This is a genomic window from Flavobacterium cheniae, from assembly GCF_004363695.1.
In the GTDB taxonomy this organism is placed as follows: Bacteria; Bacteroidota; Bacteroidia; order Flavobacteriales; family Flavobacteriaceae; genus Flavobacterium; species Flavobacterium cheniae.
Genome location: NZ_SNZC01000001.1, coordinates 112,111 through 169,781 on the forward strand (window position 1 = coordinate 112,111; position 57,671 = coordinate 169,781).

Annotated in this window: 47 protein-coding genes and 1 pseudogene (1 of these 48 running past the window's edge); 18 read left to right on the forward strand and 30 right to left on the reverse strand. The window is 32.8% G+C overall.

Going from position 1 to position 57,671, the window contains the following annotated elements:
- From C8D80_RS00555 to fahA, 3 genes and pseudogenes are all read right to left on the reverse strand, one after another.
- A pseudogene (locus C8D80_RS00555) lies at positions 1-210 on the reverse strand (fumarylacetoacetase); the annotation flags it as partial.
- A gap of 17 nt (positions 211-227) precedes the next feature.
- Positions 228-929 (reverse strand): hypothetical protein, encoded by a 702-nt coding sequence (locus C8D80_RS00560; RefSeq protein ID WP_133606281.1) that lies wholly within the window; start codon positions 927-929, stop codon positions 228-230.
- A 63-nt stretch (positions 930-992) separates the two neighbouring features.
- Positions 993-2,279 carry a fumarylacetoacetase gene (fahA, locus tag C8D80_RS00565; RefSeq protein ID WP_133606283.1) on the reverse strand — a complete coding sequence of 429 codons (1,287 nt, stop codon included), beginning with the start codon at positions 2,277-2,279 and terminating at the stop codon, positions 993-995.
- A 112-nt stretch (positions 2,280-2,391) separates the two neighbouring features.
- Between fahA and glyA the strand changes: the two genes are divergently transcribed.
- Positions 2,392-3,666 (forward strand): serine hydroxymethyltransferase, encoded by a 1,275-nt coding sequence (gene glyA, locus C8D80_RS00570; RefSeq protein WP_133606285.1) that lies wholly within the window; start codon positions 2,392-2,394, stop codon positions 3,664-3,666.
- Positions 3,667-3,734: 68 nt separating this feature from the next.
- Here glyA and C8D80_RS00575 read toward each other — a convergent pair whose 3' ends face one another.
- From C8D80_RS00575 to C8D80_RS00630, 12 genes are all read right to left on the reverse strand, one after another.
- Positions 3,735-4,757: a M28 family metallopeptidase gene (locus C8D80_RS00575; protein WP_133606287.1), complete on the reverse strand. Its 1,023-nt coding sequence runs from the start codon at positions 4,755-4,757 to the stop codon at positions 3,735-3,737.
- Between the two features lie 163 nt (positions 4,758-4,920).
- Positions 4,921-6,441, reverse strand: coding sequence for a flotillin family protein (locus C8D80_RS00580; RefSeq protein ID WP_133606289.1), 1,521 nt, complete (start codon positions 6,439-6,441; stop codon positions 4,921-4,923).
- A gap of 12 nt (positions 6,442-6,453) precedes the next feature.
- Positions 6,454-7,011, reverse strand: a complete 558-nt coding sequence (locus C8D80_RS00585) for an NfeD family protein (protein WP_133606291.1) — start codon at positions 7,009-7,011, stop codon at positions 6,454-6,456.
- Between the two features lie 83 nt (positions 7,012-7,094).
- A complete protein-coding gene (gene trpA / locus C8D80_RS00590) occupies positions 7,095-7,856 on the reverse strand; it encodes a tryptophan synthase subunit alpha (RefSeq protein ID WP_133606293.1) in 762 nt (253 codons plus the stop codon).
- 165 nt (positions 7,857-8,021) lie between these two features.
- Positions 8,022-9,215 (reverse strand): tryptophan synthase subunit beta, encoded by a 1,194-nt coding sequence (gene trpB / locus C8D80_RS00595; protein ID WP_133606295.1) that lies wholly within the window; start codon positions 9,213-9,215, stop codon positions 8,022-8,024.
- A complete protein-coding gene (locus C8D80_RS00600; protein ID WP_133606297.1) occupies positions 9,199-9,840 on the reverse strand; it encodes a phosphoribosylanthranilate isomerase in 642 nt (213 codons plus the stop codon). The genes trpB and C8D80_RS00600 overlap by 17 nt, the downstream gene beginning before the upstream one ends.
- Positions 9,837-10,622 carry an indole-3-glycerol phosphate synthase TrpC gene (trpC, locus tag C8D80_RS00605; RefSeq protein WP_133606299.1) on the reverse strand — a complete coding sequence of 262 codons (786 nt, stop codon included), beginning with the start codon at positions 10,620-10,622 and terminating at the stop codon, positions 9,837-9,839. Before trpC ends, C8D80_RS00600 begins: the two co-directional genes overlap by 4 nt.
- A 2-nt stretch (positions 10,623-10,624) precedes the next feature.
- On the reverse strand, positions 10,625-11,617 hold the full coding sequence (gene trpD, locus C8D80_RS00610; RefSeq protein ID WP_133606301.1) for an anthranilate phosphoribosyltransferase: 993 nt from the start codon (positions 11,615-11,617) through the stop codon (positions 10,625-10,627).
- A gap of 44 nt (positions 11,618-11,661) precedes the next feature.
- A complete protein-coding gene (locus C8D80_RS00615; protein WP_133606303.1) occupies positions 11,662-12,225 on the reverse strand; it encodes an anthranilate synthase component II in 564 nt (187 codons plus the stop codon).
- A 150-nt stretch (positions 12,226-12,375) separates the two neighbouring features.
- Positions 12,376-13,776 carry an anthranilate synthase component I family protein gene (locus C8D80_RS00620; protein WP_133606305.1) on the reverse strand — a complete coding sequence of 467 codons (1,401 nt, stop codon included), beginning with the start codon at positions 13,774-13,776 and terminating at the stop codon, positions 12,376-12,378.
- A gap of 206 nt (positions 13,777-13,982) precedes the next feature.
- The gene (locus tag C8D80_RS00625) at positions 13,983-16,385 is read right to left on the reverse strand and encodes an alpha-ketoacid dehydrogenase subunit alpha/beta (RefSeq protein WP_133606307.1); all 2,403 of its coding nucleotides are present in this window, start codon (positions 16,383-16,385) and stop codon (positions 13,983-13,985) included.
- 183 nt (positions 16,386-16,568) lie between these two features.
- Positions 16,569-19,319 carry a gluzincin family metallopeptidase gene (locus C8D80_RS00630; protein ID WP_242004799.1) on the reverse strand — a complete coding sequence of 917 codons (2,751 nt, stop codon included), beginning with the start codon at positions 19,317-19,319 and terminating at the stop codon, positions 16,569-16,571.
- A gap of 245 nt (positions 19,320-19,564) precedes the next feature.
- On the opposite strand from C8D80_RS00630, the gene C8D80_RS00635 reads away from it, so the two are divergent.
- Together C8D80_RS00635 and C8D80_RS00640 are read left to right on the forward strand one after the other, a co-directional pair.
- Complete coding sequence (locus tag C8D80_RS00635; protein ID WP_133606311.1) at positions 19,565-21,532, forward strand: endonuclease; 1,968 nt, start codon at positions 19,565-19,567, stop codon at positions 21,530-21,532.
- Between the two features lie 110 nt (positions 21,533-21,642).
- Positions 21,643-22,089 carry a hypothetical protein gene (locus C8D80_RS00640; RefSeq protein WP_133606313.1) on the forward strand — a complete coding sequence of 149 codons (447 nt, stop codon included), beginning with the start codon at positions 21,643-21,645 and terminating at the stop codon, positions 22,087-22,089.
- Between the two features lie 37 nt (positions 22,090-22,126).
- Here C8D80_RS00640 and glmM read toward each other — a convergent pair whose 3' ends face one another.
- Positions 22,127-23,524 (reverse strand): phosphoglucosamine mutase, encoded by a 1,398-nt coding sequence (gene glmM / locus C8D80_RS00645; protein ID WP_133606315.1) that lies wholly within the window; start codon positions 23,522-23,524, stop codon positions 22,127-22,129.
- A 102-nt stretch (positions 23,525-23,626) separates the two neighbouring features.
- Here glmM and C8D80_RS00650 point away from each other — a divergent pair, with 102 nt between their 5' ends.
- The 4 genes from C8D80_RS00650 (at position 23,627) to C8D80_RS00665 (ending at position 29,765) form a co-directional block, all read left to right on the forward strand.
- The gene (locus tag C8D80_RS00650) at positions 23,627-24,220 is read left to right on the forward strand and encodes an acyl carrier protein phosphodiesterase (RefSeq protein ID WP_133606317.1); all 594 of its coding nucleotides are present in this window, start codon (positions 23,627-23,629) and stop codon (positions 24,218-24,220) included.
- Positions 24,221-24,269: 49 nt separating this feature from the next.
- Complete coding sequence (locus C8D80_RS00655; RefSeq protein WP_133606319.1) at positions 24,270-26,087, forward strand: chloride channel protein; 1,818 nt, start codon at positions 24,270-24,272, stop codon at positions 26,085-26,087.
- Positions 26,088-26,172: 85 nt separating this feature from the next.
- The gene (gene uvrA, locus C8D80_RS00660; RefSeq protein WP_133606321.1) at positions 26,173-29,007 is read left to right on the forward strand and encodes an excinuclease ABC subunit UvrA; all 2,835 of its coding nucleotides are present in this window, start codon (positions 26,173-26,175) and stop codon (positions 29,005-29,007) included.
- A gap of 32 nt (positions 29,008-29,039) precedes the next feature.
- Positions 29,040-29,765 (forward strand): LOG family protein, encoded by a 726-nt coding sequence (locus C8D80_RS00665; RefSeq protein ID WP_133606323.1) that lies wholly within the window; start codon positions 29,040-29,042, stop codon positions 29,763-29,765.
- A gap of 34 nt (positions 29,766-29,799) precedes the next feature.
- On the opposite strand, the gene C8D80_RS00670 is transcribed toward C8D80_RS00665, so the two are convergent.
- Complete coding sequence (locus C8D80_RS00670) at positions 29,800-30,663, reverse strand: alpha/beta hydrolase (protein ID WP_133606325.1); 864 nt, start codon at positions 30,661-30,663, stop codon at positions 29,800-29,802.
- A 167-nt stretch (positions 30,664-30,830) separates the two neighbouring features.
- Here C8D80_RS00670 and C8D80_RS00675 point away from each other — a divergent pair, with 167 nt between their 5' ends.
- From C8D80_RS00675 to C8D80_RS00710, 8 genes are all read left to right on the forward strand, one after another.
- Positions 30,831-31,649 (forward strand): M48 family metallopeptidase, encoded by an 819-nt coding sequence (locus tag C8D80_RS00675; protein ID WP_133606327.1) that lies wholly within the window; start codon positions 30,831-30,833, stop codon positions 31,647-31,649.
- 65 nt (positions 31,650-31,714) lie between these two features.
- Complete coding sequence (locus tag C8D80_RS00680) at positions 31,715-33,004, forward strand: MFS transporter (RefSeq protein ID WP_133606329.1); 1,290 nt, start codon at positions 31,715-31,717, stop codon at positions 33,002-33,004.
- A 40-nt stretch (positions 33,005-33,044) separates the two neighbouring features.
- Positions 33,045-33,587 (forward strand): DUF6252 family protein, encoded by a 543-nt coding sequence (locus tag C8D80_RS00685; protein ID WP_133606331.1) that lies wholly within the window; start codon positions 33,045-33,047, stop codon positions 33,585-33,587.
- A 196-nt stretch (positions 33,588-33,783) separates the two neighbouring features.
- Positions 33,784-36,246: an endopeptidase La gene (gene lon / locus C8D80_RS00690; protein WP_133606333.1), complete on the forward strand. Its 2,463-nt coding sequence runs from the start codon at positions 33,784-33,786 to the stop codon at positions 36,244-36,246.
- Positions 36,247-36,366: 120 nt separating this feature from the next.
- On the forward strand, positions 36,367-37,386 hold the full coding sequence (gene porQ, locus C8D80_RS00695) for a type IX secretion system protein PorQ (RefSeq protein WP_133606335.1): 1,020 nt from the start codon (positions 36,367-36,369) through the stop codon (positions 37,384-37,386).
- A 137-nt stretch (positions 37,387-37,523) separates the two neighbouring features.
- Positions 37,524-37,958 carry a hypothetical protein gene (locus tag C8D80_RS00700; protein ID WP_133606337.1) on the forward strand — a complete coding sequence of 145 codons (435 nt, stop codon included), beginning with the start codon at positions 37,524-37,526 and terminating at the stop codon, positions 37,956-37,958.
- Positions 37,959-37,982: 24 nt separating this feature from the next.
- Positions 37,983-38,666 (forward strand): (d)CMP kinase, encoded by a 684-nt coding sequence (cmk, locus tag C8D80_RS00705; protein ID WP_133606339.1) that lies wholly within the window; start codon positions 37,983-37,985, stop codon positions 38,664-38,666.
- A gap of 20 nt (positions 38,667-38,686) precedes the next feature.
- Positions 38,687-39,151 (forward strand): hypothetical protein, encoded by a 465-nt coding sequence (locus C8D80_RS00710; protein ID WP_133606341.1) that lies wholly within the window; start codon positions 38,687-38,689, stop codon positions 39,149-39,151.
- 50 nt (positions 39,152-39,201) lie between these two features.
- Here C8D80_RS00710 and C8D80_RS00715 read toward each other — a convergent pair whose 3' ends face one another.
- The 12 genes from C8D80_RS00715 to truA form a co-directional block, all read right to left on the reverse strand.
- Entirely contained in the window at positions 39,202-40,182 is a 981-nt protein-coding gene (locus C8D80_RS00715; protein WP_133606343.1) for an MlaD family protein, read from the reverse strand.
- A gap of 7 nt (positions 40,183-40,189) precedes the next feature.
- Positions 40,190-40,942 carry an ABC transporter ATP-binding protein gene (locus C8D80_RS00720; RefSeq protein ID WP_133606346.1) on the reverse strand — a complete coding sequence of 251 codons (753 nt, stop codon included), beginning with the start codon at positions 40,940-40,942 and terminating at the stop codon, positions 40,190-40,192.
- Positions 40,943-40,944: 2 nt separating this feature from the next.
- Positions 40,945-41,730 (reverse strand): MlaE family ABC transporter permease, encoded by a 786-nt coding sequence (locus C8D80_RS00725; protein ID WP_133606348.1) that lies wholly within the window; start codon positions 41,728-41,730, stop codon positions 40,945-40,947.
- A gap of 125 nt (positions 41,731-41,855) precedes the next feature.
- Complete coding sequence (locus tag C8D80_RS00730) at positions 41,856-42,419, reverse strand: helix-turn-helix domain-containing protein (protein ID WP_133606350.1); 564 nt, start codon at positions 42,417-42,419, stop codon at positions 41,856-41,858.
- A gap of 173 nt (positions 42,420-42,592) precedes the next feature.
- Positions 42,593-43,327 (reverse strand): heavy-metal-associated domain-containing protein, encoded by a 735-nt coding sequence (locus C8D80_RS00735; protein WP_133606352.1) that lies wholly within the window; start codon positions 43,325-43,327, stop codon positions 42,593-42,595.
- Positions 43,328-43,407: 80 nt separating this feature from the next.
- Positions 43,408-45,408, reverse strand: coding sequence for an OmpA family protein (locus C8D80_RS00740; RefSeq protein WP_133606354.1), 2,001 nt, complete (start codon positions 45,406-45,408; stop codon positions 43,408-43,410).
- A 14-nt stretch (positions 45,409-45,422) separates the two neighbouring features.
- Positions 45,423-47,183 (reverse strand): Ig-like domain-containing protein, encoded by a 1,761-nt coding sequence (locus C8D80_RS00745; protein ID WP_133606356.1) that lies wholly within the window; start codon positions 47,181-47,183, stop codon positions 45,423-45,425.
- A gap of 224 nt (positions 47,184-47,407) precedes the next feature.
- Positions 47,408-48,892, reverse strand: a complete 1,485-nt coding sequence (locus C8D80_RS00750; protein WP_317125857.1) for an FAD-dependent monooxygenase — start codon at positions 48,890-48,892, stop codon at positions 47,408-47,410.
- 270 nt (positions 48,893-49,162) lie between these two features.
- Positions 49,163-50,056 (reverse strand): hypothetical protein, encoded by an 894-nt coding sequence (locus C8D80_RS00755; protein WP_133606358.1) that lies wholly within the window; start codon positions 50,054-50,056, stop codon positions 49,163-49,165.
- Between the two features lie 224 nt (positions 50,057-50,280).
- Positions 50,281-51,669 carry a dihydrolipoyl dehydrogenase gene (lpdA, locus tag C8D80_RS00760; RefSeq protein ID WP_133606360.1) on the reverse strand — a complete coding sequence of 463 codons (1,389 nt, stop codon included), beginning with the start codon at positions 51,667-51,669 and terminating at the stop codon, positions 50,281-50,283.
- Between the two features lie 56 nt (positions 51,670-51,725).
- Positions 51,726-53,546 carry an ABC transporter ATP-binding protein gene (locus C8D80_RS00765; protein ID WP_133606362.1) on the reverse strand — a complete coding sequence of 607 codons (1,821 nt, stop codon included), beginning with the start codon at positions 53,544-53,546 and terminating at the stop codon, positions 51,726-51,728.
- A complete protein-coding gene (gene truA / locus C8D80_RS00770) occupies positions 53,546-54,298 on the reverse strand; it encodes a tRNA pseudouridine(38-40) synthase TruA (protein WP_133606364.1) in 753 nt (250 codons plus the stop codon). Before truA ends, C8D80_RS00765 begins: the two co-directional genes overlap by 1 nt.
- Before the next feature lie 97 nt (positions 54,299-54,395).
- On the opposite strand from truA, the gene C8D80_RS00775 reads away from it, so the two are divergent.
- A complete protein-coding gene (locus tag C8D80_RS00775) occupies positions 54,396-54,890 on the forward strand; it encodes a metallophosphoesterase family protein (protein WP_133606366.1) in 495 nt (164 codons plus the stop codon).
- A gap of 114 nt (positions 54,891-55,004) precedes the next feature.
- On the opposite strand, the gene C8D80_RS00780 is transcribed toward C8D80_RS00775, so the two are convergent.
- On the reverse strand, positions 55,005-55,415 hold the full coding sequence (locus tag C8D80_RS00780) for a DUF4293 domain-containing protein (RefSeq protein ID WP_133606368.1): 411 nt from the start codon (positions 55,413-55,415) through the stop codon (positions 55,005-55,007).
- Between the two features lie 188 nt (positions 55,416-55,603).
- Between C8D80_RS00780 and rho the strand changes: the two genes are divergently transcribed.
- On the forward strand, positions 55,604-57,391 hold the full coding sequence (gene rho, locus C8D80_RS00785; protein WP_133606370.1) for a transcription termination factor Rho: 1,788 nt from the start codon (positions 55,604-55,606) through the stop codon (positions 57,389-57,391).
- Positions 57,392-57,571: 180 nt separating this feature from the next.
- A protein-coding gene (locus C8D80_RS00790) for a lipocalin family protein (protein WP_133606372.1) crosses the window boundary here: on the forward strand, positions 57,572-57,671 show its start. 320 nt of this gene lie beyond the right edge of the window; the window shows 100 of its 420 coding nt (coding positions 1-100); the start codon lies at positions 57,572-57,574; its stop codon lies off the right edge, out of view.

The following is a 57,671-nucleotide window of genomic DNA, read 5'->3' on the forward strand; positions in this document are numbered from 1 at the left end:
GGGTAACAATTTACTTGAAACTTCTCCAAAACCAATTCTAAGATTGTCTTTTTGACAATATCCTCTGATAATTACAGTATCGTTGTCGTTGATGAATTTACGCTCGGAACCATTGTTCATTTTTAATGTTTTTTGTCCGCCCCAGCTCAATTCTAACATTGAACCGAAAGAATCTTCTGTTGGTCCAGAGATTGTTCCACTTCCCAACATTATTTTCTTGAAACTTATTATACTAAATTAAAATTAATTGACTTGATACTTTTTTTTAATTTTTTATTTAAATCTTTTATTGTTTTTTCAATCATTTCGTTATCATTTATAAAATTCTTGTCTTTTGAAGAATATGGATATCGTTGTTCAAATTCATGAGGAAAATTACCTTCTTTTTTAACGTAATTGTGAAAAAAATAATATTCCCCCTTTACAACATCTGTTTTTACTAGAATGTCATTTTTTAAAAGTTTTACAGTTGCAATTATTTGAGAGGACTTGGATTTACTGAAAACTGTTATTCTTCCTTGAATTTGACCTGTGTATACATAATTTTGTTCATAGCTTTCAATTCGACTTATCAAAGTGCTTTGTTCTTCTCTTATAGCACTATTATATACATGTTCTTTTGTGTCAATTTTTTCTGGACTAATTGTTACACTATCTAAATTAATTTCTAAAGTATAATTTGAATTAATAATATCCTTTTCAGAAAAAGCGAACTTCACGTTTTTTGTTTTAGATTTTGTATTCATTAAATTTTCAAGAACACTTTTTTTGATACTTTCATTTGCATTACCTGTTAATTTAACAAAAACATAAATTTCTTCAAATTTATGTTTTTGTTGGAATACGTCGTAATTATCAAATTTCAATTCACCTTTAGTTACACCAAATGATAAAAAAGCTAACAAGCTAAGAAAGAAAAGTTTTTTCATAATTTAAAAATTTAAGAATAGTCTTTCAAAAAAAAGCAAAAACTATGCCTTAAAATTTTAAATTTAAAATTTTAATTCCACTGCTGGTAACAATTTACTTGAAACTTCTCCAAAACCAATTCTAAGATTGTCTTTTTGACAATATCCTCTGATAATTACAGTATCGTTGTCGTTGATGAATTTACGCTCGGAACCATCGTTCATTTTTAAAGGTTTTTGTCCGCCCCAACTCAATTCTAACATCGAACCGAAAGAATCTTCTGTTGGTCCAGAAATAGTTCCACTTCCCATCATATCGCCAGAGTTTACTCTACAACCATTAATGGTATGGTGCGCTAATTGTTGCGCCATTGACCAATACATGTATTTGAAGTTGGAACGTGAAACTACAGTTTCTACTTCATTTTCGGGCTGAATCGCAACTTCTAAATTAATATCAAATGCTTTTGCGCCTTTTTGTTGTAAGTAAGGTAATGGTTCTGGTGATTGCTCAGGACCTTTTACTCTAAATGGTTCTAAAGCATCCATAGTTACAATCCAAGGTGAAATTGATGAAGCAAAGTTTTTTGCTAAGAATGGTCCAAGTGGCACATATTCCCATTTTTGAATATCACGCGCACTCCAATCGTTAAATAAAACCATTCCGAAGATGTGTTCTTCTGCTTCTTCAACAGGAATTGGTTCTCCCATTAAATTGGCATCAGTAGTAATAAAAGCAGTTTCTAATTCAAAATCCACTAATCTCGAAGGACCAAAAACAGGAGTAGTCTCTCCGTTTGGTAACGTTTGTCCGTAAGGTCTGTGAACAGGAATACCTGATGGAACAATCGTAGAACTTCTTCCATGATAACCTACAGGAATGTGTAACCAGTTTGGTAACAAAGCATTTTCTGGATCACGGAACATTTTTCCTACGTTGGTAGCGTGTTCTTTTGAACTGTAAAAATCAGTATAATCACCAATTTGGACAGGTAAAAGCATTTCGATATCTTCTACTTTAAAGATAACAACTTCTCTATGCTCTTTGTTGTCTCTAAGAGTTGGATTATTTTCATCAAAAAGTTCTGCTAAGCGATTTCTTACCAAACGCCAGGTTTTTTTTCCGTCAGAAATAAAATCGTTTAAAGTATCTTGCATGAACATATCATCTGTAAGTTCAATACCTTCAAAATAACCTAATTGTTGTAAAGCACCCATATCAATAGCGCAATTTCCAATCCTTGTTCCAATGGTAATTACATCCTCTTTTGTAATAAAAACTCCAAATGGAATATTTTGAATAGGAAAATCACAATTTTCGGGCACATTAATCCAAGATTTTCTAGTTGGGTCGTTTGCTATATTTGGCATATTTGTATTGTTAGTTTGTTGTTGAAAAATTATGAATCAAATATAAAATTATCTAGCAATGTAACAAACCTTTTTTGTAATTTTGACCTAATTTTAACGAATATTTATTGCAATGCAACGCGACGAACAAATTTTTGACCTAATTCTTGATGAACAAGACAGACAAATTCACGGAATTGAATTAATTGCTTCTGAAAACTTTGTAAGCGACCAAGTAATGGAAGCTGCAGGTTCATGTTTAACCAACAAATATGCTGAAGGATATCCTGGTAAAAGATATTACGGAGGATGTGAAGTAGTAGATATTGTAGAACAAATTGCAATTGACAGAGCAAAAGCTTTGTTTGGTGCGGAATATGTAAACGTACAACCTCACTCAGGTTCACAGGCGAATACAGCTGTTTTTGCTGCTTGTTTGAAACCAGGTGATACTATTTTAGGATTTGATTTATCTCACGGAGGTCACTTAACACATGGTTCTCCAGTTAATTTTTCTGGAAAATTATACAATCCTGTGTTTTATGGAGTAGAAGAGGAGACAGGAGTATTGAATTATGATAAAATTCAAGAAATTGCAACAGCAAACAAACCAAAAATGATTATTGCTGGAGCTTCGGCCTATTCTCGTGATATGGATTTTAAACGTTTCAGAGAAATTGCGGATAGCGTTGGTGCTTTATTATTAGCGGATATATCACATCCTGCAGGATTAATTGCTAAAGGATTATTGAATGATCCAGTTCCTCATTGTCATATTATAACAACAACAACTCATAAGACTTTAAGAGGTCCTAGAGGAGGAATGATAATGATGGGGAAAGATTTCGAAAACCCATGGGGACTAACTACTCCAAAAGGGGATATCAGAATGATGTCTCACGTTTTAGACATGTCAGTTTTCCCTGGTAATCAAGGTGGACCTTTGATGCATATTATTGCAGCTAAAGCAGTTGCTTTTGGAGAATGTTTAACTGATGAGTTTTTCCGTTATGCTATGCAAGTGAAGAAAAATGCACAAGCAATGGCAGAAGCGTTCAATAAGAGAGGTTACAAATTAATTTCAGGTGGTACTGATAATCACATGATGTTAATTGATTTAAGAAACAAAGGGATTTCAGGTAAAGATGCGGAAAATGCATTGGTAAAAGCTGAAATTACAGTAAATAAAAACATGGTGCCATTTGATGATAAATCACCATTTGTTACTTCTGGTATTCGTGTGGGAACTCCAGCCATCACAACACGTGGTTTAGTGGAAGAAGATATGGAAACGGTTGTAGCTTTAATCGACAAAGTATTAATGAATCATACTGACGAAGCGGTTTTAGAACAAGTAGCGGAAGAAGTAAATGATTTAATGAGCGAAAGAGCAATGTTTGTATTTTAATCAAACATTATCCAATAAAAAAACTCCTGACTAATTATCAGGAGTTTTTGTTTTTATAAAGTTCGGATTTATTTTCCGTCTCTGTCTACTTTTATTCTTTCAGGTCGATTGGCTAATTCCCAAGCTAAAGCAAAGGCTAATTGTGCGCGTTTTGCTAAAGCATCGTATTCAATTTTATCTGGAGTATCACTTGGTAAGTGATAATCTGCGTGGATTCCGTTAAAGAAGAAAATTGAAGGAATTCCTTTTTTAGCAAAGTTGTAGTGGTCAGAACGGTAGTAAATTCTTTCAGGATCGTTTCTATCGTTGTATTTATAATCAAAATCTAATTTTGTGTATTTTGCATTTACTTCTTCGTTAATTGTATGTAATTCACTACTCAATCTATCTGAACCAATTACATAAATATAATTATTAGTAGCTGGGTGAAGCGTATCTCTTCTTCCAATCATATCAATATTGATATCAGCAACCGTATTTGCTAATGGGAATAAGGGATTTTCTGAATAATATCTTGAACCATGTAAACCATGTTCTTCACCAGTTACGTGTAAAAATAAGATAGAACGTTTTGGTCCATGTCCTTTTTTCTGAGCTTCTTTGAATGCTTGAGCAATTTCTAATAAAGCCACAGTACCAGAACCGTCATCATCAGCTCCATTATATATTTCACCATTTTTCATTCCAACGTGGTCGTAATGAGCGGAAATGACTAAAATTTCATCTGGTTTTTCGGAGCCTTTAATAAATGCCCAAATGTTTTCAGAATCATTCAATTTTGGAGCAAATCCTCTTTTCATGAATTCAGAAGGCACTTTTTGATAAAAATCAGTTGCTCCTGGAGGAAAACTGATTCCCATTTTTTTGTATTCGCTAATCAAATACTCACCTGCTTTTTTTTGTCCAGGTTCTCCAGTATTTCTGCCTTGCATTTCATCACCAGCAACTATATATAGATGCTTGCTTAGTTCTTCAGCTTTAATTGTAGTAATATAAGTACCTGCATCTGCTGGCGTTTGTGTCTTTTGTGCAGAGGAACAACTTGTTAGTAACAAAGTTAGAACAGCACTTGAAAACAATATTTTTTTCATAGTTTTAGTTTGGTATTTTTTAATGTTTCAGAACAAATATAAAAGGTTAGTAGCTAAAGTTAATTTTTTATTACAATCAATTCATAATTTTAACATTTTATGAAATAAAAAATCCCAAATTCAATAATATGGATTTGGGATTTAAAATTTATTCGTAATAAAATTATTTCACTTCTTCAGTTGGTGTAATTTCAGTTGAATTTGAAGTATCTTTTGGCATATCTTCACCTTTTAAATACGTTGGTAAATTTAAACCAGCCATATTGAATAAGTCATTTAAAGGCGGAACCGTTTTCATCATTCCAGAAACGAAATTCGCTGTTGAGCCGTTTCCATCTGTATTATTTCCAGAATCCCAAACAGTGATTTTGTCAATTTTGATGTTTTTAACTGCTTCAACCTGAGTTTTAACTAATTCAGGTAATTTCTCAATTAATAACAATTGGAACGCTTTTGTTGGGTCACCACCAGCAGCGCTAACTACTTCTTTATAACCTTCCGCTTGTTTAGTTAAAATTTCATATAAACCTTTTGCTTCTGCTTCCATTTTTGCGAAGATTGCATCTGCTTCCCCTTTTGCTAATTCTCTTGTTTTTTCCGCTTCTGCTTGTGCATCAATGATTGCCTTTTGTTTTGCAATTTCTGCTGGAATTACAATATTCGCATTTTGAGTAGCACGTTCTCTATCAGCACGAGCAGATTCTGCTTTTTGTTCTGCCAAATAAGATTCTTCTAAAGCTTTTGCACTTTGAACTTTTTCAGATGCTAACGCAATACGTAAAGCTTCTGCTTCTTTTTCACGTCTAGCTGCTTCTGATTGTGCAATAGCGATTTTAGCCTCATTTTCTCCTTGAACCGCAATCGCATTAGCTTCAGAAGTAGCAACACGAGTATCTCTTTGTGCTTCTGCTTTTCCGATGCTTTCATCTTTAAAAGCAGCCGCAATACTTACTTCTCTATCTTTATTGGTAATCGCAATTTTAACATCACGATCTCTGTGAGTTTCCGCAATTTGAACGTCTTTTTCACGATCTGCCATTGCTTTTCCAGTTTCTCCAATTTTCTCTTGTTCAGCAACCGAAATTTTAGCTTCGTTAATCGCTTTTGCTGCAGCTTCTTTTCCTAAAGCTTCGATGTAGCCTGATTCGTCCTTGATATCGGTAACGTTAACGTTGATTAATTTTAAACCAATTTTCTTTAATTCAGAATCTACGTTTTTAGAAATGTTATCTAAGAATTTATCTCTATCCGAGTTGATTTCTTCAATCGTCATCGTTGCGATAACCAAACGTAATTGTCCGAATAAAATATCTTTCGCCAATTCCTGAATTTGCTCAGGTGCCAAACCTAATAAACGTTCAGCAGCTGTATTCATACTGTCTGTTTCCGTTGAAATTGCAATGGTAAAGCGACACGGAACATCTACACGAATATTTTGTCTTGAAAGCGCATTGGTTAAATTAGCTTCAATAGAAATTGGTTTTAAATCTAAAAATGAATAATCCTGAATTACTGGCCAAATAAAAGCCCCACCACCGTGAACACACTTTGCAGATGTACCACCAGTTTTTCCATAAATAACTAAAATTTTGTCTGAAGGACATCTTTTGTATCGTGAAATCAAAGTCACGAAAGTAACGAATAGCACAAAAGCGGCTACAACAATAATGATAATTTGTGTCATATAAATAAAGGATTAGATTTTTTCTACGATAACTAAATTGTGCTCCACAGCTACAACTTTTACAGCGCTTCCTGAAGTTAATTTTTCAGATGAATTGGTAATGGCATCCAATTCATGAAACGAACCATTAACACTGATTTGAATTTTGCCTTTTCCTGTTTTAGCTTCAGGAATTGTTAAGTAAACTTCAGCTGTTTTATTGATGGTGTTTTCGATTTTAAAGCTATTATCTTCCGAAAGTTTTAAAATTTGTTTGATTAAGAAGAAGAAAACACCCACAAAAAGCAATCCTACTAAAACTGAAATTCCAATCAAAATCGTTTTGTTTTCAACAGATTGATAAAACGAAATTCCGGTCCAACTAAATCCTAACAAAAAGTTGATTAAGTTGCGCAATGTAAATAATTCAAAAGGCATATCTCCATCACCATCATGTGTATCGGCATCGGTTTCCGAACCACTTAATCCAATGAAAGTGGAAATGGTTTGCAATAAAAAAAAGATACTCACAGGTAACGCAATGTACCAAAAAGCCTTGAGTAGTGGCTCATAATGTTCAAGAAAGTTCATAGTTGTCAGTTAGTTTTGTAATTATACGATTACTTTTACAAAAAGTTACAATTTACAAAAAAATACTATGAACTTTCCTAAAGTTATTTGATTTTATTGACAAATTTAAAAATTTCAGAAATCGGATTTTCTTTTAAAAATTTAATAAAAGCACTTCCAATAATCGCTCCTTTTTGATATTGTGTAGCTTGTTGAAATGTTTCTTCATCTTTAATTCCAAAACCAACAATTTGGGGATTTTTCAGTTTTAAATCTGATATTCGTTTGAAATAGTCCATTTGTTCTGAACCAAATCCTGATTGACTTCCCGTAACTGCAGCCGAACTCACCATATAGATAAAACTATCAGAAATAGCATCAATTTGTTGGATACGTTCAACTGAAGTTTGTGGCGAAATCAAAAAGATGTTTTTTAAATTATATTTTTCGAAAATAGCTTTGTACTCGGTTTCGTAAACGAATAAAGGTAAATCGGGTATTATTAATCCATCAATTCCAACTTCAGCACATTTTTGACAAAATTTCTCCATTCCAAATTGCATCATCGGATTGAAATATCCCATTATGATTAAAGGAATTTGAACCGATTCTCGTATGTCCTTTAATTGTTCAAATAGGAGCGATGTCGTCATTCCGTTTTCAATAGCAATAGTAGAACTTTCTTGAATGGTAGGTCCATCTGCTAATGGGTCAGAAAAAGGTAAACCAATTTCAATCATATCAACACCGTTTTTTTCCAATTCTTGAATGATGGAAACAGTGTCATTTATTTTTGGAAATGCTGCAGTGAAATATATGGAAAGCAGTTTTTTATCTTCTTGTAATTTTTGGTTGATTCTGTTCATGATTTTTGGTTTTAACGCAAAGACGCAAAGTTTTTCGCAAAGTGCGCAATGATTTTATTAAACATATAAGTCATATAAGTTGATATGCTAATTTTTTATAAAGTTTCTAAAAGTTCATGTAAGTTTTTAGCTAATCACTTTTCACTAATTACTATTCACTAATTATTATTCACTAAATTTAAAATAATCAATATAAGTATTCAAATCTTTATCACCTCTTCCGGATAGGTTAATAATCACAATATCATTAGGTTGGAACTGTTTTTTATCCAAAACTGAAAAAGCATGAGCCGTTTCAATTGCAGGAATAATGCCTTCTGTTTTTGAGATTTCTAATCCTGATTGCATGGCTTCGGAATCAGTTATAGCGATAAATTCCGCTCTTTTGGTATCGTGTAAATGTGCATGAAGTGGTCCTACACCAGGGTAATCCAATCCTGCTGAAATAGAGTAGGGCTCTTTGATTTGTCCGTCTTCGGTTTGCATTAATAAGGTTTTACTTCCGTGAATAATTCCGATTTTACCCAAAACAGAAGTCGCAGCACTTTCACCAGAATCAACGCCATGTCCAGCCGCTTCAACAGCAATTAATTTTACTGATTCTTTATCTAAAAATTCGTAAAAAGCTCCAGCAGCATTGCTTCCGCCACCTACACAAGCAATTACGTAATCTGGGTTTTCTTTGCCTTCTTGTGTTAGAAGTTGGGATTTAATTTCTTTAGAAATCACACTTTGAAAACGTGCCACCATATCGGGATAAGGATGAGGTCCAACCACAGAACCAATGATATAAAATGTATCAATCGGATTGTTAATCCAATCACGAATGGCTTCATTAGTAGCATCTTTCAAAGTTTTCGAACCAGAAGTTGCTGGTCGAACTTCTGCTCCCAACATTTTCATTCGAGCTACATTTGGCGCTTGTCTTTTGATATCGACTTCCCCCATATATACGATACATTCTAATCCCATTAAAGCACAAACCGTTGCTGTTGCTACACCGTGTTGACCTGCGCCAGTTTCAGCAATGATTCGGTTTTTCCCTAAACGCTTGGCGACTAAAATTTGTCCGATTGTATTATTGATTTTGTGTGCTCCTGTGTGACACAAATCTTCTCGCTTCAAGTAGATTTTGGTGTTGTATTTTTCGGATAACCGTTTGGCAAAATATAATGGCGTTGGACGACCTACAAATTGTTGTAATAAGTCGTTAAACTCTTCTTGAAAAGAAGGTTCAGCCATTATTTTTAAGTAGTTTTCTTTTAATTCTTCCACATTTGGGTATAACATTTCAGGAATGAAAGCTCCTCCAAATTGGCCATAAAATCCGTTTTCATCAACATTATATTTCGTTTTCATAAAGCAATTTTTTAAATTTTCTTAGTTTTATTTCACTTTTGTATGCTGGTTTTGTTTCAAATCGACTATTGACATCTATGGCAATACATTTTTTTGCTGCATCGGTTTTGAAGAAATCTTTTATAGCATCCACTTCAGTTTTTCCTATGCCACCACTCAAGAAAAAGGGTTTTTCGTAGGGATAATTTTCTACTATTTTCCAGTCGAAAGTAATGCCGTTTCCACCAGGTAACTTTCCTTTGGTGTCAAAAAGGAAATAATCAACAAATAGTACATATTCTTTAATAGTTGTAAAGTCGAATTTATCTCCAATCGAAAACACTTTAATTACTTCAACTCCCAATTTCTTGACGTTTCTACAATAGTTAACAGATTCATTTCCATGTAATTGCACTATTTCTAATTGATATTGATTTACTTTTGAAATAATATCTTGTATGGATGCATTTACAAAAACCCCAACTTTTTTAATAGAATTAGGAATTTCAGGAATTGTTTCCAAATTCATATTTCGACTTGATTTTTTCCAGAAAATAAAACCTAAATAATCAGGATTTAGAGTTGAAATCTCCTTAATGTTTTCAGGATATTTCATACCGCAAATTTTTAGTTTTACGTTTTTCATATCACTAATTTTTGAATGAATCTTTGAGCTTCCGAACCAGGATTTTCTGTTTTCATGAAATGTTCACCCATTAAAAAGCCTTGATAACTATATTTTTGCAATTCTTTGACTGCTTCAATTGAACTAATGCCACTTTCTGAAACTTTTACAAATTCGTCTGGAATTTTAGAAGCTAATTCTTTACTATAATCTAAACTCACTTCAAAGGATTTTAAATTACGATTGTTAACACCAATCATATCTAAACTTGGCATTATGGCTGTTTCTAATTCTTCTAAATTATGTACTTCTAACAATACTTCTAAACCTAAACTATGCGCAAATTCTGAAAGTTGTTTGATTTCTTTTCGAGTTAAAACCGCTGCAATTAATAGGATTACATCGGCTCCGTAAGCTTTGGCTTCTAAAATTTGATATTCATCTACAATGAATTCTTTTCGTAATAATGGAATATTTACTGAAGCTTTTGCTAATAACAAATCATCCAAACTTCCACCAAAATATTTAGCATCTGTCAAAACCGAAATTCCGCAAACTCCCGCATTTTGGTATCCTAAAACTACATCTTCTACTGAATGATTGTTATTAATAATGGCTTTTGAAGGCGAACGACGTTTATGCTCCGCAATAATTCCTGAAAAGCTGTTTTTTAATAACTTACTCATTGAATAGGTTCGAGAATTGAATAAAACAGAAGCTTCTAATTGCGAAACGGGAATGATGCTTTTCTTTAGTTCGACTTCACGTTTTTTATCGATGATTATTTTATCTAAAATGTTCATGATTAGTTACTTATTTCGATTAATTTTTTCATTTTTTCTAATGCTTTTCCGCTAACTAAGCTTTCTTGCGCTTTTGCTAAAGCTTCATCATAATTCGATTTTTCAACAGTTTGAATGGCGATGGCTGCATTAGCACAAACTACATTGTTTTGAGCTGTTGTTCCTTTTCCAGAAATGACGTCGTAGAAAATTTTAGCTGATTCATCAACGGTTGCTCCGCCTTTGATGGTTGCTAGTTGACATTCAGGTAGTTTGAAATCCGATGGTTTTAAAATTTGTTCAGATGTATTGGATATAATTTTTACTTCATCAGTCAATGAAACTTCGTCAAAGCCGCTTAATCCATGTAAAATAGAGTAGTTGGTTTCAGTATTTTGGTACAAATAGGCATACATTCGAGCCAATTCTAAACTAAAAACACCAACCATTTGATTTTTTGGAAACGATGGATTTACCATAGGCCCCAACATATTAAAAAACGTTTTTACGCCTAATTCTTTTCGAATAGGACCTACATTTTTCATAGCCGGGTGGAATAGTGGTGCGTGCAAAATAGCAATATTTGTTTCTTCGATCGATTTAGTTAGAAAATAGGAATCGTTAGTAAATTTCACACCCATTTTTTCCATCACATTACTCGATCCCGAAATAGAGGAAACGCCATAATTTCCGTGTTTCGCAACTTTAATTCCAGCTCCAGCTACAATGAAAGAAGCTAAAGTGGAAATATTGAACGTATCTTTTCCATCGCCTCCAGTTCCACACAAATCAATCGTGTTATAAGCTGAAAAATCAACTGGAATGCACAATTCTAGCAAAGCTTCACGGAAACCTGCTAATTCTTCAATGGTTATACTTCGCATCATGTAAACGGTCATAAAAGCCGCAATTTGACTTGGATTATAACTTCCAGAAGAAATATTGACCAAAACGTCTTTAGCTTCTTCTTTAGTTAAGATTTCGTGTTGAATTAATCGATTTAATATATTTTTCATTTGGATTTTTTATTTACTGAACACTTATTACTGAATATTGACAACTAATTCAAAAGCCAATTTTCTAAGATTTTTTTTCCGTAAGGTGTTAAAACACTTTCAGGATGATATTGAACACCACGAATATCAAAATGTGCGTGTTTCATCGACATAATTTGACCATTTTTATCAGTAGAAGTTACGATTAATTCAGCCGGAAGGTTTTCATTTGAAACTACCCAAGAATGGTAGCGCCCAACTTCAAATTCGTTTGGTAAATTATTAAAAATGAAGTCGTCTTCGGTTTTTGTGACTTTTGTAGCTACACCATGATAGACTTTTTCTAAGTTGGTTAAAGTGCCGCCGAAAACTTCTCCTATAGCTTGTAATCCTAAGCAAACTCCGAAAATACTTTTAGTAGTAGCATATTTTTTGATTACCTCTTTCAACAAACCCGCTTCATCAGGAATTCCTGGTCCTGGCGAAAGTAGAATTTTATCGAACTTTTCTAATTCATTCAATTCAAATTCATCGTTTCTGAAAACGGTTACATTCGCATTCAAATCCTCTAAATAGTGGACTAAATTGTATGTAAAACTATCGTAATTGTCTATAACTGCTATTTTCATTTCTTTAATTTTTTTCAATTTCTAGAGCAAATTCAAATTCAAAATTCAAGTTGTTTTTTCGGAACACAGATTTAAGAAATTTTATAAATCTAAAAAGTATCGACTTCGCTCGACTTGACAATTTGTTCTTGATCTTGTTATTGTATTTGCTTATATGTTTTCTGCTAAATCTAAAGCTTTTTGCAAAGCGCCTAACTTGTTGTACACTTCTTGCATTTCGTTTTCTTCTGATGAACTTTCTACAATTCCGGCTCCAGCTTGAAAGTGTAAGGTGTGATTTTTACTCAAAAAGGAACGAATCATAATTGCGTGATTGAAATTGCCTTCAAAATCTAAAACTCCGATAGCACCACCATAAAAACTTCTGTTGGTTTTCTCAATGTTTTCTATTAATTGCATGGCTTTTATTTTTGGTGCTCCGGTTAATGTTCCGGCTGGGAATGTTTTGGCTACTAATTCCATAAAAGTATGGTTTTCTTTTAATTTTCCTGATACTTTCGAAACCAAATGAATCACGTGGGAGAAAAACTGGACTTCCTTGTATTTATCTACTTTTACTTCATTACAACTTCGGCTTAAATCGTTTCTTGCTAAATCGACCAACATGACATGTTCGCTGTTTTCTTTAGAATCTTCGCCTAATTTTTTAGCTAATTCGGCATCTTGTTCGTCGTTTCCGGTACGTTTGAATGTTCCTGCAATAGGATGAATTTCGGCGAAATTATTTTTGATTACCAATTGCGCTTCGGGTGATGAGCCGAATATTTTGAAATTTCCATAATCGAAAAAGAACAAATAGGGTGAAGGATTTATACTTCGTAAAGCGCGATACACATTGAATTCATCCCCTTTGAAATCTTGTGAAAATCTTCGAGATAATACCAATTGAAATACATCTCCACGTAAGCAATGTTTTTTGGCTAACGAAACGTAGTTTTTGAATTCATCATCGGTTAAGTTTGAAGTTCCGTTTCCTGATTTTTGAAACGAAAAGGAAGCAAACTTTTTCGATTGTAATAATTGTTCAATTTCAGCGATATTATTGCTTCCATCAAAACTATGACAAAATAAATACGCTTCGTTTTTGAAATGATTAATAGCAATAATGTTTTGATAAACAGCGTAAAAGATTTCGGGAATTTCGTTTTCTATTGATTTTTTTGCAATCGAAACTTTTTCAAAATATTGAATCGCATCATAAGCTAAATAACCAAATAATCCTTGCGTAATGAATTTAAAATCTGACTTTTCTGTTTCAAATTGATTAGAGAAATTTTCGATTTCTTTAGCCACGTTTAGATCAGTATCAATTGGAATAATTTCTGAAAATCCATCAGGAAAATTCGTTTCAATTTTTTGATTTTCTACCTTAATAGAAGCTATCGGATTGAAACAGATATATGAAAAACTGTTGTCATTCGCATGATAATCAGAACTTTCTAGCAAGATGCTATTCGGAAATTTATCGCGAATTTTCAAATAAACACTCACTGGCGTAATAGTGTCGGCTAGAATTTGTTTGTAATTGGTATGTAACTTGTATTTTCTCATTTGATTTAAATTTTTGGCAATAAAAAAAGGCTTGTCGTGATTGACAAGCCTTTTCTATGTATTTGGTTTTAAATTATACTATAGCAGGTTTCGCTCACGAAGTTCGACGTAAGTTAGACCACCACCAAGTATTGTTTAAAATTGAAATCATTTTCTTAATTGTATGTTGCAAATATTTCTAATTAATTTTCGAATAAACAAATTTTTTAATACAAATTTGGATATTTTGTTGGATTTGCCTCATTCATAATCGTATACACTTTCTCAAAAATGTCCTCTGTTGAAGGTTTTGAGAAGTAATCTCCATCGGTTCCATAAGCAGGTCTGTGTGCTTTTGAAGCCAATGTTTGCGGTGCGCTATCTAAATACTGGTAAGCTTTTTGATTTTCTACAATTTCTTGTAAAATGTATGCACTTGCTCCACCAGGAACGTCTTCGTCAATTACTAATAAACGATTTGTTTTCGCTACCGATTTCACAATATCATGATTAATATCGAAAGGTAATAACGATTGAATATCAATAATTTCAGCGCTAATTCCAACCGATTCTAATTCGTTTGCTGCTTGTTCTACCAAACGTAATGTTGAACCGTAAGAAACTAACGTAATATCAGTTCCTTGTTTAATAGTTTCAACCACTCCGATAGGTGTTTTGAATTCGCCTAAATTCGTTGGCATTTTTTCTTTCAAACGGTATCCGTTCAAACATTCTACAACCAATGCAGGTTCGTCTGTTTCTAATAAAGTGTTATAAAAACCAGCTGCTTTGGTCATGTTTCTTGGAACTAAAACGTGAATTCCTCTGATTGCATTGATAATCATTCCCATTGGAGAACCTGAATGCCAAACACCTTCTAAACGGTGACCACGAGTTCTAATTATTAACGGTGCTTTTTGGCGACCCGCTGTTCTGTATTGTAACGTTGCTAAATCATCACTCATGATTTGAATAGCGTACAATAAATAATCTAAATATTGTATTTCAGCAATTGGACGTAATCCTCTCATTGCCATTCCGATTCCTTGACCTAAAATAGTAGCTTCACGAATTCCCACATCGGCAACGCGTAATTCTCCATATTTTTCTTGCATGCCTTCCAAACCTTGGTTTACGTCACCAATGTTTCCTGAATCTTCACCAAAAATCAATGTTTCTGGATATTTTGAGAAGATAGCATCAAAGTTATCTCTTAACACCAAACGCGCATCTACGTCTTCAGCAGTTGCATCATAGGTTGGAACTACTTCTTTTGATTTTAAAACGGTTTTATCCGATTGAGAAAATAAGTGCGAACTGAATTTTGGTTGGATTTTCTCCGTATAATTTTCAATCCAAGTAGCTAAAGTAGCACGAGTATTTTCTTTGATGATCATTCGCAACACTTTACGAGCTGCAACTAAAATATCTTTACGAATAGGTTCTTTTATCGTAGCAACATCGTTGGCAATTTTCTCGATAAATACTTTGTTTTCACTTTGTGAAGCGATTGTATTTAATAAACCAACTAATTCTTGTTGTTCTGCTTTTGTTGGTGCAGTAAAGTTAGTCCAAGCTGCTTTTTTACCTTCTAAAACGTCTTTTTTAGCTTGATTATCAATTTCTTCTAATTCTTCTGAAGTAGCTATATTGTTTTCGATTAACCAAGTTTTCATTTTAGCTACACAGTCAAATTCAGCTTCCCAAGCCAAACGTTCTGCATTTTTGTAACGCTCATGACTTCCAGAAGTTGAGTGACCTTGCGGTTGTGTCAATTCTTGTACGTGAACTAAAACAGGAACGTGTTCTTCACGTGCAATTTGTGATGCTTTTTGGTATGTTTCTACTAAAGCTGGGTAATCCCAACCTTTAACACGTAAGATTTCGTAACCGTTATTTTCTTCATCACGTTGGAAACCTTTTAAGATTTCTGAGATGTTTTCTTTTGTTGTTTGATGACGAGCGTGAACTGAAATTCCATATTCGTCATCCCAAACGCTCATTACCATTGGTACTTGTAAAACACCAGCAGCATTAATCGTTTCGAAGAATAAACCTTCAGAAGTTGAAGCATTTCCGATAGTTCCCCAAGCTACTTCGTTTCCGTTTTCGGAGAAGTTCGTTTGGTTAATACCTGAAACATTTCTATATATTTTTGAAGCCTGAGCCAATCCTAATAAACGAGGCATTTGCCCAGCAGTAGGAGAGATATCAGAACTCGAATTTTTTTGTTGGGTTAAGTTTTTCCAATTTCCGTTTTCGTCTAATGAATGCGTTGCGAAGTGACCGCCCATTTGACGACCAGCACTCATTGGATCAAAATTAATATCGGTATGGCCATACAATCCAGCGAAGAATTGCTCGATATTCATAGCACCAATTGCCATCATAAAAGTTTGGTCGCGATAGTATCCAGAACGGAAATCTCCATTTTGAAATGCTTTCGCTAATGCCAATTGAGGCACCTCTTTACCATCGCCAAAAATTCCAAATTTCGCTTTCCCTGTAAGTACTTCCTTTCTTCCAAGAAGACTACATTCTCTACTGATTCGGGCGATTTTATAATCGTTAATCACTTCTTTTTTGAAATCTTCAAAAGAAACTACTTCCGATGTTGTTGCTGTTTTCATAAGCCGTTTGTACGAAATTGATAATTCAACAAATTTAATTAAAACCAGTAATAAAACAATAGGGGGAATAATATTTTTTTAATTATTATTAAATTATCAATAGTTTTAATTTGAAAAACGCAATGAATTCATCTAAAAATGCTTTTTAATTATTGAATTATCAAATAAAAAGATAAAAAGCTATTAAAACCATTTTCTAGTAAAGAGAGAAATTAATGTTTTTGGACTTAAAGTGACTACAAAACGAATTTTTTCGCCATAATTATTAGAATTTAGTTCAAATCCATTTGAAGAATAAACAGGTAAGAAAAGTTCAAAATAATCAGGAACTAAATTTAAATGTAAGCCTGAATCGTATGCGAATTTTGCGCTTGAATATTGATTTTTAAACATTCCGGCATCGCCATAAATTTGAATCCAATTCCAAATGTTGAATGTTCCATTAATAGTGGTCATCCATTGATTAGCAAATCTTGTATCTAATTTAGATTTAAATCCGCCTTCTGCATAAACATATTGTTGACTATAAATTCCAGTAGTTTCACTTCTACCTAACAAATTATAATCGAACATATAATCGTTTGGTCTGTCTAATCCAAAACTAAAAAATTCGGAATTTGTACTTCTGTACATGAATGCTCCAGCGAAAAATCTAAAACTGATTTGACGATTGTTTTCAAACAATTTTCGGTAATGAATTTCTGTAGAAACTTTTCCAAATGAATTTGAAATTTGTAAATCGTTTAACAGAGAGAAATGTTTTGTGGCTTCTGATTGATAATTACCGTATTTAGCATTAAAAATATTGTAATTCTCTGTATTTGAATCTGTAACAAATTCTGATTTTTCTCTGTTTACATAAACTTGTCTTAACTGGATGAATTCATTTTTGTTAGTTCTGAGATTTTCATCACGAAATCTAAATTGTATAACAGGTATAAAATAGCTATAGAAGGCATCTTTTGTGTAATGGAAGCGACTACCAGTTACTAAATATCGAATGTTGTATAATTTACCTTTTTCGCGAATGTTATCATCTACAAAAGCAGAAAATTTACCTACAAGAGTTCCTGTGTTGCTTGAATACATTGGTGTAACACTAAAGGTAAAAGGTTTGTTTAAAATCGATTTATTATTGATTCGCATTCCCAAGGCAATACCATCATAAATATTAAATTCTACTTCTGGTACAAAGAAAATTTGATTGTAATAGGGTTCTTCTAAATCTTTAAAAAAGACAAATTTAAACGGACGATTGTTGAAGAAAAAGCCTTTTAATGATTTCCAATTGTTTCTCAAATTGTATTCTGGAACTTCGTTATTGTAATTGAGTGTTAATTTATCGGCACCCATTCTTGGAATCACTATAGTAGAATCGGTTTTGATATTAGTCAACCAAATTTTGTTAACTACTTGATCATCTTTTAATTGATATAATGAAATAGGAACATTAGTATTGGTTTTGTTAATGATATTTACAGAAAGTGAATCTTCTGTTTTGGTTACTTTTCCAAATTTATAATCAATTAAATCGCGGGTTTCTATTACGGTTCTGAAAAACCAATCGATATCTTTTGGGCTATTTTTGATTAAAATGGTTTCAAACTGACGTGAATTGGTTCCAAGAAATTGATTTTCTTGAATAAATTCTTTAATAGTATTATGTACAATCTCGTTTCCTAAATAGCTGTCTAAATATTTTAAACTCAAACCAGCTCTATATTTACTTGCAATTTGCTCGTTGAATTTTATCAAACGATTTTTAGGTTCGTTTAAAGCTTGATCTAAGTTTTTACGAGCCATTAACATATACAAATAGTTGTATTGTTGGTTAAAATCGAGATTGATAAAATGGTAAGATTTTAATATTTTTAAATTAGCCACATTACCAGTCATTTTCAATTCTGGAAAATACTCATCTGCATATTGCATCATGATGAACATTTGAATTCCGTCATAAATCCAATAATCACGTCTTTGATTTAGATTTAAATTTTCTTTTAGATAATTGTTTAAATAGGTTTTTAAAAACTTTAATTCGAACATTAGTTCATTAGAAAACGGACTCAAAAAACTGGGTAACTGGTTTAATCCATAAAATGGCTGACGTGCATAATCTTCTTGAGAGATTAAGATTTTAGAAGTAAGAGGTAAACCTAATTTTGATGCAGTAAAACGACTTACTTTATCAAAAATAATAGCTTTGTCTATATCGCTAACTCTGTTATCTTCAATTCCACAGCTTACTTCAATGATTTCGTTTTTATAAGTTTGATACGTGTTTGAAGGTTGAATGGTAATAATTACTTCACTCTTATTTTTTGCCTTTAAAAGTATTTTTTTAGTTTTTTCAAGTTCAAAAGAATTGATTACTAATAAATTACTCGATAAATTATATTTAGAAGGAAGTTCAAATTCGATTTCAAAATCAGAAGAAGTATTTGGTATATCGTCAAGATTTTCATTACTCTGTTGAACAAATTGTTTATGTTCGTATCGAGAAGGATTCAAATACCAATTTTTTAAGGTAATTCTACCATTGTTGTCATAACCATATCGCGTAAACTTAGCATCTGGAATTTTTACTTCATAAACTAAGGTAAAAGTTTGTTTCGATAAAGGTAAAATAGGTTGGTTTAATTCCAGTTTAACCAAATCTACTTTTTCGTTTGGTCTTTTCCAATTTACAGATTGATAATTAGCATCTACAACTGTCTTAATTGAAGTGAAACCTCTTTCTTTTTCACTAGCCAAATGAAATGCTCTCACAAATTCATCGGAATATTTTTTTGCTAATGCAGACGATTTTGATGAAAAGGCATTATTCCAATCATTTAAAATAATATGTTTTAGCGTATCGTTGCTTGTATTATTAAATGTCAAAACTTGATGAATCAATAGCGTTTTTTCTTCTGTATTAATTCTAACAGACATTTTTGAAGAATGCTGAGAAAAAATAAGAAGCGGAAATATTAAAAATACTATTTTGATTAAAAATTTCAAATTGAATGAATTGGTTTCAGTTAGATGACAAATAAAGTAAAAAGTTGCTTTAAATAAATGCAAAATATAAAAATACTCGTACAATAGCCTTAAAAAAGAATTAAAATTAGCAAGTATTGGTATAAAATAAAGTTACTTTCAATTATATATTCGTATTTTTGATAAAATTAGTTTTTATGCCTCAAAAATTACTTACCTATTTATTCCTTTTTTTAGGAATGTTTACCTATTCTCAAGTTGTTATAAATGAGATAGATGCTGATAATCCAGGAAATGATGTCTATGAATTTGTAGAATTAAAATCGAGTACACCTAATTTTCCGTTAGATGGTTATGTTTTAGTTTTTTTTAACGATTCAAATTCATCAAGTTATTATACTTTTGATTTAGATGGATTTGTAACAGATATAAACGGAATTATTCATTTTGGAAATGTAGCAGTTACTCCAGCTCCAGTTGGAATTATTCCTAATAATAAAATTCAAAACGGACCTGATGTTGTGGCTTTATATTTAGGAAATGATTCTGATTTTCCTTACACAACCTCGACCGGTACTTTAGCTACTTTGACAAATTTGATTGACGCTGTAGCATATTCAAATAGTAACAGTACAACTCCTTCTAATTTAATGTCAATTTTGAATTTGACAGTTAGTACAGCTGATATTGAAACAACAAGTTCTATTTCAAAATCTGTTCAAAGGAAAAATGATGGTACTTATGAGGTGAAAGTACCAACTCCTGGAGTTAATAATGACGGAACTGGAATTGTTTTAAACTATGTTTCTGTTTCAACTTCTCAAACAAGTTATAATGAAGGAAACAACTTTAATGTTGTTTTCACAACAAGTCAACCAGTTACTACTGCAAACCTAAGTATAAATTTCACCCTTAATAATGGTGATTTTAACAATAGCGATTATTCGGGAAATTTATTTGTTACAATTCCAGTAGGTCAAAGCTCAGCTCAAACAAATGTTATTTTAACGGATGATAGTGTTGATGAAGGAGATGAAGAAATGTTAATTAATGTTCAACCGTTGTCTTTAGGTTATGTTTTAAATAATAATAACATTACAGTAAGAGTTTACGATAACGATTTTATAGTTCAATCTTACGGAACTCCTTTAAGTCCAACTTATGGATTGGTAACACCAACTATTCCAGCTGGATATTACGATTCATTAGAGGGTTTATCAGGTAATGCTTTAAAGCAAGCGGTTCAAGATATTATTGCCAATCCAGCTGTTGTTCGTGCTCACAACTATGGTGACATTGAGTTTATTCTTAAGGAAGCGGATAAAAACCCATTAAATTCAAATCAAGTATGGCAGATGTATGTTGAAAGTCCAAAACCAATTTTAGATTATCAAACAGGTTCTAGTAATATTGGAGTTTGGAATAGAGAACATATTTTTCCACAATCTAGAGGTGGATTTTCAGGTGGAACTTCTTCTACAGCTGATGGAATTGGAGTTTGGTTGCCTACAAATGCTGATGATATCTTGTCAGGACATGCAGATGCTCATCATTTGAGAGCAGAAGATGGTGCTGAGAATTCTACTCGAAGTAATAGAGATTATGGTTCAGATTACAACGGTCCAATTGGAAGTCAAGGTAGTTGGAATGGTGATGTTTCAAGAGCATTATTTTATATGGCAGTTAGATATAATGGGTTAAATTTAGTTAATGGTAATCCTTCTGATGCAATTGTTGGCCAAATAGGAGATTTAGCAACTTTACTAACTTGGAATACAACGGATCCAAGAGACGATTTTGAAATGAATCGTAATAATTACATCTACACTTGGCAAATGAATCGTAATCCGTTTATAGATTATCCTAATTTAGCAGACTACATTTTTGGAGCTAATTTTGGTCAACAATGGTTTTCAACTTTATCAACTCAGAATCCTATTGAAAATAGGGTAGCAGTTTATCCAAATCCAGCTTCTGAATACTTGATTGTTTCTGGTTTAGAAGGAAGTTCAAAAGTAGAAATTTATACCATTACAGGGCAATTAGTGAAAAGCCAAGATTTTGATAATGAAATACAGATTAATTTGGATTTACATGTCGGAATGTATTTAGTAAAAGTCACTAATGGTTCTCAATCCACAACTAAAAAAATAATTGTTAAATAAAAACACTTTTCTTTTTTTAAAGGTGTTATAACACGTTAAAATGATTGCTGAAATTATTCTTTGGCAGTATTATTGCTCTATATAAATTATAATTATTAAAATTAAAGATTATGAAAACGATTCAGAACAGATTAGCAACGCTTTTTGGGGTATTAATTTTAGTTTTTATGTTGGTAATGCCAGCAGATGTTTTTTCGCAAGGACCTCCACCTTGGGCTCCTGCTCATGGTTATAGAGCTAAAACAAGACATATTTACTTTCCTGAACAAAATATGTATTACGACATTCAAAGAAGTAATTACATTTATTTCAGCAATGGAAAATGGTCGATAAGTACCAGAGTTCCTTCAATATTTGTTGGAATTAACTTAGGAAGAAGTTCTCAGGTAGAATTAGATTTTTATGGAGATGCACCGCAACGTTATAACTATTCTCACAAGACAAAATACAAAGGACATAAACAAAAAGTAGTTGTTCATAAGAAAACAGTAGTTGTAAAGAACAAAGGAAAAGGCCACCCAGGAAAAGGTCACGGAAAAGGCAATGGTAATAAATAATAAAAAAGGTCAGATTTAAAATCTGACCTTTTTCTTTTTAAATTCCTGCTATTTCTTTCAGTTCCTTAACAAATCGTTCTGCTAAAATATCAGCTTCTGATTGTGTCGGTGCTTCTGTATATATTCTAATAATGGGTTCAGTGTTTGATTTTCTCAAATGTACCCATTCTGTAGGGAAATCGATTTTCACTCCGTCTATTGTTGTGATATTTTCCGATTTGTATTTTTCGGTTAACGTTGCTAAAACATTGTCTACATCAATTTGAGGTGTTAGCTCAATCTTGTTTTTACTCATGAAATATTGTGGATACGAAGCTCTAATTTCGGCAACCGTTTTATCTTGATTCGCTAAATACGTTAAAAACAAAGCTACTCCAACCATACTATCTCTTCCGTAGTGCGATGTTGGATAAATGATACCACCATTTCCTTCGCCACCAATAATTGCGTTGGTTTTCTTCATCAATTCCACCACGTTTACTTCTCCTACAGCACTAGCTTGGTAGGTTCCGCCATGTTTTTCTGTAATATCACGCAAAGCACGAGAAGATGACATATTAGAAACGGTATTTCCTGGAGTTTTTGATAAAACATAATCAGCAACAGCTACTAAAGTATATTCTTCGCCAAACATTTCACCATCATTTGAAATGAAAGCCAATCTATCTACATCTGGGTCAACAACAATTCCGAAATCCGCTTTTTCTTCTACAACCAATTTACAAATATCACCCAAATGTTCTTTCAAAGGTTCAGGATTGTGTGGAAAATGCCCATTTGGCTCGCAGTATAATTTTACTACTTCAACTCCCATTTGTTCCAATAAATTAGGGATAATAATCCCACCCGAAGAATTCACACCATCAACCACTACTTTGAATTTCTTTGTTTTTACCAAATCAGCATCTACTAAAGGTAATTCTAGCACTTCGTCTATGTGAATATCCATGTAAGCATTGTTTTCAATAACTTCGCCTAGACTGTCTACATCCGAAAAATCAAAAGCTTCGTTCTCGGCAATTTCTAGGATTAATTCGCCTTCTTTTCCACTTAAAAATTCACCTTTTTCGTTTAATAATTTTAATGCATTCCATTGTTTTGGATTGTGCGAAGCAGTTAAAATAATTCCACCATCAGCTTTTTCCAATGGAACAGCAATTTCAACTGTTGGAGTGGTTGATAAACCCAAATCAATTACATCGATTCCTAGTCCAACTAATGTATTCATTACTAAATTGTGAATCATTGGTCCCGAAATTCGTGCATCTCTTCCGATAACTACTTTTAATCTTTCGTTACCTTTTGAAGCGTGTCTTATTTTTAAAAACGAACCGTAAGCTGATGCAAATTTTACAGCATCAACTGGAGTTAAATTGTCGCCAACCGCACCACCAATTGTGCCACGAATTCCTGATATTGATTTTATTAATGTCATGTGTATTTTTAATTTTGAAATACAAATATAAAAGATGTAGCTCGCAAAGACGCAAAGACGCAAAGATTTTTTTATATATTTACAAAAAGAACATATAAAAAAATGAACTATCTCGCACATATTTACTTATCAGGAACTAACGATTTGCTAAAAATCGGGAATTTCATGGCAGATAGTATCAAAGGAAATTATTACGAAAAGTTTGATTCCGAAATTAAAAAAGGTATTTTATTGCACCGCCACATTGATAGTTTTACCGATTCGCATCCTATTTATAGGCAAAGTAAACATCGTTTGCACGAAAAATACGGACATTATTCGGGTGTGATTATGGATATTTTGTATGATCACTTTTTAGCAAAAAACTGGAGCAAGTTTTCTGATGAAAAATTAGATGATTATGCCGACAATTTCTATCAATTATTACAAGATAATTACGATATTTTAACTGAGAGAATTAAGGGAATGATGCCGTATATGATTGCAAGAAATTGGTTTGTGAGTTATGCTACTATTGCTGGTCTAGAAATGATACTTTTTCAGATGGATTACAAAACCAAGCACAGAGCCAATATGCAAGAAGCTATTGTGGAATTACAAGATTTTTATACCGAATTTGAATCGGAGTTTTTTCTTTTTTTTGAAGAATTAATAATTTCGTGTAAACAGAAAATTACCGAACTAAATAAACTATAGCTTTTAACTTCTGATTTTAAAGCTTAATTTCGCATTTAAATCATAAATAATGCCAAGAAAAAAAACGTTTTCTTTTAAAAACTTAGTTCATAAGAATTTTAGACGTTTAGAACAGTTTATTTTTCTTTTGAAATCGTTACTTACACCACGTCAGTTTATTTATTTATCGTGTGTTTTAGTAGGGATTTCTTCTGCTTTGGCGGTAATTATTCTGAAAACTTTTGCGCATTGGGTTTTTAAATCGTCCCAAAAATTAGATGATATACTTCACCTTCCTTTTAGTAATAGTACTTTACCAATCATCGGAATTATCATCACAGTAATTATTATTAAAAAAGTGTTAGATGGTTCTATAGAAAAAGGAACTTCGCAAATTATGTATGCCGTTGCTAAAAAGCGAGGTATTATGCCTAGAAAGCAAATGTTTGCTCAAATAATTACAAGTTCGTTTACCGTTGGTATGGGTGGAAGTGCGGGTTTAGAATCACCAATTACCATTACTGGAGCAGCTTTTGGTAGTAATTATGCACAAAATTATAGACTGAGTTATAAAGATAGAACGCTGTTATTAGCTTGTGGTGTTGCCGCCGGAATTGGTGCTGCTTTCAACGCACCCATTGCAGGTGTTTTATTTGCTATCGAAGTAGTTTTAGCCGAAATCAGTATTACAGCATTTATTCCAATTATGATTAGTGCTGCAACTGGAGCATTAATTTCTACAATCGTTTTGAACGATACTATTTTATTCTCCTTTAAAAAAGTACAGTTTTTTGATTTTCATAATTTACCTTATTATATCTTATTAGGTGTTTTAAGCGGATTTGTCTCGATAAATTACGCTAGAACATTTCGAAAAATTGAACATTTTTTTGCGAGATTAAAGTTCAATTATATCAACAAAGCGTTATTTGGAGCGGGAATTTTAGGGATTTTGATTTTCTTTTTTCCATCACTTTTTGGAGAAGGATATGAAAGCATCAAGTTATTAGCCGACAATCAATCTGGAAAATTAGTGCAAAATACAGTTTTTGAACGCTTTCAAGATTCATCCTGGATTTTGTTGATTTTTGTTAGTGTAACTATGCTAATTAAAGTGTACGCAACTAGTTTAACATTAGGAGCTGGTGGAAATGGAGGTAATTTTGCACCATCACTATTTGTGGGTTCCTATTTGGGATTTTCGGTGGCAACATTTTTTAATTTAATAGGGTTTACAAAACTTCCTGTTGGGAATTTTACTTTAGTTGGAATGGCTGGAATACTAAGTGGATTATTTCATGCGCCGTTAACTGCAATTTTCTTAATTGCTGAAATTACTGGCGGTTATAATTTGATGGTTCCTTTAATGATTGTGTCTTCGGTAAGTTTTGCCATTTCTAAACGTTTTGAGCCGTATTCATTTGATATTAAAAATTTAGCCGATAAAGGCGAAGTTTTTACAGATAACCGCGATACCAATATTTTAAATTCTATTGATGTTTCTAAACTTATTCAAACCGATTTTAAACCAATTTCTTTGAGCAATAGTTTAGAGGAATTGGTTCAAAAAATTCAAGAGTCAGATGAACATATTTTCCCGGTTTTAGACGAAAAAAACAAACTACTTGGACTTATTCATTTGGATGAAATTCGACCAATTGTTTTCTCACAATTCAAAGTAAAATATACAGCTGTTGAAGAAATCATGCAACAACCTAAAGAAATTATCTTTTATGATGAAACTCTTGAAACCATCATGGATAAATTTGATGCTTCTGAATGTAAAGTTTTACCAGTGCTGAAAAACGGAATTTTTCTTGGTTTTATGTACAAACAATTAATTTTAGAAAAATATAGACATCGTTTGAAATCCATGATTATTGAATAAAAGGTCTTTATTTAACAAATTCTTATTCTTACTTCAACCTAAATTTTCGCACTAAAATCAGTATCTTTGCGTTTTGCCAAAAATTATGCAACACACAACAGAAGAAACTATCGAAATTATTGGTGCTAGAGCCCATAATCTTAAAAATATTGATGTATCTATTCCGCGTGAAAAACTAGTGGTTATTACTGGTTTATCAGGTTCCGGAAAATCGTCATTGGCTTTTGATACGATTTATGCTGAAGGACAACGAAGATATATCGAAACGTTCTCTGCTTACGCTCGACAATTTCTTGGTGGATTAGAACGTCCAGATGTAGATAAAATCGACGGACTTTCACCTGTGATTGCGATTGAGCAAAAAACAACAAGTAAATCACCTCGTTCAACTGTTGGAACTATTACAGAAATTTACGATTTCTTACGTTTGTTGTATGCAAGAGGAGCTGATGCTTTCAGTTTCAATACAGGCGAAAAAATGGTTTCGTATTCGGATGACCAAATAAAACAGTTGATTTTAGAAGATTTTAATGGCAAACGAATCAATATTTTAGCGCCAGTTGTTCGTTCTCGTAAAGGGCATTACCGCGAATTATTTGAACAAATTGCCAAACAAGGTTTCTTGAAAGTTCGAGTAAATGGTCAAATTCGGGATTTGGAATTTGGTATGAAAGTCGATCGTTATAAAACACACGATATCGAAATTGTTATTGATAGAATGGCAATTGATACCGAAGAAGATACCGACAAACGTTTATCGGAAAGTATCAAAACCGCTATGTACCATGGTGATGATGTAATGATGGTAATCGAACAAGAAAGTCAAGAAGTACGCTTTTACAGCCGTAATTTGATGTGTCCGTCTTCTGGAATTTCGTATACAAATCCTGAACCAAATAACTTTTCATTCAACTCTCCAAAAGGTGCTTGTCCATGTTGTAACGGATTAGGAACTGTGAATGAAATCAACTTACAGAAAATCATTCCAAATCCGAAATCATCGATAAAAAATGGTGGTTTTGCACCTTTGGGCGAATATAAAAGTTCTTGGATTTTCAAGCAATTGGAAATTATCGCACAGAAATACGATTTCAAAATAACCGATGCTATCGAAACCATTCCGCAAGAAGCAATGGATATGATTTTGTATGGTGGAAACGAGAAATTCTCAGTCGTATCAAAGGTTATGGGAATTACTAAAGATTATAAAATCGATTTTGAAGGGATTTCCAACTTCATTAAAAATCAATACGATAATTCCGATTCAGCAAGTATCAAACGTTGGGCAAAAGAATTTATGGATGAAAATGATTGTCCAGAATGTGAAGGAACACGATTGAGAAAAGAATCTTTATATTTCAAATTAAACGGAAAAAATATCGGCGAATTAGTCCAAATGGATATTGCCGAGTTATCCGAATGGTTTGCCGATTTAGATAATCATTTATCTGAAAAACAAAAAGTTATAGCCGTTGAGGTTGTTAAAGAGATTACCGCTCGACTACAATTTTTATTGGATGTTGGTTTGAATTATTTATCACTAAACCGTAGTTCAAAATCGCTTTCTGGTGGTGAGGCGCAACGTATTCGATTGGCTACGCAAATTGGTTCGCAATTAGTTGGTGTTTTGTATATTTTAGATGAACCAAGTATCGGTTTGCACCAAAGAGACAACGAACGCTTGATTAAATCGTTAGAAAGTTTACGTGACATCGGAAATTCGGTAATTGTTGTAGAACACGATAAAGACATGATTGAACGTGCCGATTATGTAATTGATATTGGTCCGAAAGCAGGACGTTTTGGTGGACAAATCATCAGTAAAGGAACACCGAAGGAATTATTGCAAGAAGATACGATTACCGCACAATATTTAAACGGTAAAATGAAGATTGAAGTACCAAAAACGCGTAGAGAAGGCAACGGAAAATCCATCAAATTATCAGGTGCAACTGGAAATAATTTAAAAAATGTTTCGATTGAAATTCCGTTGGGAAAATTAGTTTGCGTGACTGGTGTTTCTGGAAGTGGAAAATCAACATTGATTAATGAAACCTTGTATCCTATTTTAAATGCTCATTTTTTCAATGCGGTTAAAAAACCACAACCTTACAAGAAAATTGAAGGTTTAGAACATATCGATAAAGTAATCGACATCGACCAAAGTCCGATTGGAAGAACACCGCGTTCAAATCCAGCGACTTACACCGATGTTTTTTCAGAAATTAGAAGTTTATACACACAAACGCCAGAAGCGATGATTCGTGGTTATAAACCAGGAAGATTTAGTTTTAACGTAAAAGGCGGGCGTTGTGAAACTTGTGAAGGTTCGGGTGTGAGAACCATTGAAATGAGCTTCTTACCTGATGTTTATGTGGAATGCGAAACCTGTATGGGAAAACGATTCAACAGAGAAACATTGGAAATTCGTTACAAAGGAAAATCAATTTCGGATGTATTGAATATGACTGTGGATGAAGCAGTAGAATTCTTTGAAAATATTCCGAAAATTTATCGAAAAGTAAAAACGATTCAAGATGTTGGATTGGGTTATATTACTTTAGGTCAACAAAGTACAACACTTTCTGGAGGAGAAGCGCAACGTATTAAACTTGCTACTGAATTATCTAAAAAAGATACAGGAAACACCTTTTATATTTTAGATGAACCCACAACAGGTTTACATTTTGAAGACATTCGTGTTTTGATGGATGTAATTAATGTCTTGGTTGACAAAGGAAATACCGTGTTAATTATCGAGCATAATTTAGATGTAGTAAAGTTAGCTGATTATGTAATTGATATTGGGTACGAAGGTGGAAAAGGCGGTGGAGAAGTTGTCGCAAAAGGAACTCCAGAAGAAATAATAAAAAATAAAAAAAGCTACACAGCCCAATTTTTGAAAAAAGAATTATCTTAGCAGGCTTTTTTAAAAATTAAAACGAAACGAATATGGCAGCAGATCAATACGAAAACGAAGATCACAGAATTCAAGAAAAATTCAAGCAAAAAACTTGGAACGAAATACGATCAAACGATTCTTGGGCAATTTTTAAAATTATGTCTGAGTTTGTAAATGGATATGAATCAATGGGAAGAATAGGTCCTTGTGTATCTATTTTTGGTTCGGCGAGAACAAAACCAGATGATAAAAACTATTTATTAGCGGAAAAAATTGCTTTTAAAATCAGTAAAGCTGGTTATGGTGTAATTACGGGTGGTGGTCCTGGAATCATGGAAGCAGGAAACAAAGGAGCGCATTATGGAGGCGGAATTTCGGTAGGTTTAAATATCGAATTGCCTTTTGAGCAACACTTTAATCCGTATATCGATAAAGATAAAAACTTAAACTTTGATTACTTCTTCGTAAGAAAAGTAATGTTTGTAAAATATTCACAAGGTTTTGTGGTTATGCCAGGAGGTTTTGGAACATTAGACGAATTATTCGAAGCAGTAACGTTGATTCAAACTAAGAAAATCGGAAAATTCCCTATTATTTTAGTAGGAACCGAATTTTGGTCAGGTTTATTAGACTGGATTAAAACGGTGATGATTGACAAAATGAAAAATGCCAATCCAGAAGACATGAACTTAATTAAAGTGGTTGATACAGAAGATGAAGTATTGGAAGCGTTAGATAACTTCTACAAAAAATACAATTTATCACCTAACTTCTAAAAAACTAAAAAGTCCTTCATTCGAAGGACTTTTTTTATTTTGTAATAAATTCTTTTACTTTTTGAATTACATTTTCATCACCTAAAATCTTACGATGACCTAAACCTTCTGTTATCATGATTTCAGATTGTTTCAAATGTTTTTGAATATTATAAGCTGCTTTTACTGAAACATCATCATCGTCTTTATCGTGAATAACGAATACAGGAACTTCGGTTTTTTCTGCTGCTTTGTAAGCGGAATAATCGTCCATTTTTCCACCAAATTTTGCTTCAAAATGATCTCTTAATTTGATTCCGAATTCAGGTTTTAGTTGTAGTTTACAAATGAAATCATCAATAATATCTTGAATGATATCACCACTTCCAATAATTACCGCTTTTTTAACTTGAAGATTTTGTTTAATTGCATTCAAAACCGACATACCTCCAAGTGAATGACCAATAGCAAATTCAAACGGTCCATACTGCTTTTCAATTTCTAAAATAGAAGCAATAAATTCAATCATAATTGACGAATTTCCTTTTGATTTACCGTGTGCTGGCGCATCAAAACTAATGGTCATGTAACCCATTTTCAGCAATTCATCAGCAATTTTCACCAATTGTGTTCCTCTTCCAGACCAACCATGGACTAAAAGGACTTTTTTATCACTTTTACCATACTCATAGACCACAATTTCTTTCTGGATTTCTGGAATAACAATACTCTTTTGAATACTATCGCGTTCCATATGTAGTTCACGCTTTGGTAATTTGTGACGAATTGGAGTTGTAAAAAGTTTGGCAGCAAATTTAGTGGTAAGAGAAGGAGAAACAGCTTGTAAAAACTTTGCTGTTAACAAAATAGCTTTAGGTATTTCTATAACTTGTGCTTGTTTTTGTTTCTTTTTAGGCATTTTTTTAAATTTGGTGCAAGTTACAACTTATGTAAATTTGAAGTACTATGGATTTTATAAAATAAAGTTAAAATGCAATTCTAATAGTATTGAATAATGGCATAAAATTTGGAAAAGTAACAGAGTTATCAAACAATAAATCGTATTTTTGTAAAAATTTTTCACTCATGAATTTCAAATTTAAATTTATCGCATTTGCTATCTTGGTACTCGTTGTATCATGTGCTAAAAATCCGTTTACAGGGAAAAGTACAATGGCATTAGTTCCTAATAGTCAAATTTTCCCATCTGCTTTTCAACAATATAATCAATTTTTATCTGAGAATAAGGTTATAAAAGGAACTGCGGATGCAAAAAGAATTGAAACAATTGGTACTAAAATCAAAACGGCTTCTGAAAGATGGTTAACGGCTAATGGTCATGCAGATTATTTAGAAGGTTATGCTTGGGAATATAAATTGGTAGATAGTAAAGAAGTAAATGCTTGGTGTATGCCAGGAGGAAAAATCGTTTTTTACACAGGAATTTTACCAATTTGTAAAGACGATGCAGGTATTGCTGCTGTAATGGGACATGAAGTGGCTCACGCATTGGCAAACCATGGACAACAACGTATGAGTGCAGGACTTTTACAACAATTAGGAGCCGTAGGAACTCAAGTTGCAGTTGGTAATAAAGATCCTCAAACGCAAGCATTAATTATGCAAGCCTATGGAGTAGGTTCACAAGTGGGAGGAATGTTACCTTTTAGCCGTTCTCATGAAAGTGAAGCTGATATGATTGGATTAACATTAATGGCAATTGCAGGTTATGACCCAATCAATGCTGTGAAAGTTTGGGAACGTATGGCCGCTAATTCTGGAGGACAAGCGCCACCGGAAATTTTAAGTACACACCCAAGTAACCAAACACGTATTAACGAACTAACAGCTTTAATTCCTCAAGCAAAAGCGGAAGCAGCTAAGTTTGGTGTTACTTTCAAATAATTAAAAAATTACTATTATATTTGAATCCCGACAGTGTCGGGATTTTTTATTTTAAAATAATTCGTATGCAAAAACTTCAAAAAGGAGATTCTAAACTTCTAAACGCTTGGGCTTTTTATGATTGGGCAAACTCGGTTTATGCTTTGGTAATTTCCTCAACCATTTTTCCACTGTATTATGGAGCATTATTTCGTCAAAAAAATATTGAAGAAATTGTGTTGTTTGGTTTTTCTGTAAGAAGTGAGGCTTTAATAAGTTATGTTACCGCTTTAGGATTTTTGATAATAGCATTTATATCACCATTATTATCAGGAATTGCCGATTACATGGGAAATAAGAAGTTTTTCCTAAAACTTTTTTGCTATGTTGGAGCAACTTCTTGTATGTCACTTTACTTTTTTTCTTTAGATACAGTTGTTTTAAGTTTAGTTTCGTATTTGTTAGCCTTAATAGGATTTTGGGGAAGTTTAGTGTTCTATAATTCATATTTACCAGATATCGCTCATAAAGACCAACAAGATAAAATCAGTGCAAAAGGGTTTAGTTTAGGATATGTTGGTAGTGTTGTTTTATTATTGATTTGTTTAGCTGCAGTAATGTCGGTAGAAGATGATCAAAAGTTACAAATGATGCGTTATTCTTTTTTATTGGTTGGAATCTGGTGGATAGGTTTCAGTCAGTACACTTACTATTACTTACCAAATAATAAAAACGATAACAAACTGCATAAAAATGTACTATTTAATGGCTTTAAAGAGTTGCGAAAAGTTTGGCAACAAATAAAGGAATTAAAATCCTTGCGACGTTATTTAGGAGCTTTCTTTGTGTACAGTATGGCAGTACAAACCATTATGATTATTGCCGCTTATTTTGGAGAAAAAGAAGTGCAATGGGGAAGCGATAGTAAGCGTACAATGGGATTGATTGTTAGTATTTTATTAATCCAGTTAATTGCGGTTTTAGGCGCTTGGCTAACATCGAAACTTGTTGCTAAATATGGAAATATTACAATTTTAATTGGTTTAAATTTCTCTTGGATTTTAATTTGTACCTATGCTTATTTCGTAGTTACACCAAATGATTTTTACATTGCTGCAGCTTTCGTTGGATTGGTTATGGGAGGAATTCAATCCTTATCGCGTTCAACGTATTCTAAATTTATTCCAGAAGACACAAAAGACACAACTTCTTTCTTTAGTTTTTACGATGTAGCGGAGAAAATCGGAATTGTAATCGGAATGTTTACCTATGGTTATATCGCAGATGTAACGGGTAAAATCCAAAATGCAATCTTATTTTTAATCTTATTTTTTGTTGTAGGATTACTTTTATTACTCAGAGTACCAAAAAAATAAAATATCTTTTTATATTTGGAAAAATAATTCAAACTAACTTATGAAAACTATAAAATCAATTCTAAAACTTTTAATTTTAACTTTAGCATTTACAACAGTTTCTTGTGATGATGAACCAGTTGATCCAGCGTTAGATCTTAACGCAGGAAATTCTTCTAATAGTTTATTTACAGCAAAGATTGATGGTACTAATTTTGTTGCGGCTCAAACCATTGGAGATTTTTCTGAAACAGCATTAGGGGATCAGTTGATAATAAGTGGATTAACTAATAACGGAAAATCTATTTCTCTTCAAATTATAAATCCTTCTGTTGGAACTTTCCCAGCAAGTACGGAAAGTAGTAATTTAAGTTTGTTACAATATTTTGATACTGCTATGGGTTCAATTAATGGAGCATTTTCTTCTTTTAATCCACTAACAAGTACATCTATTGGAACTATTACAATTACAAATTTTGATAGAACAAATGATAAAGTTTCAGGTACTTTTAGTTTTTCTGCATACAATATTTCAAATTCTACTACTAAATTAGTTACAGAAGGTGTTTTTACTAATGTAGAATTCGATAATCAAGTTGATTAATTTTAGTTTACAATATTCTAGAATCCCGAACTAACACTTCGGGATTTTTTTATGGCATACATCTTGAACTATTACTTTTGAAATTGCTATTTAAATTTATTTTATGATTTGATTATCAATAGAATAACGCTTTTATGCTTAATTTTGAATACTATTTCAAAAGATAATTACTGACAAAAAGACCATAAATATTATTATGCCGAATCAAAAAATACTAGCGCTTGACAATTTGTCACTTCAGGAAATGGATCCAGATTCAGAATTGATTCCATTAATGACGCCTGAGGATGAAGAAGAAATGAATAATGAGGCTTTGCCTGAGGATATTGCCATTTTACCTTTACGAAATACTGTTTTATTTCCAGGAGTTGTAATTCCAATTACCGCTGGAAGAGATAAATCGATTAAATTAATTAACGATGCCAATGCCAAAGGAAAAATCATTGGTGTTGTAGCGCAAATTGATGAAAACGAAGAAGATCCGTCACCAAGTGATGTGCATCATATTGGAACAGTAGCTCGAATTATGCGCGTTTTAAAAATGCCGGATGGAAATACTACTGTAATTCTTCAAGGTAAGAAACGTTTTGAAGTGGAAGCTTTTACACAAGAAGAACCCTATTTGAGAGCAAAAATCAAAGAGGTTGCAGAAGAGCGTCCAAATAATAAAAATGTAGAATTTAAAGCAATTATAGAATCAATTAAGGAATTGGCAATCCAAATTATCAAGGAAAGTCCAAATATTCCAACAGAGGCTACTTTTGCTATTAAAAACATTGAAAGTAATCCGTTTTTAATCAATTTTGTTTCTTCTAACATGAATCTTTCAGTTGAAGAAAAGCAAAAATTACTTTCGATTCCAAATTTAAAAGACAGAGCGCTTGAAACTTTACGTTTCATGAACTTAGAGCTTCAAAAATTAGAAGTTCGCAACGATATTCAGTCGAAAGTACGTTTCGATTTAGACCAACAACAACGCGAATATTTCTTACAGCAACAAATGAAAACCATTCAAGAAGAATTGGGTGGTGTTTCGTATGAAGCCGAAATTGAGGAAATGCGTGCCAAAGGTTTAAAGAAAAAATGGGACGATAAAACAGCAAAACATTTCGAAAAAGAATTGTCAAAATTGCAACGTACGAATCCAAATTCGCCTGATTTTGGAATCCAACGCAATTATATTGAGTTATTTTTAGAATTGCCTTGGAACGAATTTACCAAAGATAATTTCGATTTAAAACGTGCTCAAAAAATTCTAGATAGAGATCATTACGGATTAGAAGATGTTAAAAAACGTATCATTGAGCATTTAGCGGTTTTGAAATTGCGAAACGATATGAAATCGCCAATTCTTTGTTTATACGGACCTCCTGGTGTGGGTAAAACCTCAATTGGGAAGTCGGTAGCCGAAGCATTAGGTAGAGAATACATCAGAATGTCACTAGGTGGTTTACGTGATGAAGCAGAAATTCGAGGTCATCGAAAAACCTATATTGGTGCGATGCCAGGACGTATTCTTCAAAATATTAAAAAAGCAAAAACATCTAATCCAGTGTTTGTTTTAGATGAGATTGATAAATTATCTACGAGTCATAATGGTGATCCATCTTCGGCTTTGTTAGAAGTTTTAGATCCTGAACAAAACAAAGAATTCCATGATAATTTCTTGGAATTAGGCTACGATTTATCAAAAGTAATGTTCATTGCAACTTCCAATAGTTTATCTCCAATTCAACCAGCACTTCGTGACCGTATGGAAATCATCGAAATGACCGGTTATACGATTGAAGAAAAAATCGAAATTGCAAAAACACATTTGCTTCCAAAACAATTAAAAGAACACGGATTAACAACTAAAGATTTACAAATTGGTAAAAAACAATTGGAAAAAATCGTAGTAGGTTACACACGTGAATCGGGTGTTCGTGGTTTAGAGAAAAAAATTGCTCAAGTGGTGCGTCACGCTGCAAAATCAATTGCAATGGACGAAACTTATAACGTAAAAGTTTCCGATGCTGATATTTTAGAAGTATTAAAATCGCCACGTATGGAGCGCGATAAATACGAAAATAATGACGTTGCTGGAGTTGTTACAGGTTTAGCTTGGACATCGGTTGGTGGTGATATTTTGTTTATCGAATCCTTAATTTCGAAAGGAAAAGGAGCCATGACCATGACTGGGAATTTAGGAACGGTTATGAAAGAATCGGTTACTATTGCTTTAGAATACATTCGCGCCAACGCTGAATTTTTAGGAATAGATCCAGAAGTTTTAAATAATTACAACATACACATTCACGTTCCAGAAGGAGCAACGCCAAAAGACGGACCAAGTGCCGGAATTGCAATGTTAACCTCAATGGTTTCTTCATTCACACAAAAAAGAATAAAGAAAAATATTGCTATGACAGGCGAAATCACGCTTCGTGGAAAAGTATTACCTGTTGGTGGTATCAAAGAAAAAATCTTAGCAGCTAAGAGAGCGAATATCAAAGAAATTATTCTGTGTAAAGAAAATAAACGTGATATTGAGGAAATCAAACCAGATTATATTGAAGGTTTAACGTTCCATTACGTTGACAAAATGAGCGAAGTTTTAGATATTGCCATTACGAATCAAAAGGTCAAAAACGCTAAAGTTTTAGAAACTAAAAAGTAATTTCAATATTATATCAAAAAGAACTCTCAATAAATTACTTATTGAGAGTTCTTTTTTTGTTTACTAACTGATATAATTTTATCTTCGCAGTTGCGTTATATGTAAGATTAACACCAAAAAATGCTAAGAAAACTCTTATTCCTTTTTTCATTTCTGCTATCGGCTACAACATTTGGCCAAATAGGAGGTAAGAGTGTATATCAATTTTTAAACTTAGCACAATCTCCAAGACAAGCTGCTTTAGGCGGAAAAACGGTAACTGTAGTGGATTACGATGTAAATCAAGCGTTTTATAATCCAGCAACAATTAATGCCGAAATGCACAATCGTTTATCGGCAAATTATGGAAGTTATTTTGGAGAAGTTTCCTACGGAACAGCAGCTTATGCGTATACTTACGACCGTCATTTGCAAACATTTCATGCCGGAATAAGTTATGTTAATTACGGAACTTTTGAAGGAAGAGACGAATTAGGAAATTTAACTTCCGATTTTACAGGAAGTGAAGCCGCATTGTCTGTTGGATATGCTTATAATATTCCTTGGACCGATATGTTTGTGGGCGCTAATGCTAAATTGATTTCGTCTACGTTAGAAAGTTACAATTCTTGGGGAGCAGCGGTAGATTTAGGTTTTTTGTATGTGGATTACGATAATGATATTAATTACGGTTTAACGGTTCGAAATTTAGGATTTCAAATTAAACCTTATCAAGATACGAATGAAAAATTACCTTTAGCCATTGACGCTGGAATTTCGCAATTAATGGAGAATGTCCCAATTCGTTGGCATATGACTTTTGAAAATTTACAGGAATGGAATATAGCTTTTTCAAATCCAAATAGGGCAGAAGGCAGTTTAGATGGAGGTTCGGAAGAAGAAAAAGTATCTTTTTTTAATAATGCTTTGCGACATGTGATTTTGGGTGCCGAATTATTTCCAGAAAAAGGTTTTAATATTCGATTAGGTTATAATTTTAGAAGAAGTGAAGAATTACGAATTTTAGAACAACGTCATTTTTCTGGAATTTCTGTTGGTTTTGGATTGCGTTTTGGAAAAGTTAAATTTGATTATTCGTATTCCAGATATACAGTGGCAGCCAATACCAGTTTGTTCGGTTTGATGATTGATTTGGAGTAGAAATGAGTGATTAGTGAAAAGTAATTAGTGAAAAGTAATTAGTGATTAGCTTAAATGAACTTAATTATTCATAAAGTATTACTTAAAAAAACTTATATGACTTATATGTTTTAAAAAAATAAAAATTGAACATAATAATGAGAAGAATTGAGAGTGATTACAGATATTTGTCAATATTGTTTATATTAAATATAGTTCTTGTTTTTGTTTTAATTATTTTAGCTAATGAAATTTTATCATTACAATTACAAAATCTGAAATTTATTATAATACTATTTATTACTTTATTTTTGTTTAATTTCTATAAGTGTTTTGTTTATTTTGATACAAATTCTATTTACTTTAAAAATATTTATGGTTTTACTTTAAAGAAAATTAATTTTAAAGATATAAAAGGAAGTAAAGTAATTAAAAATCAATATTTTAACAACAATATCATGTTCCTGTTTGGAGATAAATACGATGAAATGATAGAGATAAAATTAGATTTAATAAATTCAAAAAAATACTCAGTTAATGGACAGTTCTTTTCAAATACTGGATTAAATGACTTTATAAAATTAATAAAATAAAACTTAGCGTCTTTGTGACAACATATGAAAAAAATTACCATAGCAATAGACGGTTTTTCGTCAACAGGAAAAAGTACATTGGCTAAGCAATTGGCTGCAACATTAGGTTATGTATATGTAGATACTGGTGCGATGTATCGCGCGGTAGCTTATTTTGCAATGCAACATAACTTGGTTTCTGAAACGCATTTAGATAAAGCAGGTTTGGTTGCCCAATTACCAAATATCAATTTGCGTTTTCAATTCAATCCTACTTTAGGATTTGCAGAAATGTATTTGAACAATGAAAACATCGAAACACCTATTCGAACAATTGAAGTATCGCGTATGGTAAGTAAAGTGGCTGAAATTTCAGAAGTTCGTGCAAAATTGGTAGAGCAACAACAAGCTATGGGCAAAGACAAAGGCATTGTGATGGATGGAAGAGACATCGGAACCGTAGTTTTCCCTGATGCTGAACTGAAATTATTCATGACAGCAAGTTCAAAAACCAGAGCACAACGCCGTTTTGACGAATTGGTAGAAAAAGGACAACACATTACTTTTGAAGATGTACTTCAAAACGTAGAAGAACGCGATTACATTGATACAAATAGAGAAGATTCTCCTTTAGTAAAAGCAGATGATGCTATTGAAATTGATAATTCTTCGCTAAGTAAGAAAGAACAATTTGATATCGTATTGAATTTAGTAAAAGAAAAATTATAAACAACTAAACAAATAACAACATGAAATTTTTAAGCAATTCTTTGAAAGTGACTTTTTTATTATTATCGGTTTTATTTTTAAATGGATGTAGTAGTGATGAAGACAGCGACGAAACAACAGCAAACATTGAAGGCGTTTGGCAATTAGGAAGAATGTACGGTACAGCCAATTATACTGGCATGAACGCAAATTTAGAAGGCGATTCTGAAGGAACTATGGAGTTCAAAACAGATGGAACTTACGATAACGATATTATTAGTGCTTATATAACTGTTTCGATTCCTGCTATGAATTATTCTGAAACAACACCTATTGAAACAACTTCAACAACAGGTGTATATAATTATGACCAAACAACAGATGATTTAGAAATTGATGGAGAAATGTCGAAAGTAGTGGTGTTGAATGCTAATTTTATGAAAATTAAAACGCTAATCAACGATAGTGGTGTAACAGGAGAACTTTTTTCTGAATATCACAGATAAAATTTAAAAAAAAAAACAAAAAGGCTGTCACTTTTAAATGACAGCCTTTTTTATTTTGTTGTTTTGCTTTTCGCTTTCTCCTTAGCTTGTTTCTTGAAATAACCTCTAAACAAAAAGTTGTGTTTTAACGCTTCTAAATTTTCGTTAAGCTTACCGCTGGCACCATTTAAATTCGTCATGGTTGAATCTATCTTTTTAACCAAATTTTCATCATTTGATAAATAATTCAACGCGCCTTTTCCTTCTTTTATATTTACAACGGTAGCGTTTAAGTTGGTAACTACTTTATCAATTTCGGCACTTGATTTTTCTAAATTGGTAATGATGTTTTTCATTTTTACCGCTACATCTTTATCATTTAAAACGCCAATTACATTGTCTTTTTGATTTAAAGAAAGTATCAGATGATTTAAGTTGTCAATCGATTTTACAGTTCCCAGTGAAGTTTCTTTCAAATTATGAATCGTTTCTTTCAAGTCTCTCGACATAACACTATCTTTTAATAATGTTCCAACAGTTCCTTTTCCTTGATTGATTTCGTTAGTTATTTTCAATAAGTCGGCTGTTAAAAGCGCTGCATTTTTATTGGTTTCATTTAATGTTTCCAGCATGGCATCAGTTCCAATGCGACTGTAAGATTGAATTACATCTCCATTCTCCACCTTTTTTGCGACACCTTTGCCTGGAATAATGTTAACAATCATATTTCCAACCAATCCATCCGAACTAATAGTAGCCACAGCATTTTTTTGAATATGATGCATTATTTTATTGTCAATTAACATGTTTATATTAATTGTGGTGTCGTTTATCATTTCGATTTCGGTTACGGTGCCAATATCAATTCCGGCATAACGGACATTGTTTCCTGGTTGTAATCCGTTTACATTAGCAAAAACAGCTTTTAAGTTAGACGTGTTTCCAAACATATTTTGCTTGTTGCCAACAAAATAAATCGCGGCTAAGAAGACTAATGTTCCAATAATGACAAAGATTCCGAGTTGTATTTTTTGTGAATTTGATTTTTCCATTGTTACATTATTTAAAAAACGCTTGCACTTTAGGATCGCTTGAGCTTGATAATTCGCCAAACGTTCCCTCTATATAATTTACTCCGTCTATTAACAAAATCATGCGATTGGCAATTACTTTAGCACAATCTACATCATGTGTAATGATGATAGAAGAGGTGTTGTATTTTTTTTGTACCGAATTCATCAAAAGTACAATTTCTTTCGATGTAATAGGATCTAAACCGGTTGTGGGTTCGTCATATAAGATAATTTTCGGTTTTAGAATCAAGGTTCTAGCTAAAGCAATTCTACGTTTCATACCGCCCGAAAGTTCGTTTGGCATTAAATCGATGGCGTGTGCTAAACCTACGCTTTCTAACGCTTCCATAACCAAAGGCGTAGTATCTTCAATTACACCAAATTTTTTCGTGTGACGACGTAACGGAAACTCTAAATTTTCTCGAACCGACATCGAATCATACAAAGCACTTCCTTGAAATAGAAAGCCGATTTCAGTACGTAATTCATCTAATTCTTCTTGTTCTAGGTTGTTGATTTCTTGATCCATGACTAAAATCGAACCACTATCGGGTTGTTCTAAGCCAATCACACATTTAATCATCACCGATTTCCCCGAACCCGATTTCCCCATTACCACTAAATTTTCTCCTTCATACAATTCCAAATCAAATCCATCCAAAACTACGTTAGTACCAAAACTTTTATGTAAGTCTTTGATACTAATAATCGCATTTTTTGAAGTTGTATTTGTTTTCATGGTTATAAATCGTAAAAAATATTAGTAACAAAAACAGCCACAAAGTCAATAATAAAAAGCAACATAGAAGTATAAACTACCGCTGCATTGGCTGCTTTTCCTACGCCAGCTGTACCTTTTTTACAGTTATAACCTTTGTAGCAACCCACTAAACCAATCGCAAACCCAAAAAAGAAGGTTTTGATAGTAGCAGGCACAATATCGCTGTATTCTAAAATATTAAAAACCTGATTGAAATATAATGTAAACGAGACATTTCCTTTGATGTTTTCCACTAAAAATGAACCGTAAATCGCAATGAAATCACCTACGATTACTAATAACGGTAACATCAACGTAGTCGCTAAAATTCTCGTAATCACTAAATATTTAAAAGGATTGGTTCCCGAAACTTCCATAGCATCAATTTGTTCGGTTACTTTCATAGAGCCTAATTCGGCACCAATTCCTGAACCAATTCTACCGGCGCAAATTAAAGCGGTGATGATGGGACCAATTTCACGAATAATAGAAACACTCACCATTGAAGCCATCCAAGAAACGGCACCAAATTCCTGCAACGTAGGACGTGATTGTAAAGTAAATACCAAACCAATGATAAAACCCGTAACGCTCACTAATAACAAGGAGCGATTTCCAATATAAAAACACTGACGTAAAAATTCTTTGAATTCGTAAGGCGGTTTCCAAAATTCTTTGAAAAAGCGACCTGCAAAGTAAGAAAGTTCTCCTACTTCGATGAGAAAGTTTTGTAAAGCTTCAGTAAGATTGGCGAAATATTTTTTCATGAAGCATCATAATTACAATCAAATATAGTGATTTTTAATGATATAAAAGCTGATTTTTGTAAGATATACCATAAAAAAATCCGATTTGAAATTTCAAATCGGATTGTAAGAATTATATTTAAATGCTATAATTCCTCTAACATGATTCGTTTTTTGTACTGTTTTATTTTTTTGAAATAGGTTGGCGTCAATCCCGTAATTTTTTTGAATTGATGCGATAAATGTGCTACACTGCTGTATTCCATTAACAAACTAATTTCGGTAAGCGTTAATTCATCATATAAAAGTAATTCTTTTACTCTTTCTATTTTGTTGATTATAATATAGTTAACTATTGTTGTTCCTGTAACTTCTGAAAATAGCGAAGAAAGATGGTTGTAATTGTAATCTAGTTTTTCGCTTATATAGTCAGAATAGTTGATTTTTGGATTTTCTTCAGAATAGTGAATCAATTCAATGATAATCGTTTTGGTTTTTTCTATTAGTAATGATTTTTTATCATCGATTAATTCAAGGCCTTTTTTTATAAGCCCTTTTCGAAGAAACTCTCTATCATCGCCAGTAATGTCTTTTTTAAGATTTACTTCACCAAGTTCTATAGAAGTGTGTTTTAATTTTAATTTGTCAAGTTCTTCTTTAACTGCCATTTTGCAGCGAAGAGAAACCATGTATTTAATGTGTATTTTCATAAATGAAATTCCTGAATTAGTTGCTAAGCGAATATGATGCTTAATTACATGATACGCTTTACTAATTGCTATTCTTGTAAAGGTACCTTTATAAGCGGTGCAAAACTAATTTTAATGAAAGTTAAATACTTACATAATTTTATGTTTCAGTTATATATTTATTAGCTTAAAAATTAAATTAAAACAAATACCATAATGCCACTCATCAGTATCATTAGAGCATCTTCTATAATTGTAATTGTACTCATTGGTAAATTAAAAACGGCTCCTAAACAAGCACATTGAATTTTTTTCTTATTCAAAACCGCTTGCAAAACTCCTATGATACTGATTGACATTACGATGAAAGTGATACTATTTGTTACTAAAGGAAACAAATTTGACAGAAATGAAAGTCCTAAACCTAATTCTACAAAAGGATACAAATAGGCCCAAAATGGTATTTTTTTAGCAATAATATCATACATTTTATAACTTTCTGCAAAACCATTCAAATCCAACAACTTGAAAAAGGAAAATGCTAAAAAGAAACCACCCATAAAATGATTCATCCATTTCATTACAATTTCAGTTGGTCCCATTTGATTTGATTTCATACTTTGTAAAGCCATAATTGTAGTGACTATTACGATGTAAAAAAAGATCAGCAGTATGGGTTTGTAAATTTCGAACCAACTTTTTACTTCTTCATTAATTTCTACTTCTTCAGGAGTCTCAATATTGTATTTAGTATCTAAAGCTTCTTTTAAGTCGTTTAAAGCAACATGTTTATCCATGGTTATTATTGCCAGCTCTGTATCTTTAGAAATGGTAACAGAAGTCACATTTTTAACTTGTAACAATGAGTTCTTTACTTTTTCTTCGCAACTTGTGCAAGTCATTCCAGTTATTTTGTACGTATGCTTCATATTGATATGATTTAATAAGTAACCCTAAAGTTACTGTAAAAAAAATCCGTTTTGCGTTAACAAAACGGATTCTCATAAATTTATTTCACAATATCAATGATAACGGTTCTGTTATAAAAACGTTCTTCTGGATATTTGTTTTCAAATGGTGCTAATTTTTCATCTTCACCTTCACCACGAACTTTAAATGTTACATCGGTTCTTCCAGCGGCAGCAAGACTTTTTTCTAAGATGCTTTTTACATCTTTAGCTCTGGCTAAAGATAAATCTTTGTTGTAATCAACTTCTCCAATAACATCAGTATGTCCTGTAATGATAACAGTAGCATTTTTCGGAATTTTTGGAGCCACAATATCGGTTAAATACTTGTCGTAAATAGCGATTGATTTTGATTCGTTGAATTCATAAATAACACTAAAACGAATGCTTTCCTGAACCACTGGAGCCACATAAGGCGTTAAATGCATAGTGCTTTCCTGACTAATAATTTTACCCGATTTTGTAGTTCCGGTCATGATTACTTTGTAGTCACCTTCTGGTTGGTTGCCCATGATTGTTTTTCTAGGAATGCTCACTTTTTCAACCATATAAGGACCAAAGTTTTGAGATTTTCCTTTTTCATCTTTAATCTGTAACGACCATAATTTTAAGCTTTCTTCAGCGCCTTCAACATTAAAAACTACATCACTATTAGGAGTTTGATTTCCCGTAACGATTTCTACAGGTTTTAATGGTGCATTTTTACCGCTTTGGAATTCCATCAACAATTCAGGTGAGTTACTCTCGATAGAAACTCTTCTGTCACCTTCTCTTAGTAATCCAAGTTCTTTTGTGCCACCGTTTTGTTCCGAAGGAACTTCTGGTTTGTCTCTACCTTCTACAGCAATTCTATTTTCTTTAATTTCAAAAACAGTTACCAAATAGTTTTTGATATTTTGAGCCATTACTAATCCTTCTTGGCGACCATTATTTGATGAACCAACTAAAGTTACTGTGGTATTTGGGTTTTTAACCATTCGGTCACCCAAAATATTCAAAATATTGTAATACACTAACATTTGACGTTCTGAACGACCCGACATGTTTTTAGGTGTATCAAATTGTACTTGATCTTCTTTGAAATCTTTCACCTGACTTTTGTTTAATACAACATAGCGGTTTGGAATTTCGGTTGAACCTTCATTAAAAAACACATAATTACGGATAGGGAATACTTCTCTTACCACTTTTACATATTCAACATTAGTAGGAGGGATGGCCGAAAATACCACTTTTCCATCTACAGCTGCTGCTTCAACTAAATGGCCTTGACCAAATTTTAAAACGGCTCCAGCTCTAATAGTACTTACATTCCAAGTTTCAACATCTCTAGGATTTTGTCCAAAGTAAGGATGATAAGCAACAAACGGAGATAAAACAAATTGTGTTTTACTAGTTGTTGAATTTAATGGAATATCATAACCCATTCCTACTTGCATAGAAATAATGGTTTTATTTACATCGCTAAAATCACCTTTTACATCGGGATTTGGCACTTGAAGTGGAAAATCTGGATTTGTTCCTTGTTCGTAAGTAAACGATTTGTCTTGAACAAAAGCAAATCTAGGTCCACCATATAAGTAGAAATTAGATCGAAAAGGAGCTAATCGTAAACTTGGTTCAATGGTAATGTAGCTTAGTTTTGTTTTTAAATCGGCAGGACAATTACAAGGTGTTGTTACTTGATCAAATTTTCCTTGACGGCTATCATAACCCGCTTGAAAAATGAATCCCAATCTTGTGCCTGGTTTATGATATTCAATGTTAGGAGCTATAAATAGACCTATTCCTTTTCCATCATGAAAAGCAGTTGGCGGTGTAAAACCTTCGTTTAACATGAAAGTAGAGCCACCATAAAAATTAAAATTTGCGCCTGCTGCTAGACCAAACATCCAAGAAGGTTTTGTGTATTCTTCTATTTGTGCATTTACTTTCGTAAAACCTAATAGTACTAAGGTAACTACAAACAAAGTTTGTAATTGAAGCTGTGACATGAATCTTGCTTTGGGAGATTCAATAGCTGTTGTATAATTTATTTTCATAATTTAAGTTTTAATTATTGAGGAACATTAATGGTAGTATTTACCATTGTTACAGATGAAACTAATGATAACGCTCTACCATTTAAAACCGTTTGAACAGCATTACCTGCAGTTGAAAATGTTACTCCCGAATTGGCAATAATAGTTCCAACCATTGTTCCACCACCAGCACCATTAATAATTGCAGTACTTCCTACGTACCAAAATACATTTTTAGGTAAAGCACCGTTAATTAAGACAACACTTTTAGCTCCCGTAGGACCTGCAATACCAACTGTTAATCCAGCAGCGGTTTGAAAAATCCATACAGTATTTGGGTCACCTTGTGCGTCAAGCGTTAGGTTACCATTTGAAATATTGAAAGTACCACTATTTGATTTATAGATACCAGGCGCTAACGTTAATCCGCCAAGTTCTCCTGCTCCAGGATCAATTCCACCCGGCATAGACGCTGGCGAAATACTTAAGTAAGCCGCATTTGCATCTAACAATGCTTGTTGTGCAATAGCAAACGAAGTCGCTGTTCCTGGCATTGGTGGCGCTGTAGCAATAGCTCCTGTTACATTCCCTACATTTAAAGGTGTTTCAGTATAAATAGCTGTTGCATCATGAAAACCAGTTACTAAAGTTGAAGCAGCAGTAGTAGCAATACTTCCGTTAATAACAGTATTTATTCCTTGATTGGTTATTCCGGCGTTTCCACCAAAAGCTCCAAAAGGAGAAGCTGAACCTAAATCGGGAGCATTCGAACTATTAATAGTTTTAAATGTCCAAACATAATTATTAGCAATAGCTATACCAGCAACATTTTTCGCTCCAGTTGTAATAGTAGCTGTAAATATAGCATTGGCTAAAAGTGGATTGTTTGGAGTAAAAGACGCCATGTTTCCGCTATAACTAACAGAACCTAAAATTACATCCGTTCCTTGTTTTAAAGTAAAAGTAGAAGTAGTAATCGTTAAAGGATCCATTGCCATATCAAATGTTGCTGTTACGACTTTATTTAATAGCACACCTGTTTCAGTATTAAAAGGATCAGTCAGAATTACTCTTGGCGCTACAATAGCTCCAGTAGTAAAATTCCAAACATAATTTGATGCTAAAGCAACGCCAGCCATGTTATGAGCTCCCGTTGTAATGGTAGCAGTGTAAACAGTATTAGCAGTTAAGTTGGCATTTGGAGTAAATAAGGCTGTATTACCTGAATACGTTACAACACCAGTAATGGTAGTAGTACCTTGTTTCAATGTAAATGTAGACGTATTAATAGTAGCTGGATCCATTGGCATATTAAAGGTAGCGCTAACTATTTTGTTTAATACCACTCCTGTTTCATTAGGTGTTGGACTTGTTGTAAGGACAAGAGGTTGTAAAGTAGCCCCTGTACTAAACGAAAACAAGTAATCTTCTTGCAAAGCATTTCCTCTTAAGTCTTTTACAGCAGTAGTAATTCTTACTACATACGTTGTGTTTGGAGTTAAATTTACAGAAGGAGTAAAAGTAGCCGTTACACCAGAATACGTTAAAGTACCTGCAATAGTTGAAGCGCCAGTTACAATAAACGAAGAAGAATTTATAGTCGAAGGGTCCATTTCCTCATTAAAAGTAACCGTGATTACTTGATTAAGAGGTACGTTTGTAGCTGCGTTATCAGGATTTGTATCAATGACTAATGGGCATACGCCCGCCGTTTCTTGAAAATCATCCTCTGCGCAACCAGAGATTAAAGTAGCTAAAACTATCGCAATAGTTACTAGAAAGTTTTTTTGTTTCATTATATGAATTATTTATGAAACAAAGGTGAACCTAATTTATACCGATAGTGTTATACAACAAAATGTATTTGTTACATATATCCTACTAAAAAAACCATCCGGCTTGAAGTTTTAGATAGGTGGTTTTGGGTTTTTATTTTTCATGCAAAGGGATTAGCCGGAGAGTATGAAAAAATCAATCTATTTTAACATGTTTGAATCGGTTATGGTAATTTGATTTAAACTCATAGACTATTTTTTTTATTTCGACTACCTCGGGTTTCGTTACCGACATTTAAAACAATTTCCGAATGTAAATATTCAGCCGCAGCGGCAGAATCTTTTACTTTTGTGGCACTACGATGTACCATTTCTGTTTCATAATCGGATAAAATTGAATCTCGGAGACCTTTTGTTTTCCATGAAGTAGAATTTTTACATCCTATATGAATTTTTCTGGCTAAAGAAATTGCATCTAACAAAGCCTGATTTGCACCTTGACCTTTAAATGGACTCATTGGATGTGCAGCGTCTCCAATTAGAGTGATATTTTTAGCGTTTTTTAACTGTTCTGTTTGTAAAGTTTGTCTGTCGTAAACTGGATATCCTGAAATTTCGGTTTCATTAGTTGCTGCAATTATTTGTGGAATGGGACTATGCCATTGCGTTTTTTTTGCCGCTTCTTCTTTTAATGCTTTTGTTCCTTTACTGCTTAGTTCTTTTGCATCTTCTTCTGTCATTGGAAAACTAAGTTGCCACATTATAGAATTTTTGGTAAAGGGCATCATGTAAATTCTCTCGTTCCCATTTGCGGTTTGGAAAACGGTTTCCGAATCAAGTAAATCGCTTTCTAAATTTTGCAAATTTTCTAAAGAACAAATCCCGAGAATTACAATACAACCTAAATAGCGTAAAGGATAATCTTGTTCATTAATGACTTGCTTTCGAACAGAACTTCTAATTCCGTCTGCGCCAACTAAAAGATTAGTTTTGAATTTTTTTAATTCGCCATTAACCTGAAAAGCTAAGTTAATTTCGTTATTTTCAAGTTCGTTGATACTGGTTAATTGATGTCCCCACTTTACAGAATTACTATCAGTAAGCTGATTGAGTAACTGCATTCGTAGGGATTGTCTAGGAATATGGATGTTTTTTCTTTTTGAGTTTTCTTCCGAAGAAGTATTTGATGTAGAGTTGTTAGGCAGCCATTTTCTTAAACCCCATTCGCCAATTATTTTCCCATCAGTAGTATGCACGATGTGTTTTGAAGAAATTATGGCGTCTTTTAAATTGTTGATTCCAAATGCTTCAATTGTCTTACTTGCTTGTTGTAAAGTTAAGCCATACCCTTGTGATCGGTCGTTAACGGTATTGTCGCGTTCAAATAGTGTAAAAGGAATTTTTCGATGTAAACAGGCTACAGCTAATGCTGTACCACCAATTCCTCCACCAATAATTGCAACATGAGGTAAGTTTTCTGTATCTGGTTGTATTTCATTTACTGAAGTAAGAATTCCAGTTCCATTACATGTTTTACAAGAATATTTTTGACCAATTGGTGGGGTAGGGACTATTTGATTAGAAGTTGAATTTGAATATTTTTCTAAAGAAATTTGATATTGAAGCCGTGCTTTTTTACTTATTTTACGTGTTTTCTTTCCAATTCCGGCACAGTCTTCACAACTAGTAAAATATGTTTTTATGTTTTCCTCTTTTTCCACTTCCATCATTGTTTTATGCGAAATCAAAATTTTATTACAGTAGATTTATTATTAGATAAAAGTACTTTTTAAATGTAATGTTCTTATTTTTTAGTTGTTTTCAAATGTACAAATTTAATAGTTCTATTAATAGTATAAGACCTAATTCACAATCAATGCCTGAGCCGAAATAGTGAAAAAAAATCCGACTTGTGGTGGAGTCGGATTTTTGTTTGTTTTGTAGGTAAGGATTGTAAATCCGCTATCGGTTTTTTTTTATTTGTGTTATCTTGGTTAAAATTATTGTATTGAAATCCATGTAGAATTATTTGTTGGTACGGAACAACTATCACCACCCTCGTTTTCATCAAACTTCCAGTCATCAGTATTTATTTTAGGATTATCATATAAATAAAAAAACTTATCAGTTTTAAAACTATATGCAAGTAATAAATTATATACATGACCACATCCAGGACATTCATCTCCTTCAATTATTTCATAAAATGGTAAGGTAAAGTATTTATCACCATTAATTGTAGTGGTATGATAAACTTGTCCACGGTTTCCTTGTCTTTCAAATTTTGTGTTTTTTTCTTTTTCCAACTTAACAATTGCAGATTCTGTTAATTTAGATAAACTATCTTCATTAAATTCTATATAATTATAATCTCCATTTTGATTTTTTTGAAGTCTAAAAATAATATTCTCCATATTCATCATTCCATAAAAAATACGATTGACTAAAATTAAATCATCAGATAATTCTCCGAATGAATATTGTGAGTAACCAAATCCATAATCACCATATTCAGACAGTAAATTATAATGAGATTCTTCAAAAACTTTTTTAGAATTTGATTTTTTTATTAAAGCAAATAATTTATTTTGAAATTCTTTAAAAAATTTATCTTTTTGGATGGTATAATCTTCATTGATATATTTTGTTATTAAATTTTTTAAAGCTTCTTTGTTTAAGTTTGGGTCATTCTTTATTGACTCTTCAAAATTTACGGCAACATAATATTGTTTTAAAAAATTTAAGACACCTTTATTAGTTAATGTATCTTTATTTTTAAAAATTTCATCAGAAGTTAGTAGATTCTCTGAATTAATATTTTTCAAGTTGTTATCATTCTTACAAGAAATAATTAAATTACTCAAAATAAAACTCATTAAAAGGATTTTTTTCATAAAAAAAAGAATTATTTTACTACTTACTTTCAGTATTTTAAGTCGCTGTTTCGGTTTTTCCGACTTTTTTAATATTTCTAAATTTTAAATTAAATGTAATATTTATTTTCAAATATAATTAATTTTTCCTACAAACCCTTTCCAAGTTATCAACAAAAAAATCCGACTTGCTTTCACAAATCGGATTTCTATATACTTTGTACTTAAAACTTCGTACCTCGTACTTATAAGTGAATCACTTCACCGTAAGCCTCAGCCACAGCTTCCATAACCGCTTCACTCATAGTAGGGTGAGGGTGAACTGCTTTTAAGATTTCGTGTCCTGTAGTTTCTAATTTACGCGCTACAACTGCTTCTGCAATCATATCAGTAACACCAGCACCAATCATGTGGCAACCTAACCATTCACCGTATTTAGCATCAAAAATTACTTTTACAAATCCGTCTGGAGTTCCTGCAGCTTTTGCTTTTCCTGAAGCTGAAAATGGGAATTTACCTACTTTAATTTCGTATCCTTTTTCTTTCGCTTGTTTTTCAGTCATACCCACAGAAGCAATTTCTGGAGTCGCATACGTACAACCTGGAATGTTTCCATAGTCTAACGCTTCTACGTGTAAACCTGCAATTTTTTCAACACATAAAATACCTTCAGCCGAAGCAACGTGTGCTAAAGCTTGTCCTGGCGTTACATCACCAATAGCGTAGTAACCTGGAACGTTAGTTTGGTAATATGCGTTTACTAAGATTTTATCTCTATCGGTAGCAATACCTGTTTCTTCTAATCCGATGTTTTCGATGTTGGTTTTAATTCCAACTGCTGATAATAAAATATCGGCTTCTAAAACTTCTTCTCCTTTTGCTGTTTTAACGAATGCTTTAACTCCGTTTCCTGAAGTATCAATTCTTTCTACAGAAGAATTTGTCATTACGTTGATTCCTGCTTTTTTCAACGAACGCTCAAATTGTTTTGAGATGTCTTCGTCTTCTACTGGAACTACGTTTGGCATGAATTCTACGATTGTAACTTCAGTTCCCATTGCGTTATAGAAATGAGCAAACTCAACTCCAATCGCACCAGAACCTACTACAATCATTTTCTTTGGTTGTTCCGCTAACGTCATCGCTTGACGGTATCCGATTACTTTTTTACCATCTTGCGGTAAGTTTGGTAATTCGCGAGAACGCGCTCCTGTTGCAATGATAATATGATCTGCAGTATATTCAGTTACTTTTCCGTCAGCAGCAGTTACGTCTACTTTTTTACCTGGTTTTACTTTTCCAAAACCATCAATAACGTCGATTTTATTTTTCTTCATTAAGAATTGAACACCTTTGCTCATTCCTTCTGCTACATCACGAGAACGTTTTACAACAGCAGAAAAATCTTTGTCAAATTCCTTAACGGTTAATCCGTAATCTGAAGCATGTTTTAGGTAATCAAAAACTTGAGCCGATTTTAATAATGCTTTCGTTGGAATACAACCCCAATTCAAACAAATTCCACCCAAATTTTCTTTTTCGATAACGGCTACTTTGAAGCCTAATTGTGATGCTCTAATAGCAGTTACATAACCACCAGGACCACTTCCTAAAACTATGATATCGTATTTCATTTTTAAAAGTATTTCAGTTTTATTTATAAGTTGCGAATTTAAGGAATTATTTCAAATTATTCTACTTCCACGGCAAATTGAGAATCATATAGTTTTTTGTAGTAACCATTTGCTTTTGTTAACAATTCTTGATGTGTGCCTTGTTCCACAATTTGACCTTTGTCCATTACAATAATTTTACTTGCATTAACAATGGTTGCCAAGCGATGTGCAATAACTATAGAAGTTCTATCCTTAGTAATGGTTTCCGTAGCTTTTTGAATTAATTCCTCAGAATGCGTGTCGATTGATGATGTGGCTTCATCCAAAATCAAAATACTTGGATTACTCACATACGCTCTCAAAAAGGCAATCAATTGGCGCTGACCAGAAGATAACATTACACCGCGTTCTTTTACATTGTAATCGTAGCCTTCAGGTAAACTCATAATGAAATCGTGTACGCCAATTTTCTTAGCCGCAGTGATAACATCTTCTCTTGTAATGGCTTCGTTATGAAGGGTAATGTTGTGATAAATGGTATCGGCAAACAAGAAAACATCTTGTAACACAATAGCAATTTGCTTGCGAAGACTTTCTAATGTATATTCGTTAATGTTGTGATTGTCAATAGTAATTTCACCCGAATTGATTTCGTAAAAACGATTCAATAAATTGATGATGGTCGATTTTCCAGCACCTGTACTTCCCACAATAGCGATAGTTTCACCAGGTTGGACTTCTAAATTAATGCCTTTTAAAACTTCTTCATCTTTGATGTAGCTAAAACGAACGTCTTTCAACTGAATAAAGCCTTTAAAATGAGTCGCTTCAACTGTTCCTTTATCTTGAACGTTTTCGTCTTTCTCTAGAATTTCGAATACTCTATCAGCGGCTACAATTCCCATTTGCATCACGTTAAATTTATCCGCAATTTGACGCAATGGATTGTAAAGCATAGAAATATACATATTAAAGGCAACTAATTGACCAATTGAAGTATCAGTATCTCCATTAATAATCCATAATGCACCAAAATAAACGACCAATCCAATGCTAATATTAGAGATAATATCGGCAATAGGGAAGAAGATGGAATTGTATAAAATGTTTTTCAACCAAGCTACATTGTGTTTCTGATTGATTTCTTTGAACTTCTCTAATTCAATCGCTTCTCGGTTGAAAAGCTGTACGATTTTCATTCCGGTTAAACGTTCTTGAACAAAAGTATTTAGATTCGCAATTTCGTTTCTAACTTCGTTAAAAGCGACTTTCATTTTTTTATTAAAAATGTTTGTTGCTATTAGTATTATTGGCATTATTGCAAGGACAATTCCCGTAATTTTCCAATTGACAATAAGCATAAAAGCAATTACGATTATCATTTTTAAAACATCACTAATAATCATAAATAATCCTTGACTGAATATACTAGCAATTGATTCAATATCCGAAACCGAACGCGTTACTAATTTTCCAACAGGCTCATTATCAAAATACTTCATTTTAAACGAAGTAATATGATCGTATAGTTTGTTTCGTAAATCTTTAATGATGTCTTGTCCTAACCAATTCGCAATGTAAGTAAAGTAAAATTGTGAGATAGCTTCAAGTAAAAGCGCCACAAACATTATAATTACTAATATTTTAAGGTTGGAGAAATTATCGTTTCCAGGAAAGATGGAAAGCATCAAACCTTCAAAATACTGCTGAATTACATCAGTTTCTTTTTTTACTTCAATTAGATAATTGTCAATCGTAAAATTCAATAAAAATGGTCTAAAAGCACTAATAAAAGCTAAGGATACAGCCCAAAAGCACACAAAGTATAATTTCCCTTTATGCGGTTTTGCGTAAACTAGCAATTTATTAAACGACGATTTTTTTCTTTTACTCATTAATTTTTTTCTCTTTCTTTTATGTAGGGATAAGCAACATTCACCAAATACAATCCATGTGCTGGAACTGAAAATCCGGCTTTTCCTCTGTTTTTACTTTCGATAATCGTTCTTAAATCAGCGACTTCAATCTTTCCTAAACCGATGTTTACCATCGTTCCCACAATCGCTCTTACCATATTGCGCAAAAATCGATCGGCTGTGATGGTAAAGATAAGTTGATTTCCCGATTGTTTCCAATGTGCTTCTGAAATTTTACAATTAAAGGTATTCACATCGGTGTGCACTTTGGAAAAACACTCAAAATCGATGTATTCAAACAAAATTTTACACGCTTCATTCATTTTATCCATGTCCAATTGATGGGAATGATACCAGCTTCCATCAGTAATAAATGCATCTTTAAACGTGTGCATGTAATATTCGTAAGTTCTGGAAGAGGCATCAAAACGCGCATGAGCATCTTCCGCCACTTTAAAAATTCGATACACCACAATTGATGGCGGTAAAAACGAATTCAATTTGTGCGACCAATAATCGGAATCCAATTCCAATTCGGTTTCAAAATGCGCATACATTTGCTTAGCATGCACGCCTGAATCGGTTCTTCCGGCGCCTACTATAGCGATAGTTTCTCTGAAAAGGGTAGAAAGTGCCTTCTCCAAAGTTTCCTGTACCGAAGCGGCGTCAGGCTGACTCTGAAATCCGTGGAAGTTTTTTCCGTTGTAGGCAAATTCTATGAAATATCTCAAAATAGGGTGTTCCGTTTTCTTAAATAGCTTGCAAATTTACAAAATTCAAAAGTAAAGTTACTTTCAAATTGTGATAATAAAAACTTAATTTTGTCTTATGAAGAAAATTCTTTTGTTATCCGATACGCACAGTCATATTGATGATGCCATTTTGAAATATGTCAACCAAGCCGATGAAGTTTGGCACGCAGGCGATATTGGCGATTTAGCAGTTACTGATGCCATAAAAAAATTAAAACCACTTCGAGGTGTTTATGGTAATATCGACGATGATAAAGCGCGAATGGAATTCCCATTAAACAATCGTTTTTTCTGTGAAGGAGTAGAAGTTTGGATTACGCATATTGGCGGTTATCCTGATAAATACAACCCATCAATACGAGCAGAAATCACTAAAAATCCTCCGAAATTATTTATTTGCGGTCATTCTCACATTTTAAAAGTACAATTTGATAAGAAGTTGAATTTACTACACATGAATCCAGGCGCTTGTGGAAAATATGGTTTTCATCAAGTAAGAACGATGTTGCGCTTTGAAATTGATGGCGATAAAATCCAGAGTTTAGAAGTGATTGAGTTGGGTAAGAAGTAGTTCTCAAACTTCAAAATTCGTTGTTCCAAGTTCGTTATTTAACATTCAAAACAAAAAAATCCGAAACTTTCGCTTCGGATTTTTTCTTCGCACTAATAAACTAAGATGATAGGTTTATCGTAATCGATCAACAGATTTTACGAGATCTTCGTCCTTTTTTATTGCCTTGTTGGCCAAGACTAATAAAACGATAGAAATTGCAGGAAGAAACATCCCAATACCCTTCTCTGAAACATTAGTTTCTCCGGATAAGTTTAGCGAGCGATACACAAAAAATCCTAGTAAAATAAAGTTAAATATCATGTTCAATCTGTTTAACACAAATTGATGTTGTCTCTTTTTAAAATTGATAATACTAAAAACCGCTAATAAAGCCGATACTACAAAAAACACAATGTATAATAATGAAGATGTAAAAAACACCTCTTTTTTATCTGTTGTCGTCCATAAGGAAAATACAAAAGGCAAAGCACCCATAGCTATTGCGCTGATTGCCATATAAACCGTTTGAATTCTTTGTAACATTGTTCTCTACTTTTGTAAAGCAAAAATAGTATTTCTTTTCAATTAAAACTATTGTTATATCCAAATTTATTCGTATTATTGCATAGTATTAGTCGTAAGTACTTCATTCTACGACACCTTACGCCTCAAAAAAAAATCTATCTTTTTTTTGTTTTAACTCAATCAACAATTTTATTCAACTTATATCCATGTTTGATATTGAAGTATTAAAGGAGATGAAACTCTCTGATTTGCAAGAGATTGCAAAAGTGGCTAAAATCAACAAATACCGTTCACTTAAAAAAGATGATTTGGTATATCAGATTTTAGACCTACAAGCAGCTAAACCAGAAGTAATTAAATCAGAATTACCTAAAGAAGTAGCCGCAGACCAACCTAAAGAAAAAAGAGCGCGAATGCTTCCTAAAAAAGAAGTTAGTCAAGCGCCAAAAATCAAAAAAGATTTGTTTTCGAAACCTTTGAAAGACTTACCAGAAGAAATTATTCCGATTGTAGAAGAAAAAGTAGTTGAAGAAATCAAAGCTACTGAAACCAAAGCAGTTTCGCCAAAACCAAATGACAAGTTGCCTCGTAAAGATTTTAAAAACAAAAAACCTTTACCAAACAAAGTAGTTGCAACCGATGCTACTACTACAGCTGAAAAGCCAACAACAGAAGCTACTACTACTGAAACTCCACAAAATGATAAAAATTTGCCTAAAAACCCTAATTTCAAGGCAAATCAAAATAATCCCAACCATCCTGATTACAAAAAAAGTAATCCTACCGAAGGAAATAATGGAAACAACGGGAACAACGGAAATACCAACAAAAATCCTCATCAAAACAAAAAGCCAAATTTTAGAGAACCTGATTTTGAGTTCGATGGAATTATTGAAAGTGAAGGCGTTTTAGAAATGATGCCTGATGGTTACGGATTTTTACGTTCGTCAGATTACAACTACTTAGCGTCTCCAGATGATATTTATTTATCAACGTCTCAAATTCGTTTGTTCGGATTAAAAACGGGTGATACTGTAAAAGGAGTAGTGCGTCCTCCGAAAGAAGGTGAAAAGTATTTTCCATTAGTAAAAGTATTAAAAATCAATGGTCACGACCCACAAGTCGTACGTGATAGAATTTCATTCGAACATTTAACTCCAGTTTTCCCAACAGAAAAATTCAACTTGGCAGAACGTAATAGTACGGTTTCAACTCGTATTATCGACTTGTTTTCACCAATTGGAAAAGGGCAACGTGGTATGATTGTAGCGCAACCAAAAACAGGTAAAACCATGTTATTGAAAGATGTTGCGAATGCCATTGCAGCGAATCATCCTGAAGTGTATCTAATTGTTTTACTTATCGACGAACGTCCTGAAGAGGTAACCGATATGCAACGTAGCGTTCGTGGTGAAGTTATTGCTTCAACTTTTGATAGAGAGCCACAAGAACACGTTAAGATTGCTAATATCGTATTAGAAAAAGCAAAACGTTTGGTAGAATGTGGTCACGATGTAGTGATTTTATTAGACTCGATTACACGTTTAGCAAGAGCTTATAACACAGTACAACCAGCTTCTGGAAAAGTATTGAGTGGTGGAGTAGATGCGAATGCGTTACAAAAACCAAAACGTTTCTTTGGAGCTGCTCGTAATGTAGAAAATGGTGGTTCGTTAAGTATCATCGCAACAGCATTAACAGAAACAGGTTCTAAAATGGACGAAGTTATCTTTGAGGAATTCAAAGGAACTGGTAACATGGAATTACAATTGGATAGAAGAATTTCTAACAAACGTATTTTCCCTGCTATCGACTTGGTTTCTTCAAGTACGCGTCGTGATGACTTGTTATTGGACGAAAATACCATTCAAAGAATGTGGATTATGCGTAAATACTTAGCTGATATGAACCCAGTAGAAGCTATGGATTTCATCCACGACCGATTTAAGAAAACCCGAAACAACGAAGAATTTTTAATTTCGATGAATCAATAAGAATAAAACTCCGATGAAAATCGGAGTTTTTTTATAATTCTATTTTTAGATGTGTTTTTAAATGTTTTTACTTGTAATTCAGTTTGTTATCATGTAATCATGTAAATCAAATATTTATATGTGTAACATAAATGGATAGTGTAGGAACTAAATTTACATCTAACAATAAAATAGATTATAATGAAAAATCAAATTAAATTATTCGCCTTATTATTAAGTTTAGGTTTTCTTTCTACATCATGTAGCGACGATAATGAAGGTGAAACACTTGCTCCCTTGG

What these genes read in the sequence shown, in the direction of transcription:
- C8D80_RS00755 (WP_133606358.1), bottom strand. Translation starts at nt 50,056, where the DNA reads ATGAAAAAAATCCTTTTAATGAGTTTTATTTTGAGTAATTTAATTATT.
- C8D80_RS00745 (WP_133606356.1), bottom strand. Translation starts at nt 47,183, where the DNA reads ATGAAACAAAAAAACTTTCTAGTAACTATTGCGATAGTTTTAGCTACT.
- rho (WP_133606370.1), top strand. Translation starts at nt 55,604, where the DNA reads ATGTTTGATATTGAAGTATTAAAGGAGATGAAACTCTCTGATTTGCAA.
- C8D80_RS00780 (WP_133606368.1), bottom strand. Translation starts at nt 55,415, where the DNA reads ATGTTACAAAGAATTCAAACGGTTTATATGGCAATCAGCGCAATAGCT.
- C8D80_RS00665 (WP_133606323.1), top strand. Translation starts at nt 29,040, where the DNA reads ATGGCAGCAGATCAATACGAAAACGAAGATCACAGAATTCAAGAAAAA.
- trpC (WP_133606299.1), bottom strand. Translation starts at nt 10,622, where the DNA reads ATGAACATTTTAGATAAAATAATCATCGATAAAAAACGTGAAGTCGAA.
- trpA (WP_133606293.1), bottom strand. Translation starts at nt 7,856, where the DNA reads ATGAACAGAATCAACCAAAAATTACAAGAAGATAAAAAACTGCTTTCC.
- C8D80_RS00670 (WP_133606325.1), bottom strand. Translation starts at nt 30,663, where the DNA reads ATGCCTAAAAAGAAACAAAAACAAGCACAAGTTATAGAAATACCTAAA.
- C8D80_RS00740 (WP_133606354.1), bottom strand. Translation starts at nt 45,408, where the DNA reads ATGAAAATAAATTATACAACAGCTATTGAATCTCCCAAAGCAAGATTC.
- fahA (WP_133606283.1), bottom strand. Translation starts at nt 2,279, where the DNA reads ATGCCAAATATAGCAAACGACCCAACTAGAAAATCTTGGATTAATGTG.
- C8D80_RS00625 (WP_133606307.1), bottom strand. Translation starts at nt 16,385, where the DNA reads ATGAAAACAGCAACAACATCGGAAGTAGTTTCTTTTGAAGATTTCAAA.
- C8D80_RS00630 (WP_242004799.1), bottom strand. Translation starts at nt 19,319, where the DNA reads ATGTCTGTTAGAATTAATACAGAAGAAAAAACGCTATTGATTCATCAA.
- C8D80_RS00700 (WP_133606337.1), top strand. Translation starts at nt 37,524, where the DNA reads ATGAGAAGAATTGAGAGTGATTACAGATATTTGTCAATATTGTTTATA.
- C8D80_RS00720 (WP_133606346.1), bottom strand. Translation starts at nt 40,942, where the DNA reads ATGAAAACAAATACAACTTCAAAAAATGCGATTATTAGTATCAAAGAC.
- C8D80_RS00585 (WP_133606291.1), bottom strand. Translation starts at nt 7,011, where the DNA reads ATGAACTTTCTTGAACATTATGAGCCACTACTCAAGGCTTTTTGGTAC.
- C8D80_RS00750 (WP_317125857.1), bottom strand. Translation starts at nt 48,892, where the DNA reads ATGATGGAAGTGGAAAAAGAGGAAAACATAAAAACATATTTTACTAGT.
- trpD (WP_133606301.1), bottom strand. Translation starts at nt 11,617, where the DNA reads ATGAAAAATATATTAAATCGATTAATTCAACACGAAATCTTAACTAAA.
- uvrA (WP_133606321.1), top strand. Translation starts at nt 26,173, where the DNA reads ATGCAACACACAACAGAAGAAACTATCGAAATTATTGGTGCTAGAGCC.
- C8D80_RS00655 (WP_133606319.1), top strand. Translation starts at nt 24,270, where the DNA reads ATGCCAAGAAAAAAAACGTTTTCTTTTAAAAACTTAGTTCATAAGAAT.
- C8D80_RS00715 (WP_133606343.1), bottom strand. Translation starts at nt 40,182, where the DNA reads ATGGAAAAATCAAATTCACAAAAAATACAACTCGGAATCTTTGTCATT.
- glyA (WP_133606285.1), top strand. Translation starts at nt 2,392, where the DNA reads ATGCAACGCGACGAACAAATTTTTGACCTAATTCTTGATGAACAAGAC.
- C8D80_RS00640 (WP_133606313.1), top strand. Translation starts at nt 21,643, where the DNA reads ATGAAAACGATTCAGAACAGATTAGCAACGCTTTTTGGGGTATTAATT.
- C8D80_RS00600 (WP_133606297.1), bottom strand. Translation starts at nt 9,840, where the DNA reads ATGAAAAACGTAAAACTAAAAATTTGCGGTATGAAATATCCTGAAAAC.
- C8D80_RS00560 (WP_133606281.1), bottom strand. Translation starts at nt 929, where the DNA reads ATGAAAAAACTTTTCTTTCTTAGCTTGTTAGCTTTTTTATCATTTGGT.
- porQ (WP_133606335.1), top strand. Translation starts at nt 36,367, where the DNA reads ATGCTAAGAAAACTCTTATTCCTTTTTTCATTTCTGCTATCGGCTACA.
- C8D80_RS00635 (WP_133606311.1), top strand. Translation starts at nt 19,565, where the DNA reads ATGCCTCAAAAATTACTTACCTATTTATTCCTTTTTTTAGGAATGTTT.
- C8D80_RS00725 (WP_133606348.1), bottom strand. Translation starts at nt 41,730, where the DNA reads ATGAAAAAATATTTCGCCAATCTTACTGAAGCTTTACAAAACTTTCTC.
- C8D80_RS00765 (WP_133606362.1), bottom strand. Translation starts at nt 53,546, where the DNA reads ATGAGTAAAAGAAAAAAATCGTCGTTTAATAAATTGCTAGTTTACGCA.
- C8D80_RS00650 (WP_133606317.1), top strand. Translation starts at nt 23,627, where the DNA reads ATGAACTATCTCGCACATATTTACTTATCAGGAACTAACGATTTGCTA.
- C8D80_RS00735 (WP_133606352.1), bottom strand. Translation starts at nt 43,327, where the DNA reads ATGAAGCATACGTACAAAATAACTGGAATGACTTGCACAAGTTGCGAA.
- C8D80_RS00580 (WP_133606289.1), bottom strand. Translation starts at nt 6,441, where the DNA reads ATGACACAAATTATCATTATTGTTGTAGCCGCTTTTGTGCTATTCGTT.
- cmk (WP_133606339.1), top strand. Translation starts at nt 37,983, where the DNA reads ATGAAAAAAATTACCATAGCAATAGACGGTTTTTCGTCAACAGGAAAA.
- C8D80_RS00730 (WP_133606350.1), bottom strand. Translation starts at nt 42,419, where the DNA reads ATGAAAATACACATTAAATACATGGTTTCTCTTCGCTGCAAAATGGCA.
- C8D80_RS00680 (WP_133606329.1), top strand. Translation starts at nt 31,715, where the DNA reads ATGCAAAAACTTCAAAAAGGAGATTCTAAACTTCTAAACGCTTGGGCT.
- C8D80_RS00685 (WP_133606331.1), top strand. Translation starts at nt 33,045, where the DNA reads ATGAAAACTATAAAATCAATTCTAAAACTTTTAATTTTAACTTTAGCA.
- glmM (WP_133606315.1), bottom strand. Translation starts at nt 23,524, where the DNA reads ATGACATTAATAAAATCAATATCAGGAATTCGTGGCACAATTGGTGGT.
- lon (WP_133606333.1), top strand. Translation starts at nt 33,784, where the DNA reads ATGCCGAATCAAAAAATACTAGCGCTTGACAATTTGTCACTTCAGGAA.
- C8D80_RS00615 (WP_133606303.1), bottom strand. Translation starts at nt 12,225, where the DNA reads ATGAAAATAGCAGTTATAGACAATTACGATAGTTTTACATACAATTTA.
- C8D80_RS00775 (WP_133606366.1), top strand. Translation starts at nt 54,396, where the DNA reads ATGAAGAAAATTCTTTTGTTATCCGATACGCACAGTCATATTGATGAT.
- C8D80_RS00675 (WP_133606327.1), top strand. Translation starts at nt 30,831, where the DNA reads ATGAATTTCAAATTTAAATTTATCGCATTTGCTATCTTGGTACTCGTT.
- C8D80_RS00620 (WP_133606305.1), bottom strand. Translation starts at nt 13,776, where the DNA reads ATGAGAAAATACAAGTTACATACCAATTACAAACAAATTCTAGCCGAC.
- lpdA (WP_133606360.1), bottom strand. Translation starts at nt 51,669, where the DNA reads ATGAAATACGATATCATAGTTTTAGGAAGTGGTCCTGGTGGTTATGTA.
- trpB (WP_133606295.1), bottom strand. Translation starts at nt 9,215, where the DNA reads ATGAAAACGAAATATAATGTTGATGAAAACGGATTTTATGGCCAATTT.
- C8D80_RS00710 (WP_133606341.1), top strand. Translation starts at nt 38,687, where the DNA reads ATGAAATTTTTAAGCAATTCTTTGAAAGTGACTTTTTTATTATTATCG.
- C8D80_RS00575 (WP_133606287.1), bottom strand. Translation starts at nt 4,757, where the DNA reads ATGAAAAAAATATTGTTTTCAAGTGCTGTTCTAACTTTGTTACTAACA.